This is a genomic window from Streptomyces sp. Isolate_45 (assembly GCF_024721315.2).
In the GTDB taxonomy this organism is placed as follows: Bacteria; Actinomycetota; Actinomycetes; order Streptomycetales; family Streptomycetaceae; genus Streptomyces.
On sequence record NZ_JANFAK020000032.1, the window covers coordinates 1 to 57671 of the forward strand.

46 protein-coding genes (1 of these 46 running past the window's edge) are annotated in these 57671 nt (G+C 71.1%); 22 read left to right on the plus strand and 24 right to left on the minus strand.

What is annotated here, in order from left to right; all coding sequences use genetic code 11:
• Positions 1-105: 105 nt before the first annotated feature.
• The gene (locus tag NOD94_RS13125; RefSeq protein WP_281206050.1) at positions 106-915 is read left to right on the plus strand and encodes a DUF4349 domain-containing protein; all 810 of its coding nucleotides are present in this window, start codon (positions 106-108) and stop codon (positions 913-915) included.
• Positions 916-972: 57 nt separating this feature from the next.
• The gene (locus NOD94_RS13130; RefSeq protein WP_281206051.1) at positions 973-2352 is read left to right on the plus strand and encodes an FAD-dependent oxidoreductase; all 1380 of its coding nucleotides are present in this window, start codon (positions 973-975) and stop codon (positions 2350-2352) included.
• Positions 2353-2443: 91 nt separating this feature from the next.
• Here the strand turns inward: NOD94_RS13130 and hemE are convergent, their stop codons facing one another.
• The gene (hemE, locus tag NOD94_RS13135; protein WP_281206052.1) at positions 2444-3508 is read right to left on the minus strand and encodes a uroporphyrinogen decarboxylase; all 1065 of its coding nucleotides are present in this window, start codon (positions 3506-3508) and stop codon (positions 2444-2446) included.
• 91 nt (positions 3509-3599) lie between these two features.
• Between hemE and NOD94_RS13140 the strand changes: the two genes are divergently transcribed.
• From NOD94_RS13140 to NOD94_RS13165, 6 genes are all read left to right on the plus strand, one after another.
• Positions 3600-4256, plus strand: a complete 657-nt coding sequence (locus NOD94_RS13140; RefSeq protein WP_281206053.1) for a DUF3000 domain-containing protein — start codon at positions 3600-3602, stop codon at positions 4254-4256.
• Between the two features lie 276 nt (positions 4257-4532).
• On the plus strand, positions 4533-5195 hold the full coding sequence (locus NOD94_RS13145) for a response regulator transcription factor (RefSeq protein ID WP_007267191.1): 663 nt from the start codon (positions 4533-4535) through the stop codon (positions 5193-5195).
• Between the two features lie 92 nt (positions 5196-5287).
• Positions 5288-6568 (plus strand): ribonuclease D, encoded by a 1281-nt coding sequence (locus NOD94_RS13150; protein ID WP_281206054.1) that lies wholly within the window; start codon positions 5288-5290, stop codon positions 6566-6568.
• Positions 6569-6676: 108 nt separating this feature from the next.
• A complete protein-coding gene (locus NOD94_RS13155; RefSeq protein WP_281206055.1) occupies positions 6677-7435 on the plus strand; it encodes a ferritin-like domain-containing protein in 759 nt (252 codons plus the stop codon).
• 137 nt (positions 7436-7572) lie between these two features.
• Positions 7573-8799: an acetyl-CoA C-acyltransferase gene (locus NOD94_RS13160; RefSeq protein ID WP_281206056.1), complete on the plus strand. Its 1227-nt coding sequence runs from the start codon at positions 7573-7575 to the stop codon at positions 8797-8799.
• Positions 8796-10934 (plus strand): 3-hydroxyacyl-CoA dehydrogenase NAD-binding domain-containing protein, encoded by a 2139-nt coding sequence (locus NOD94_RS13165; protein ID WP_281206057.1) that lies wholly within the window; start codon positions 8796-8798, stop codon positions 10932-10934. The genes NOD94_RS13160 and NOD94_RS13165 overlap by 4 nt, the downstream gene beginning before the upstream one ends.
• Positions 10935-11005: 71 nt before the next feature.
• Here NOD94_RS13165 and NOD94_RS13170 read toward each other — a convergent pair whose 3' ends face one another.
• Both NOD94_RS13170 and NOD94_RS13175 read right to left on the minus strand, forming a co-directional pair.
• Positions 11006-12745, minus strand: coding sequence for a polysialyltransferase family glycosyltransferase (locus tag NOD94_RS13170; RefSeq protein WP_281206058.1), 1740 nt, complete (start codon positions 12743-12745; stop codon positions 11006-11008).
• A complete protein-coding gene (locus tag NOD94_RS13175; protein ID WP_281206059.1) occupies positions 12742-13719 on the minus strand; it encodes a glycosyltransferase family 2 protein in 978 nt (325 codons plus the stop codon). The genes NOD94_RS13170 and NOD94_RS13175 overlap by 4 nt, the downstream gene beginning before the upstream one ends.
• Positions 13720-14029: 310 nt before the next feature.
• Here NOD94_RS13175 and NOD94_RS13180 point away from each other — a divergent pair, with 310 nt between their 5' ends.
• Genes NOD94_RS13180 through NOD94_RS13200 form a run of 5 tightly spaced genes read left to right on the plus strand, consistent with a single transcriptional unit; the run spans position 14030 to position 18181 of the window.
• The gene (locus NOD94_RS13180) at positions 14030-15304 is read left to right on the plus strand and encodes a DUF6716 putative glycosyltransferase (protein ID WP_281206060.1); all 1275 of its coding nucleotides are present in this window, start codon (positions 14030-14032) and stop codon (positions 15302-15304) included.
• Entirely contained in the window at positions 15301-15432 is a 132-nt protein-coding gene (locus NOD94_RS13185) for a hypothetical protein (protein ID WP_281206061.1), read from the plus strand. Before NOD94_RS13180 ends, NOD94_RS13185 begins: the two co-directional genes overlap by 4 nt.
• Entirely contained in the window at positions 15429-16199 is a 771-nt protein-coding gene (locus NOD94_RS13190; protein WP_281206062.1) for an acylneuraminate cytidylyltransferase family protein, read from the plus strand. The genes NOD94_RS13185 and NOD94_RS13190 overlap by 4 nt, the downstream gene beginning before the upstream one ends.
• A 3-nt stretch (positions 16200-16202) precedes the next feature.
• Positions 16203-17123: an N-acetylneuraminate synthase family protein gene (locus tag NOD94_RS13195; protein WP_281206063.1), complete on the plus strand. Its 921-nt coding sequence runs from the start codon at positions 16203-16205 to the stop codon at positions 17121-17123.
• Positions 17120-18181, plus strand: coding sequence for a hypothetical protein (locus NOD94_RS13200; RefSeq protein ID WP_281206064.1), 1062 nt, complete (start codon positions 17120-17122; stop codon positions 18179-18181). Before NOD94_RS13195 ends, NOD94_RS13200 begins: the two co-directional genes overlap by 4 nt.
• Here the strand turns inward: NOD94_RS13200 and NOD94_RS13205 are convergent.
• Positions 18155-19318, minus strand: a complete 1164-nt coding sequence (locus NOD94_RS13205; RefSeq protein WP_281206065.1) for a hypothetical protein — start codon at positions 19316-19318, stop codon at positions 18155-18157. The genes NOD94_RS13200 and NOD94_RS13205 overlap by 27 nt on opposite strands.
• 135 nt (positions 19319-19453) lie before the next feature.
• On the opposite strand from NOD94_RS13205, the gene NOD94_RS13210 reads away from it, so the two are divergent.
• Entirely contained in the window at positions 19454-20596 is a 1143-nt protein-coding gene (locus tag NOD94_RS13210) for an LCP family protein (protein WP_281206066.1), read from the plus strand.
• Between the two features lie 15 nt (positions 20597-20611).
• On the opposite strand, the gene NOD94_RS13215 is transcribed toward NOD94_RS13210, so the two are convergent.
• From NOD94_RS13215 to NOD94_RS13240, 6 genes are all read right to left on the minus strand, one after another.
• Positions 20612-22114, minus strand: a complete 1503-nt coding sequence (locus NOD94_RS13215) for an amino acid permease (RefSeq protein ID WP_281206067.1) — start codon at positions 22112-22114, stop codon at positions 20612-20614.
• Positions 22115-22244: 130 nt separating this feature from the next.
• Positions 22245-24161: a 1-deoxy-D-xylulose-5-phosphate synthase gene (gene dxs, locus NOD94_RS13220; RefSeq protein WP_281206068.1), complete on the minus strand. Its 1917-nt coding sequence runs from the start codon at positions 24159-24161 to the stop codon at positions 22245-22247.
• A gap of 252 nt (positions 24162-24413) precedes the next feature.
• A complete protein-coding gene (locus NOD94_RS13225; protein ID WP_281206100.1) occupies positions 24414-25694 on the minus strand; it encodes a sugar ABC transporter permease in 1281 nt (426 codons plus the stop codon).
• Between the two features lie 26 nt (positions 25695-25720).
• Complete coding sequence (locus tag NOD94_RS13230; protein WP_281206069.1) at positions 25721-26509, minus strand: ATP-binding cassette domain-containing protein; 789 nt, start codon at positions 26507-26509, stop codon at positions 25721-25723.
• 196 nt (positions 26510-26705) lie between these two features.
• Entirely contained in the window at positions 26706-27815 is a 1110-nt protein-coding gene (locus tag NOD94_RS13235) for a substrate-binding domain-containing protein (protein ID WP_281206070.1), read from the minus strand.
• 118 nt (positions 27816-27933) lie between these two features.
• On the minus strand, positions 27934-29148 hold the full coding sequence (locus NOD94_RS13240; RefSeq protein ID WP_281206071.1) for an ROK family transcriptional regulator: 1215 nt from the start codon (positions 29146-29148) through the stop codon (positions 27934-27936).
• A 573-nt stretch (positions 29149-29721) separates the two neighbouring features.
• On the opposite strand from NOD94_RS13240, the gene mgtA reads away from it, so the two are divergent.
• On the plus strand, positions 29722-32442 hold the full coding sequence (gene mgtA, locus NOD94_RS13245) for a magnesium-translocating P-type ATPase (RefSeq protein WP_281206072.1): 2721 nt from the start codon (positions 29722-29724) through the stop codon (positions 32440-32442).
• Positions 32443-32482: 40 nt separating this feature from the next.
• The gene (locus tag NOD94_RS13250) at positions 32483-33205 is read left to right on the plus strand and encodes an MgtC/SapB family protein (RefSeq protein WP_281206073.1); all 723 of its coding nucleotides are present in this window, start codon (positions 32483-32485) and stop codon (positions 33203-33205) included.
• A gap of 7 nt (positions 33206-33212) precedes the next feature.
• Here the strand turns inward: NOD94_RS13250 and NOD94_RS13255 are convergent, their stop codons facing one another.
• The 5 genes from NOD94_RS13255 to NOD94_RS13275 form a co-directional block, all read right to left on the minus strand.
• Positions 33213-34139, minus strand: coding sequence for a carbohydrate ABC transporter permease (locus NOD94_RS13255; protein WP_281206074.1), 927 nt, complete (start codon positions 34137-34139; stop codon positions 33213-33215).
• 12 nt (positions 34140-34151) lie between these two features.
• Entirely contained in the window at positions 34152-35096 is a 945-nt protein-coding gene (locus tag NOD94_RS13260; RefSeq protein WP_281206075.1) for a sugar ABC transporter permease, read from the minus strand.
• 43 nt (positions 35097-35139) lie between these two features.
• Positions 35140-36591 (minus strand): N-acetylglucosamine/diacetylchitobiose ABC transporter substrate-binding protein, encoded by a 1452-nt coding sequence (ngcE, locus tag NOD94_RS13265; protein ID WP_281206076.1) that lies wholly within the window; start codon positions 36589-36591, stop codon positions 35140-35142.
• Between the two features lie 331 nt (positions 36592-36922).
• Positions 36923-39637 carry an aconitate hydratase AcnA gene (gene acnA / locus NOD94_RS13270; RefSeq protein WP_281206077.1) on the minus strand — a complete coding sequence of 905 codons (2715 nt, stop codon included), beginning with the start codon at positions 39635-39637 and terminating at the stop codon, positions 36923-36925.
• A 154-nt stretch (positions 39638-39791) separates the two neighbouring features.
• On the minus strand, positions 39792-40793 hold the full coding sequence (locus NOD94_RS13275; protein ID WP_281206078.1) for a LacI family DNA-binding transcriptional regulator: 1002 nt from the start codon (positions 40791-40793) through the stop codon (positions 39792-39794).
• A gap of 203 nt (positions 40794-40996) precedes the next feature.
• Here NOD94_RS13275 and NOD94_RS13280 point away from each other — a divergent pair, with 203 nt between their 5' ends.
• A complete protein-coding gene (locus NOD94_RS13280) occupies positions 40997-43018 on the plus strand; it encodes an amidohydrolase (RefSeq protein ID WP_281206079.1) in 2022 nt (673 codons plus the stop codon).
• Between the two features lie 341 nt (positions 43019-43359).
• Positions 43360-44889, plus strand: a complete 1530-nt coding sequence (locus NOD94_RS13285) for a UDP-N-acetylglucosamine 1-carboxyvinyltransferase (protein ID WP_281206080.1) — start codon at positions 43360-43362, stop codon at positions 44887-44889.
• A gap of 96 nt (positions 44890-44985) precedes the next feature.
• Here NOD94_RS13285 and NOD94_RS13290 read toward each other — a convergent pair whose 3' ends face one another.
• Both NOD94_RS13290 and NOD94_RS13295 read right to left on the minus strand, forming a co-directional pair.
• Entirely contained in the window at positions 44986-45231 is a 246-nt protein-coding gene (locus NOD94_RS13290) for a hypothetical protein (protein ID WP_281206081.1), read from the minus strand.
• A 98-nt stretch (positions 45232-45329) separates the two neighbouring features.
• Positions 45330-45779, minus strand: coding sequence for a hypothetical protein (locus tag NOD94_RS13295; protein WP_281206082.1), 450 nt, complete (start codon positions 45777-45779; stop codon positions 45330-45332).
• A 120-nt stretch (positions 45780-45899) separates the two neighbouring features.
• Between NOD94_RS13295 and NOD94_RS13300 the strand changes: the two genes are divergently transcribed.
• From NOD94_RS13300 to NOD94_RS13310, 3 genes are all read left to right on the plus strand, one after another.
• Positions 45900-46391 (plus strand): NUDIX hydrolase, encoded by a 492-nt coding sequence (locus NOD94_RS13300; protein ID WP_281206083.1) that lies wholly within the window; start codon positions 45900-45902, stop codon positions 46389-46391.
• Between the two features lie 245 nt (positions 46392-46636).
• Positions 46637-47185 carry an excalibur calcium-binding domain-containing protein gene (locus NOD94_RS13305; RefSeq protein ID WP_281206084.1) on the plus strand — a complete coding sequence of 183 codons (549 nt, stop codon included), beginning with the start codon at positions 46637-46639 and terminating at the stop codon, positions 47183-47185.
• Positions 47186-47331: 146 nt separating this feature from the next.
• Entirely contained in the window at positions 47332-48711 is a 1380-nt protein-coding gene (locus NOD94_RS13310; RefSeq protein WP_281206085.1) for a cytochrome P450, read from the plus strand.
• A gap of 106 nt (positions 48712-48817) precedes the next feature.
• On the opposite strand, the gene NOD94_RS13315 is transcribed toward NOD94_RS13310, so the two are convergent.
• Together NOD94_RS13315 and NOD94_RS13320 are read right to left on the minus strand one after the other, a co-directional pair.
• Entirely contained in the window at positions 48818-49360 is a 543-nt protein-coding gene (locus NOD94_RS13315; protein WP_281206086.1) for a hypothetical protein, read from the minus strand.
• Between the two features lie 75 nt (positions 49361-49435).
• Entirely contained in the window at positions 49436-50929 is a 1494-nt protein-coding gene (locus tag NOD94_RS13320; protein ID WP_281206101.1) for an MFS transporter, read from the minus strand.
• A 170-nt stretch (positions 50930-51099) separates the two neighbouring features.
• Here NOD94_RS13320 and NOD94_RS13325 point away from each other — a divergent pair, with 170 nt between their 5' ends.
• A complete protein-coding gene (locus tag NOD94_RS13325; RefSeq protein ID WP_281206087.1) occupies positions 51100-53151 on the plus strand; it encodes a prolyl oligopeptidase family serine peptidase in 2052 nt (683 codons plus the stop codon).
• A 124-nt stretch (positions 53152-53275) separates the two neighbouring features.
• On the opposite strand, the gene NOD94_RS13330 is transcribed toward NOD94_RS13325, so the two are convergent.
• The 5 genes in view from NOD94_RS13330 to NOD94_RS13350 are tightly spaced (at most 22 nt apart) and all read right to left on the minus strand, a layout consistent with a single transcriptional unit that may run on beyond the window.
• On the minus strand, positions 53276-54301 hold the full coding sequence (locus NOD94_RS13330) for a dipeptide ABC transporter ATP-binding protein (protein WP_281206088.1): 1026 nt from the start codon (positions 54299-54301) through the stop codon (positions 53276-53278).
• A complete protein-coding gene (locus tag NOD94_RS13335; protein WP_281206089.1) occupies positions 54298-55326 on the minus strand; it encodes an ABC transporter ATP-binding protein in 1029 nt (342 codons plus the stop codon). Before NOD94_RS13335 ends, NOD94_RS13330 begins: the two co-directional genes overlap by 4 nt.
• Positions 55326-56312, minus strand: a complete 987-nt coding sequence (locus NOD94_RS13340; RefSeq protein WP_281206090.1) for an ABC transporter permease — start codon at positions 56310-56312, stop codon at positions 55326-55328. The genes NOD94_RS13335 and NOD94_RS13340 overlap by 1 nt, the downstream gene beginning before the upstream one ends.
• Positions 56309-57337 (minus strand): ABC transporter permease, encoded by a 1029-nt coding sequence (locus tag NOD94_RS13345; RefSeq protein ID WP_281206091.1) that lies wholly within the window; start codon positions 57335-57337, stop codon positions 56309-56311. Before NOD94_RS13345 ends, NOD94_RS13340 begins: the two co-directional genes overlap by 4 nt.
• Before the next feature lie 22 nt (positions 57338-57359).
• Positions 57360-57671, minus strand: the final stretch of a protein-coding gene (locus tag NOD94_RS13350) for an ABC transporter substrate-binding protein (protein ID WP_281206092.1). 1434 nt of this gene lie beyond the right edge of the window; the window shows 312 of its 1746 coding nt (coding positions 1435-1746); the start codon falls outside the window, past its right edge — the gene reads right to left on this strand; its stop codon occupies positions 57360-57362.

Sequence of the window (57671 nt, forward strand, 5' to 3'; positions counted from 1 at the left end):
ATGTGAGTGGAGTTCAGAGGTGTCCTCTTCCTAACTCCGCCGGCCGGGGCCGACGCCAAGGCGCCGAGCGCCCCGAGCGCCGCGGGCACCCCGCAGGCCCCCACCGTGATCCGCCCGCACGTCATCCGCACCGGGACGCTCGGCATCGAGACGGCCGAGCCGCAGAAGGCCCTGGCGGCGGCCCGTACGGCGGCGGAGGGCGCGGGCGGCTACGTCGGCAACGAGTCCACCCAGCGCGGCAAGGACGGGCGGATGGCCTCGACGCTGACCCTGCGGGTGCCCGGCGAACGCTTCGACGCGGTGATCGGCGCCCTGGAGGGCGGCGGCAAGCTCCTGAACCGCAAGGTCGAGGCGCAGGACGTGACCGAGAAGGTCGCCGACGTCGACAGTCGGGTCAAGTCCCAGCAGGCCAGCGTGGCCCGGGTGCGGGAGATGATGGACAAGGCCACGGCGCTGGGCGACGTGGTCATGCTGGAGGGCGAACTGAGCCGGCGTCAGTCCGATCTGGAGTCGCTGCTGGCGCAGCAGACCGCGCTGAAGGACCAGACGTCCCTGGCCACCATCACGCTGGCCGTCTCGGAGCCCCCGCCGCCGGCGGCGGAGAAGAAGGACGGGGAGACCGGCTTCGGGGACGCGCTGGCCGCCGGGTGGTCGGTGTTCACGACGGTGGTGCGCTACCTCCTCCTCGCCCTCGCGGCGGTCCTGCCGTTCGCGGTGGCCGCGGCCCTGATCGCCCTCGGGTTCCGGGCCCACCGCAGGCTCCGGCCGGCGAAGCCGAAGCCGGTCGCGGGCCCGACGTGGGTCCCCCGCCAGGAAGGCGCCGCCCCGGCACCCGTCGCGCAGGCACCGGGTACGGCCTCCCGCCCGGACCCGGACCCGGACTCCGACGGATCCGGAACCGACCGGGAGGGCTGAGCGCGCGGGGCGCCCGTACCGTGGCCCCGTAGACGACGGCACGGAACGGGGCGGACGATGGCGACGGAACGACTGGTGGTGGTCGGCGGTGACGCGGCGGGGATGTCCGCGGCGTCACAGGCCCGGCGGATGAAGGGGCCGGCGGAGCTGGAGATCACCGCCTTCGAGCGCGGGCACTTCACCTCGTACTCCGCGTGCGGCATCCCGTACTGGATCGGCGGTCTGGTGGCCGAGCGGGACGACCTGATCGCCCGGACCCCGCAGGAGCACCGGGAGCGGGACATCGACCTGCGCACGCGCACGGAGGTCGTCGAGCTGGACCTGGCCGGGCACCGGGTCCGGGCCCGCGACCTGGACTCGGGCGCCGAGTCGTGGACCGGGTACGACAAGTTGGTCCTGGCGACGGGCGCCCGCCCGCTGCGCCCCCGGCTGCCCGGCATCGGCGCGCACGGGGTGCACGGGGTCCAGTCCCTGGACGACGGTCAGCGCCTGATGACGTCCTTGGAACGCGCCGGGGGCCGCAGGGCGGTCGTCGTCGGCGCGGGGTACATCGGCGTGGAGATGGCCGAGGCCCTGGTCGGGCGGGGCTTCGAGGTCACCGTCCTGCACCGGGGCGAGCAGCCGATGGCCACGCTCGACCCCGACATGGGCGGCCTGGTGCACAGCGCGATGAACCGGATGGGCATCCGTACGGTGGCCCGCGCCGAGGTGACGGCCGTCCTCACCGACGGGGAGGGCCGGGCCCGCGCCGTGACGACGGCCACCGGCGAGGAGTACCCGGCCGACGTGGTGGTCCTCGGCATGGGCGTGGAACCGCGCACGGCCCTGGCCCGCGCGGCGGGCCTGCCGCTGGGCCCCTCGGGCGGCATCCTGACGGACCTGTCGATGCGGGTGCGCGGCCACGAGGACGTCTGGGCGGGCGGTGACTGCGTGGAGGTCCTGGACCTGGTGGCGGGCCGCACCCGGCACATCCCGCTGGGCACGCACGCCAACAAGCACGGCCAGGTCATCGGCGCCGGCGTGGGGGGCGGCTACGCCACCTTCCCCGGGGTGGTGGGGACGGCGGTGAGCAAGGTGTGCGACCTGGAGATCGCCCGCACGGGACTGCGCGAGCGGGACGCGCTGGAGGCGGGCCTGCGCTTCGTGACGGCCACCATCACCTCGACCAACACGGCGGGCTACTACCCGGGCGCGGTGGGGATGACGGTCAAGATGCTGGCCGAGCGCCGTACGGGCCGCCTGTTGGGCGTGCAGATCGTCGGGGGCGCGGGCGCCGCGAAGCGGGTCGACGTCGCGGCCGTCGCCCTCACCGCGGGCATGACGGTGGAGCAGGTCGTCGCCCTGGACCTGGGCTACGCCCCGCCCTTCTCCCCGGTGTGGGACCCGGTCCTGGTGGCGGCCCGCAAGGCCGTCTCGGCGGTCCGGGCGGCCGTGTAGGTCGGCGGCCGCCGGGTTCCGCAAACGCCGGAGCGCCGCAGGACGGGGTCCTGCGGCGCTCCGGTGCCGCTCCGGTCGGGGCGGCGGGGGGTCAGCGGGCCGTGCGGGTGTGGACGTGTTCCACGAGGCGGGTCAGCGCGTCCGGGTCCGTGGTCGGCAGGACGCCGTGGCCGAGGTTGAAGATGTGGCCCTCCAGGCCCGCGGCGGCGGCGAGGACCTCGTCGGTCTTGGCCTCGACGGCCTCCGTGGTGGAGAACAGGACGGCGGGGTCCAGGTTGCCCTGGAGCGCCTTGCCGGGGCCGACGCGGCGGACGGCCTCGTCCAGCGGGACCCGGTAGTCGACGCCCATGACGTCCGCGCCGGCCTCGCCCATCAGGTCGAGCAGCTCGCCGGTGCCCACGCCGAAGTGGATGCGCGGGACCCCGTACGAGGCCACGGACTCCAGGACCTTCGCCGACGCCGGCATCACCGAGCGGCGGTAGTCCGCCGGGGCGAGCGCGCCGACCCAGGAGTCGAAGAGCTGGACCGCCGAGGCGCCGGCCTCGATCTGCACCTTGAGGAAGGCGGAGGTGATCTCCGCGAGCCGGTCCAGCAGCTCTGCCCAGAGCTGCGGGTCCCCGTACATCAGGGCCTTGGTGTGCTCGTGGTTCTTGGACGGTCCGCCCTCGACGAGGTAGCTCGCGAGGGTGAACGGCGCGCCGGCGAAACCGATCAACGGCGTGGAGCCCAGTTCACCCGTGAGCATGCCGATCGCCTCGGTGACGTACGAGACGTCCTCCGGAGTGAGGTCGCGCAGCTGTGCGAGGTCCTCGCGGCGGCGGATCGGCTGGGCGACGACCGGGCCGACGCCCGGCTTGATGTCCAGGTCGACGCCGATGGCCTTCAGCGGGACGACGATGTCGGAGAAGAAGATCGCCGCGTCGACGTTGTGGCGCCGCACGGGCTGCATCGTGATCTCGGTGACCAGGTCGGGACGCATGCAGGACTCCAGCATCTGCGTTCCCTCGCGCACCTTGCGGTACTCCGGAAGCGAGCGCCCCGCCTGCCGCATGAACCACACGGGGGTGTGCGGAACCGGCTCGCGCCGGCACGCCTTCAGGAAGGCGGAATCGTACGTCTGACTCGGCTGGCCCGTCGGGCGTTCGTTGGCACTCACGACCCAAATCTTCGCACGTATGAAGAAGTGCCCGACCCGGTGCGGGTGTCCCTGCGCCGCAGGGGCGCTCGTTCCGCCTAGTCTTCCCGGCATGGCTGCGGCTCAGGGACGATTTTCAGATGGCGCTGACGGTGTGGACAGCGCGAAGGAGAGCTCGGTCCCGCTCCCGTTCCGGCGGGCGGTCGACGGCTTGAGGAAGGCGCGGCTGCGCCCCGGGATCGAGATCGACCCGACGAAGCCGCCGCAAAGACTGGCGCCGTACGCCTACGCCCTGGAGGCGGCGGTCGTCGACGGCGAGGACGACCTGGCCGACGGCCGGCTGATCCTGCTCCACGACCCGTCCGGGCACGACGCCTGGCACGGGACCTTCCGGCTGGTGACGCTCGTACGGGCGGAACTGGAGCCGGAGATGGCCGCGGACCCGCTCCTCCCGGAGGTGTGCTGGTCCTGGCTGACCGGGGCACTGGACGCGCGCGGACTGATGTACGGGGAGCCGAGCGGCACCGTGACCATGGCGAGCTCCCACTACTTCGGGGGGCTCTCGGAGCGGCGGCCCGCGACCCAGATCGAGATCAGGGCCTCCTGGACGCCGCGGGAGGGGGTGGGAGGGGTGCCGGAGACCTCGGCGCACCTCGCCGCCTGGTGCGAGCTGCTGTGCCAGATCGCGGGGCTGCCCCCGGTGGGGCCCACGGACACCGTCACGGGCGTGGTGTCCCTGCCACAGCGCCGCGGTCCGCACCACCCGTAGCCGAGGGGCCCCGCGGGGCCGTCCGGCCGCAGGCGCGCGCCACGAACGACCGGTCGGGACCGTCACGGAGTGTCAGAACAGCGCATCCGTTGCGGGCTTCTGATCATCCTCTGATCGATCGTGCGTCCGAATTGCCCGAATTGTTACTCACTAAATCGTGATCATTCCCTAAAGCCGGGCGGGTGACGTGCCGAAGGAGTCAGTGACCATCCGCACGGTTCGCACCGGCTTCCTTCCCCGAGCCGGCCCGTCCCGCCACTCCCCCAGGAGGCCTAGGTGTCCGTTCTTCTCGAGCAGCCCGCAAGCCTGGTCGCCTACCGCCCGAACAAGCCGACGGCCATGGTCGTCGTGGCCGACCCGCGCGTCCGCTCCACCGTGACCCGTCATCTGTGGGCGCTCGGAGTTCGTGACGTCATCGAGGCGTCGTCCATCGCGGAGGCCCGCCCCCGCGTCGGCAGCCCGCGCGACATCTGCGTGGCCGACGTACACCTGCCCGACGGTTCCGGTCTCACCCTGCTCTCCGAGACCCGGGCCGCCGGTTGGCCGAACGGCCTGGCCCTGTCCGCCGCCGACGACATCGGCGCCGTGCGCAACGCCCTCGCGGGCGGCGTGAAGGGCTACGTCGTCACCGGTACGCGCACCAACATCGGGCTCCCCACCAGGCCCGGCGCCGCCCCCATCGGTGCCGCCGCCGCCCGCATGCACCGCCGCCCCCCGGGTGCCCCGAGCCACCCGGGCGGCTACCGCGAGCTCTCCGGCCGCGAGGTCGAGGTCCTGCGCCTCGTCGCGGAGGGCCAGTCCAACAAGGCCATCGGCGTCTCGATGGGCCTGTCCGCCCTGACCGTCAAGTCCCACCTCGCCCGGATCGCCCGCAAGCTGGGCACCGGCGACCGGGCCGGGATGGTCGCCGTCGCCCTGCGGACCGGGATCATCCACTAGGACCCCGGAGACCGTCCGCCCTTTTCCCCCTCGCGCCCGTCGACGGAACGTTCCGGCGACGGGCGCGTCACATCCACGGATACCCTTGACCGGTGACCGACGCCCAAGAGACCGCAGCAGACCTGCGCACCACCACCGGGGGCGGCCCCCCGGACGACACGGTTTCGTCCGATGGGCCGCCGATCCCCTTGCTGGAGCCCCGCGAGGGCATCCCCCCGGTCGTCGCCGACGCCGACGCGCTCGCCCGGGTGGTCGCGGCCTTCGCGGCCGGGACCGGGCCCGTGGCGGTCGACGCCGAACGCGCCTCCGGATACCGCTACGGCCAGCGCGCCTACCTGGTGCAACTGCGCCGCGAGGGGGCCGGCTCCGCGCTGATCGACCCGGTGGGCTGCCCCGACCTCTCCTCCTTGGGCGAGGCCTTGTCCGGCACCGAGTGGATCCTGCACGCGGCCACCCAGGACCTGCCGTGCCTGCGCGAAATAGGCATGACACCCACCTCCCTGTTCGACACCGAGCTCGCGGGCCGACTGGCCGGCTTCCCCCGCGTCGGGCTCGGGGCCATGGTCGAGAGCGTTCTCGGCTACGTGCTGGAGAAGGGCCACTCCGCCGTCGACTGGTCCACCCGCCCGCTCCCCGAGCCCTGGCTGCGCTACGCGGCCCTGGACGTGGAGCTGCTGGTGGACCTGCGGGACGCGCTGGAGAAGGAGCTGGACCGGCAGGGCAAGCTGGAGTGGGCCCACCAGGAGTTCGACGCCATCGCCTCCGCCCCGCCCGCGCCGCCCCGCAAGGACCCGTGGCGCCGCACCTCCGGCATGCACAAGGTGCGCCGGCGCCGGCAGATGGCCGTCGTACGGGAGCTGTGGGAGTCCCGCGACAAGATCGCCCAGCGCCGGGACGTGTCGCCCGGCAAGGTGCTCGGTGACGCGGCGATCGTCGAGGCCGCCCTGGCCCTTCCGGCGAACGTGCACGCGCTCTCGGCCCTGCCCGGGTACGGGCAGCGGATGGGTCGGCGCCAACTGGACCAGTGGATGGCCGCCGTGGACCGGGCGAAGGCCCTGCCCGAGAACGAGCTGCCGCAGCCCGGGGCCAGCCCGGCGGGCCCGCCGCCGCCGCGTTCCTGGGCGGACAAGGACCCGGCCGCCGCGGCCCGGCTGTCGGCCGCCCGTACGGCCGTCTCCGCGCTCGCCGAGGGGCTGAACCTGCCCCAGGAGAACCTGATCACCCCGGACACCGTGCGCCGGCTGTGCTGGGAGCCGCCGCAGCGGCTGGACACCGGCACGGTGACCGAGGCCCTCACGGGCCACGGCGCCCGCCCCTGGCAGATCGAGCAGGTCACCGCGGCCCTCGTCACGGCCCTCGCGGCCACCGACTGAGCCCGCCACTCCGCGAAAGCCCCCGGCCGTCGGCCGGGGGCTTTTTGTTACGCGGCCATGACACGTCGCACCTTTTGAACACGCTCAACAATCGCTAACTTCTTGAACATGATCAAAACTCGGAGCACGAGCGGAACCACGTACACGGCATGGGTCGAGGAGTTCGAGGCCGAGCGGGAGCGCCGGGCGGCGCTGGGGGACCCCGACTGGGCGCGAGGGGCGCGGCTGCCCGTCGAGATCGTCCGTAGCGTCCAGAAGTTCCAGGTCGGCGAGGACGGCGACGGCGCCGCGCTCACCGGCAAGGCGGACCGCGCGGGCGACGACCCGTACGCCGCGGCGGTGCGGCTGTTCATCGCCGAGGAGCAGAACCACGCGCGGATGCTCGCCCTGCTGCTGGCGGCCGGCGGCGCGGGAACCCTGGACGGGCACTGGAGCGACGCCGCGTTCGTGCGCCTGCGCCGACTGATGGGGCTGAAGCTGGAACTGCTCGTCCTGATGGTCGCCGAGGTGGTGTCGCTGCGTTACTACCGGGCGCTGCGCGACGGCAGCCCCGACCCGCTCGCCTCGGAGGTCGCGCGCCGACTGCTGGCGGACGAGGAACGACACGTCCCCTTCCACTGCCGCCGCCTGAACGAGGGCCTGGCCCCGCTCCCCCGGCCCGCGCGACGGGCGGTGACCGCGGGCTGGCGGGTGCTGCTCGCGGGGGCGGCCGTCGTGGTGGCCGTCGACCACGGCCCGGCGCTGCGCGCCCTGGGGGTCGGGCGCCGCGCCTTCGTCGCGGACGTGCTGCGCTCCTCGGCCGTCATGGCCTCGGCCATGGTCGACGGGCCCGTGGCGGAGCCGGTGGCGGGACACCTCGCGGTGTGACCTTCGCCGCTCCTCGGGGAGGGGGTGTGCACATTGGTTACCCACAAGTAGCATGGGCCGGGTGAGCGGGCGCTCAGGACCACGTCCCGGGCCGCCCCCGCGCAGCAGTGCACACCCGCACCTGGAGGAGAGCCAACGTGCCTCGTACCGTCAGGGACGTCGTCTTCGTCGACGGCGTCCGCACCCCGTTCGGCAAGGCGGGCCCGAAGGGCATCTACCACGAGACCCGCGCCGACGACCTCGTCGTGAAGGCGATCCGGGAGCTGCTGCGCCGCAACCCGGACCTGGACCCCAAGAAGATCGACGAGGTCGCCATCGCCGCGACCACGCAGATCGGCGACCAGGGCCTCACGCTGGGCCGTACGGCCGGCATCCTCGCGGGCCTCCCGCAGTCCGTACCGGGCTACTCCATCGACCGCATGTGCGCCGGCGCGCTGACCGCCGTGACCGCCGTCGCGGGCGGTGTGGCCTTCGGTGCCTACGACGTCGCCCTCGCGGGCGGTGTCGAGCACATGGGCCGTCACCCCATGGGCGAGGGCGTGGACCCGAACCCGCGCTTCGTCTCCGAGAAGCTGGTCGACGAGTCCGCCCTGTTCATGGGCATGACCGCCGAGAACCTGCACGACCGGTACCCGACGATCACCAAGCTCCGCGCCGACGAGTACGCCGTGCGCTCGCAGGAGAAGGCCGCGAAGGCGTACGCCGACGGCAAGATCCAGCAGGACCTGGTCCCGATCTCGGTGCGCAACACCAACGAGGCGGCCGGTGAGACGGGCTGGGGCCTGGTCACCACCGACGAGCCGATGCGCCCGGGCACCACGCTGGAGAACCTGGCCGGTCTGAAGACCCCGTTCCGGGTGCACGGCAACGTGACCGCGGGCAACGCCGCCGGTCTCAACGACGGTGCCACCGCCGCGATCATCGCGTCCGAGGACTTCGCCCGGGAGAACAACCTCCCGGTCAAGATGCGCCTGGTCTCCTACTCCTTCGCGGGTGTCGAGCCGGAGGTCATGGGCTACGGCCCGATCCCGGCGACCGAGAAGGCCCTGGCCCAGGCCGGTCTGACGATCGACGACATCGGCCTGTTCGAGGTCAACGAGGCCTTCGCCGTGCAGGTGCTGGCCTTCCTGGAGCACTACGGCATCGCCGACGACGACGCCCGCGTGAACCAGTACGGCGGCGCCATCGCGTTCGGCCACCCGCTGGCCTCCTCCGGCGTCCGCCTGATGAACCAGCTGGCCCGCCAGTTCGAGGAGCAGCCGCACGTCCGCTACGGCCTGACCACCATGTGCGTCGGCTTCGGCATGGGCGCCACGGTCATCTGGGAGAACCCGAACTTCAACGCCGAGGGAGACTCCAAGTGAGCACCACCGCTGAGCTCCTGAAGGGCGCGGCCGAGCTGTTCCCGGACGAGGTCGTCACGTCCGCGCACGTCCGTCACCTGGACCTGCCGTTCGGCGCCGGGCGCTTCGCGCTCGTCACGCTGGACAACGGCTTCGACCACACCAAGCCGACCACCTTCGGCCCGCAGTCCCTCGCCAACCTGAACGCGGCGATCGACCAGGTCGAGCAGGAGGCCACCGCCGGCACCATCGTCGGCGCGGGCATCACCGGCAAGCCGTTCATCTTCGCGGTCGGCGCCGACCTCAAGGGCGTCGAGCTGCTGAAGAAGCACGACGAGGCGCTCGCCATCGGCAAGGGCGGACACGACGTCTTCAAGCGTCTGGCGGCCCTCGCGGTCCCGACCTTCGCCTACTACAACGGCGCGGCGATGGGCGGCGGTGTCGAGGTCGGTCTGCACTGCACCTACCGCACCGTCTCGAAGGCCATCCCGGCGTTCTCGCTGCCCGAGGTCTTCCTCGGTCTGGTTCCGGGCTGGGGCGGCTGCGCCCTGCTGCCGAACCTGATCGGCGCGGAGCGCGCGGTCTCGGTCATCATCGAGAACTCGCTGAACCAGAACCGCCAGCTCAAGGGCAAGCAGGTCTTCGAGCTCGGCATCGCCGACGCCCTCTTCGAGGGTGCGGACTTCCTGGAGCAGTCGCTCCTGTGGACCGCGAACGTCCTGAACGGCACCACCGAGGTCGTCCGCGCGGACATCGACCGCGGCGAGGGCTGGGACGCGGCCGTCGCCAAGGGCCGCGCCGTCGCCGACTCCAAGGTGCACGGCGCCGCTCCGGCCGCCTACCGCGCGCTGGACATCATCGCCGCGGCCAAGGACGGCGACCTGCAGGCCGGCTTCGACGCCGAGGACACCGCGCTCGCGGACCTCATCATGGGCGGCGAGCTGCGCTCGGGCATCTACGCCTTCAACCTGGTCCAGAAGCGCGCCAAGCGCCCGGCCGGTGCCCCGGACAAGTCCCTGGCCCGTCCGGTCACCAAGGTCGGCGTCGTCGGCGCGGGCCTGATGGCCTCCCAGCTGGCGCTGCTGTTCCTGCGCCGCCTGGAGGTGCCGGTGGTCCTCACCGACATCGACCAGGAGCGCGTGGACAAGGGCGTGGGCTACGTCCGCGCCGAGATCGAGAAGCTGCTCGGCAAGGGCCGCATCAACCAGGACAAGGCGAACCGCCTGACCGCCCTGGTCAGCGGTGTCCTGGACAAGGCCGAGGGCTTCGCGGACGCGGACTTCATCATCGAGGCCGTGTTCGAGGAGATGTCCGTCAAGCAGAAGGTGTTCGCGGAGGTCGAGGCGGTCGCCCCGGCGCACGCGATCCTCGCCACCAACACCTCCTCGCTGTCGGTCTCCGAGATGGCCTCGAAGCTCCAGCACCCCGAGCGCGTGGTCGGCTTCCACTTCTTCAACCCGGTCGCGATCCTCCCGCTGCTGGAGATCGTCCGCGGTGAGCAGACCGACGACGCCTCGCTCGCCACGGCGTTCGGTGTGGCCCGGAAGCTGAAGAAGACCGCGGTCCTGACGAAGGACGCCCCGGCGTTCGTCGTGAACCGCATCCTGACCCGCTTCATGGGTGAGATCCAGAACGTCATCGACGAGGGCACCCCGGTGGTCACCGCCGAGAAGGCCATCGAGCCGCTCGGCCTGCCGATGTCCCCGCTGGTGCTGCTGGAGCTCGTCGGCCCGGCGATCGGTCTGCACGTCTCCGAGACCCTGAACCGCGCCTTCCCGGAGCGCTTCACCGTCTCCCCGAACCTGGCGGCCGTGGTCAAGGCCGGCAAGCGCGGCTTCTACGTCTACTCCGCCGAGAACGGTTTCAAGCCGGAGCTGGACCCCGAGGTCGCCGCGCTGCTGGTCCAGGGCGACTCCGTCCTGACCGAGCAGCAGGTCCGCGACCGCGTCCTTGACGCGGTGGCGCAGGAGATCGGCCTGATGCTGGAGGAGGGTGTCGTGGCCGAGGCCCAGGACATCGACCTCTGCCTCATCACCGGTGCGGGCTGGCCCTTCCACCTGGGCGGCATCACGCCGTACCTGGACCGTGAGGGCGTTTCGGAGCGGGTGAACGGCAAGAAGTTCCTCGCCCCGGGCGTGGCGAGCGTTCCCGCGTAACACCTGGTCGTAGTGGAAAGGGCCCGTCCGCACCTCGGTGCGGACGGGCCCTTTCGCGTGCGCGGCCCGCGCTACTTGCGGCCGGGGCGGCCGTTCTTGACCAGACGCCGGGCGGCCGGCGAATCGGGGTTGAGGCTCAGCGCCTTCCCGGCGGCCTGGCGACGCAGTTCGTCACCGGGCTTGCCGAGTTTCGCGGCGGTCTCCGAGATCCGCAGCCACACCAGCGCGCGCCCGCTGCCGGCCGAGATCTCCACGGCCCGCTTCAGGCGCCGCTTGGCCTGGTCGGTCTCCTTGCGGCGGATGTGCGCCTGGGCCATGCCGATGAGCAGGTCGAGGTTCTCGTGCTCGGCGAGCAGCCGGGCGCCGACCTCCAGGACGCCCCGGTCGTCCTTCGCCTCGACGAGCGAGGCGAAGCCGCTGAGGGTGATGTCGGTGAAGGGGACGTCGTCCGGCTCGTTGCGGTCCCGGCTGCCGCGGAAGGTCCAGCCCTTGCCCTTGCGCCACTTCCAGGTGCGGGGGCCGGGCAGGTCCAACCGGGTCCGGGTGCGTTCGTTGAAGTGCATGGACAGCTCGGGGCGGCCCTCCCACTGGTCGACGGCCGCGGCGACGTACTCCTCGGCGACCGGGCGCAGGAAGGCGTACCGCTTGGGCTGCATGCAGTAGCCGACGGCCTGGACGTACGGGGTGACCTCCGCCCGGATGTGTCCGACGTCCAGCACCCGGTCGGCCTGGTGGCCGGTCGGCACCTCCAGGTCGGGCAGCAGGGCGTGGGTGAGGGTCGCGGGGATGCGGTTGCTGTTGGCGTACGGGCGCATCCTGCGGATCACCTCCAGGGCGCCGATCTGCGCGACGGGGATCCCGTAGAGCGCGCGGGCGGTGAACAGGCCGGTGGAGAAGCAGCCGATCACCTGGCGGGGGGCCAGGTACTCGAAGACCGTCTCGGCGAGGACGGGAACGTCCAGGACGAGGAAGGCGACCCCGGCCTCCCGGGCGGCGAGGCCGAGGGTGTCGGCGAGGCTGGACGGGGCGCTGGGGTGCGGCTTGAAGACCACCGAGGTGAAGCCGAGCCGGAGCGCGTTGCGGAACATCCGCAGGTGCAGGTCCTCTTCCTCCTCCTCGGTGAGGATGCCGAGGGGGCTGAGGTACTGGCCGAGGAGGACCGCGGTGTCGGGACCGTTGCGGGCGAGCCGTGGCGGGATCACCCGGTCGAGGATGGCTCGGCACTCGTCGGTGACCTCCGCCATCAGCTTGAGGACGGCCGCGGTGTGCACGGGTTGCGAGGGGATGCCGTACTCGGTGAGGAGCATGGGCAGCAGGGTGGGGACCAGGTCCAGGTAGAGGACCTGGGTGATCCGGCCGTGGATCGTGCGGGGGAGGTCGTTGCGGGTGGGGCCGTAGCTCATGACCCCGTCGGCGTACACGGCCAGCGTGGCGTCCGAGAAGATCTTGCAGAGCGTCTGTGCGGGTTTGACCTGGATCGATTCGACGACGAGTTCCAGGGGGCCGGGGCGGATGCCCATCTTCTCCGCCATGACGGTGCGCCAGAGCGGGGCGTCCTCGTCGCGCGGGGCCCACAGCGCCGGGTGGAAGGGGTAGATGAGGTCGTTCCAGTAGACGACGCGGTGGAAGCGCGCGAGCACGGCGGCGGCGCCCGGCATGTGGTGCAGGGGCGTCGCGACCTCGGGGATCTCGACGTTGTTGCACACCAGCAGGACGCGTTCGCGGTCGTCCCGGCCGAGCTGGCCGGCGTCTATCGCGGCGGCCACGGTCATGGCGCCGTAGAGGGTGGAGGCGGCGAATATGCGGGTCATCGGGCGGCGGCGCCCTCGTGCCGGGCCATCAGTGCCCTGAGCTTGTTCACGCGTCCGGAGTCCATTCCCGCCAACGTTCCCTCGACGACGTCCTGGGGCAGGTCCCACAGGATCCGGGCGCCGCGTTCCCTCAGCAGTTCGCGGGTGGCTTCCTCGTACGACTCGGCGCGGTCCATGTGAATGACGATGAGCGCGCACAGGGTTCGCATCGCCTTGAACGACAGTTCATATCCGCGCGGATGGCGTGCCAACTCCTCGAAAATCAGCCGGAAAGCCGGGAGGAAGTCGAGCTGGCGTTCGTCCGGGGCCTTGGTGAGGGAAGTCGACACGTCGCGGCGGTAGAAGACGCCGTGGAGGTCGACGACGCCGAATGAGTCGGTCCGCAGGTGGAGCTTGTAGAACCAGGGCCGGTCCTCGGCGGTCCGCAGGCTCTCGTCGAAGTAGAGCGCGTCGACGTCGAGGAGGCGCCGGCGGTCGTAGACGCCCGCCCAGGACTGGGGGTAGTCCATGAAGGTCGAGGCGTCCACGGGGCCTATCCAGTCCACGGGATTCAGTGGAAGGGCCCGGGGGGCGAGCGGCGCCATGACTATCTTGCGCTTCCTGCCGTAGACCCGAACGTGGCCGGTGCGCAGGAAGTCGACTCCCGATTGGCTCATCCAGCCGACCAGTTGGGCGAGATATCCGGGGGCGTACCAGTCGTCACCGTCGAGGAAGGTGAAGAACCGGCCGCGGGCGGCCGCGAGTCCGATGTTCCGGGTGGCCGATATCCCCAGGTTCTGCTGATTACTGATCAGTACCGCGCCAGGAATGCGCGGCACCATCTCGCGCAGGATCTCCGAAGTCCCGTCGGTGGAAGCGTCGTCCACGACGATGAACTCGAAATCCTCCCGGGCATTCAGCACCAAGGACTTGAGCGCCGTCCGGCAGTAGTCTCGGACATCACACATCGCGACGATTACCGAAAGGGTCACCATCGGAGGCACTCACCTTCTCCCCATTTTCAACACACTTCTCCGGAAGGGTTCCCGCGCGGGCCGTCGGCGCGACCCTCCAGCCTACGTTCGAGTAACAGGTCGCCATCATGACAGAACCACTCGGAAGCCCCGTACGGGCGTCCCGGTGTGACGTACAACTCCCCAGGCCGTCGAGGCCTATTCGTGACGTGTAAGGCTCGGATCAGCATGTAAGGTCTAACGGACCGCTCGGCAATCCGCCCTGTGTCCGCGCCCAGCTGCGGCTATCCCGACGGCAGTTGGGCCCGACCGACCGACCCAGGAATCACCAGTGCGCATCCACGTGCTCGCAGACTCCGACACCCGCTGGAAATGGGGCGCGGGTCTGGCGGTGGGACTGGCACCTGGCAGCGAGGTCCACGCCCACATGCTGCGCGGCCGCAGCACGCCGACGGCACGGCAGCTCGCGGAAGTCGGCATCTCCCCCGCCTCCCTCAGCGAGGTCACCCTGGCGGGCTTCGCGGCGGCTCCGGAACTCGACGAGGCGGATCTGATCATCCTGGGCACCGTCGGCGGCGCGACGCACGCGGCCCTGCACGCGCTCGCCCGCCGCTTCCGCACCGCCCGACGCCGGCCGATCCTGATGACCGGTTACGTCGGCGTCGTCTACGAGAAGATGGCCGACGGGCTGCTCCTGCGAGCGGGCGCCGACATCATTCTCGCCAACAGCCCTTTCGACCGGCGCCGGTTCGGGGACATATTCGAACCCCTGGGAATTCCCACGTCCTGCATCGTCCAGACCGCGCTCCCCTTTCTCGACCAGCGGCCCTACGACGCGAACCGCACGCACGCCCAACATCCCTATACGGTCTGCTTCGCCGTCCAGCCGTCCGTACCCGCCGACCGAAATGGCCGCCTCTACATGCTGCGCCGGGCGATATCCCACGCGCGACTGCGCCCGGGACGCGACGTACTCGTCAAACTCCGCAGCAAACCGGGCGAGGCGACCACTCACGTGGAAGCCCACCACTACCAGGCCCTCGCGGAACAACTCGAAGAACCGCTGCCGCCCAATCTGCATTTCGTGTACGGCAACATGTCGGAAACCCTGGACCGCACGGACCTGCTGGTCACCGTCAGTTCCACCGCCGCCCTCGAATCCATGCACCGGGGCATGCCGACCGCCATATTGAGCGATCTCGGCGTGCGCGAGGTTCATGGAAACCACTATTTCGCCGCTTCCGGATGCGTCACCGACTGGACGGCCATAGACGAGGGCGCCGCCCCCCTCGCCCACGAATCCTGGACCACCGACCAGGGAATACGGTCCGTCGATCCGTACGGGGAACTCCGCACCCGGATCGACGAATTGTGGGGCATTCCGTTGCCGCCCATCACCCCCTACTACACGGCGGAGAGCGCCCCCGAATACGTCGGTACGCTGTTGCGCCGCAGGGGCCTCGACCCGGACGGCTCCCCCGGCGCGGGAGCCCTGACGCGCACCGCCGGCCCGATGCGGCGCACCTCCCGCCGCGTGCTGAAGGTCGCCTACCGGTTCGGGGTCCAGCGGGTGGCCCCGAAGATCCAGCAGTGGGGCGGCGTATGAACCGCGCCCGCCCGCGCACCCCGTCCGTACCGACGGCCACACCCGCGGCCACACCCTCGGCCGACCCCACCGCCGTACCCGTACCCGTGGCCGTCCCGGTCGCCGCACCCCAGGGGAAGAACCCGTGAACGTCACCGCCGTCATACCCGCCCGGGGCGGCTCCAAGGGCATCCCCGGCAAGAACGTCGCCGAGGTCGGCGGCGTGCCCCTGGTCGCCCGGGCCGTGCTGGCCTGCCGCGGCGCCGCGCACGTGACCCGGGTCGTGGTGTCCACCGACGACGCCGCCATCGCGGCCGCCGCCCGGGAGGCCGGCGCCGACGTCGTCGAACGGCCCGCGGAACTGGGTTCCGACCTGGCCTCCAGCGAGTCCGCCCTGCTGCACGCCCTGGACTGTCTGGAGGAGCGGCACGCGGAGGCCGTCGGCGTACTGGTCTTCGTCCAGTGCACCAGCCCGTTCGTGACCTCCGAGGAGGTCGACGAGACCGTCCTGGCCGTCCTGCGGGACGGCGCCGACTCCGCCTTCACCGCCGTCCCCTTCCACGGGTTCCTGTGGGGCACCGAAGCCGCCGCCGGCTCCCCCACCGGTCCCGGCCACCGCGCGCACGGCGTCAACCACGACAGTTCCGTACGCCTGCGCCGCCAGGACCGCACCCCCGAGTACCTGGAGTCGGGCGCCGTCTACGCCATGCGGGCCGACGGCTTCCGCCGCCACGGCCACCGCTTCTTCGGCCGGACCCAGCTCGTCCCCACGGCCCCGGAGCGGGCCATCGAGATCGACGAGCCCGGCGACCTCGCCCGTGCCCGTTCCCTCGCTCCCCTGCTCGACGCGCCACGGGGCGCACCACGGGTACCGGCCCCGCCAGTACCCCCTCAGCACATCGGAAAGGAACTCTGAACAGTGGTACACAGCAGCCGCATTCGCCGGATCGGGAAGAAGGAGGTCGGCGCGGGCCGGCCCACCTACGTGATCGGCGAGATCGGGATCAACCACAACGGCGAGCTCGCCAACGCCCTGGCGCTCGTCGACGCGGCCGCCGACGCGGGCTGTGACGCGGTGAAGTTCCAGAAGCGCACTCCCGAGATATGCACCCCCCGCGACCAGTGGGACATCGAACGGGACACCCCCTGGGGCCGGATGACGTACATCGACTACCGCCACCGCGTCGAGTTCGGCGAGGACGAGTACCGCGCCATCGACGCGCGGTGTGCCGAGCGCGGCATCGACTGGTTCGCCAGCCCGTGGGACACCGAGGCCGTCGCCTTCCTGGAGAAGTTCGACGTCCCCGCCCACAAGGTGGCCTCGGCGTCCCTGACCGACGACGAACTGCTCCTCGCCCTGCGCGCCACGGGCAGGACGATCATCCTGTCCACCGGCATGTCCACGCCCCGGCAGATCCGGCACGCCGTGGAGGTGCTGGGCAGCGAGAACATCGTCCTGCTGCACGCCACGTCCACGTACCCGGCCAAGGCCGAGGAGCTGAACCTGCGGGTCATCCAGAGCCTGGAGGCGGCGTACCCGAACGTTCCCGTCGGCTACTCCGGCCACGAGACCGGCCTGCAGACCACCGTCGCCGCCGTCGCCATGGGTGCCTGCGCCGTCGAGCGGCACATCACCCTCGACCGCGCCATGTGGGGCTCCGACCAGGCCGCCTCCGTCGAACCGGGCGGCCTCACCCGCCTCGTCCGCGACATCCGCACCATCGAGACCGCCCTCGGCGACGGGATCAAGCGCGTCTACGACTCCGAACTCGCGCCGATGAAGAAGCTCCGCCGCGTCCAGGGCGCCCTCGCCGCCGAGGGCGTGACGGCCTCGGCATGAGCGGCACCCTCGCCCTGGTGGAGAGCCCGGCTCAACTACTGAACGTCCTGGAGTGGGCACACGTCCACCCGGGCGAGGCAGCGTCCCTCACCGTCGCCGTCCTGCAGCCGACGGATCCGCGCTCGCGCGAACAGGTCCGCCGGCTGTGCCGGTACGCCTCGCGGGCCGGGGTGGCGTGGAGGCGCTACGAGGTGCGCGCCGGGTACCTGGAGCGGGCCCAGGAGCTGGTTCGTCTCGGCCGGGCGGTCGCGGCCGCCGAACACCTGGTGATCGGCGACCTGTTCTCCCGTACGATCCAGCTGCTGCTGCCGCGGTCCAGGGCCCGCGAGGTGGTCGTGGTGGACGACGGTACGGCCACCACGGAGCTGGTCAGCCTGCTGACGTCCGGGCAGCAGCTGACGCGCTGGCACCAGGGCGAGGTCAGACCGTCCGCCAGGACGGGACCGGTGAGCCGCTGGCTGGCCCGCGAGGGCCTGGCCCGCGCCACCTTCTTCACCTGCATGCCGGTGGAGGCCCCGCCGGGCACCGAGGTCCGGGCCAACACGTACGCGTGGAGCCGGGAGACCTTCGGGCCGGTGCGCGTGCTCCCCGGGGCCGATCTGGCGGGCAGCTCCCTCGTGGAGACCGGCGTCATCGACGAGGACCGGTACGTCGAGGCGGTCGGCTGGATCGCCGACAGCCGCCGGGCGGGGCGGTACCTGGCGCACCGCAGGGAGAGCCCGCGGAAGCTGGACCGGATCGCCGCCGCCACCGGCATGGAGATCGTCCATCCGGAACTGCCGCTGGAATTGACCGCGTTGACCGAACCCATCGGTCTGTCCGTGCTGACCTTCGCGTCCACCGTCGCCTACACCCTGCCCATCGTGCTCGGCGGTTCGCCGGTGCGGGTGGAGCTGTGCGAGCTCGACGACGCCTGGATCACCCCGGAGACCGCGGAGCGTTCGGTGGACTTCCTGCGGAGGATCTCCGCCCAGGCCGTGCACCGCCACGGGCTGGCGAGGATCCCGCCGCAGGGGCGCGGCCGTCGCCCGTCAGAACCGCTGCCAGCGCCCCAGTGAGAGCGCCGCGCCGTCCTTCTGCCGGTTGACGAGCAGTTCGCCCCGGGCGCTGAGCGAGGCGACGACGACCCTGCCGCGGGCGTCGACGGCGAGGGCCGGGGACTCCAGCCCCTCCTCCCCGATCTCCGTCCACCAGAGCCCGGCCGCCTCGTGTTCGGTGGGATAGGCGGCCAGGGCCGTACGGCCGCCGACGGTCCGCAGGGCCAGCACGGTGCAGTCGTGGCCCTCGACCACCGCGCGGGTCGCGGCGACGGCCCCGGAGGCGGGACCACCGCCGAGGGCATGGGTGCCGGCGCCCTCGCGGTGGGCGAACACGCCGCTGCCGTCGGCCGCGTGCCAGAAGTGGGTGACCCGTCCGGGTGCCGTTTCGAGGGCGACCGACGATCCGTCCTGGGCCAGGAACGGAAGGTCCTCGCCCCTGTCCATGGAGGAGCCCGGGGCGCTCCGGGTCCAGAGCGAGATCCCCCTCTCACCGGGCGCGGCGAGCCCGACCCTGCCGTCACCGGTGGAGGCGGCGCTGATCCCCTCGAAGGCCTTGCTGCCGTGCAGGTCCTCCCAGTCGCCCCAGTTGCCCGTCGCGTCCTGGTACTTCACGTGGATGCCCCGGCCCGCGTTGCGCACGAAGACGTGGGCCGCGCCCCGGGCGTCGACGGCGACGGCCGGCGGGCCGCCCCGGTGGGACATCTCCGGCCTCCGGTAGAGGGTGCCGAGGTCCTGCCACGGCGCGAGCGGGCGACCGGTCTGGTACTGCACCGCGTGGTGGTAGGTGACGGTGACGCCCTCGCCGTCCGGTGACCGGCGGCGGCGCCGGCCCACGAAGTGGGCGTACCCGTCGGGTCCTTGGCCCACCGCGAGATCGGTCAGGTCCGGTGCGGGGAACAGCTCGGGGCCGCTCCAGTCGGGGCCTCCGGGGGTCCGCTCGGTCCAGCGCAGCAGGCCGCCCTCGGTGCGCGCGTAGGCGGTGAGGCGTCCGTCCCGGCCCGCCAGCATCCAGCGGCCCACCAGGGGGCCCAGGGCGACGGAGTCCCAGTCACCCGCGGGGGCCGGTGCGGAGCCGGGCGCGGGTGCGCGGGCGGCGTCCGGTCGGGTCGTGTGGGCAGCGGGCTTGCGCGCCTTGCGCGTGGATCGCGTCGCCATGGCCCGCCAGCAACCTTTCCCCTTCGCCACTCGAACAAATTGAGGATACCCCGGGGCCCTTGCGGCCCGTTCCTGCGCTTATCTTGTAGCCCGCTACATCCCCCCGCATCCCGTTCGGAAGGCCGGTCCCCGGGCATGACTTCAGACAGCACCGCCACGACGACGCTCCAGGAGGGCCCGTCGGCCCCCGGGCGTGCGCCCCGCCCGCCCCGTTCGCGCGGCAGTCGGATCCGGCGGGTGCTGGCCTGGAGCGCGGCCGTCCTCGTCCTGGGCGCCGCCGGCACCGGGTGGTGGGTGTACAGCCATCTGAACGGGAACATCGACAGCGTCGACCTCAACCAGGCGATCGGCGCCGACAACCGGCCGCCGAAGGTCGTGAAGAACGCCCAGAACGTCCTCGTGCTCGGCTCCGACTCGCGGGCCGGCGCCAACGGCGACCTCGACCACGGCGACGTCAGCGGCGCCCGCTCCGACACCGCGATGCTGGTGCACATACCCGAGGGCCGGGCCAGGGCCACCGCGGTGAGCATCCCCCGCGACACCCTGATCTCCCGGCCCGAGTGCAAGGACAAGGACGGCAAGAGCGTCTCCGCCGCCAACCGGGTCATGTTCAACTCCGTGTACACGCTGGCCGGGCCGGCCTGCGTGGTCAAGACCGTCGAGCAGATGTCCGGGATCCGCGTGGACCACTTCGTCGAGGTGGACTTCGCGGGCTTCAAGGGCCTCGTGGACGCCCTCGGCGGGGTCACCGTCACCCTCGACCAGCCGATGACCGGCACGAAGGGCGGGCTCAAGCTGGACGCGGGCACGCACCGGCTGGACGGCACGGCCTCCTTGAAGTTCGTCCGGACCCGGTACGGCTACGGCGACGGCAGCGACCTCGGACGGATAGGCCTCCAGCAGCAGTTCATGCTCGCCATGCTGTCCGAGATCAAGAAGCAGGACGCCCTCGGCAACCCGGCCCGCCTCTACAAGCTCGCGGACGCCGGCACCAAGTCGCTGACCACCGACTCCGACCTCGCCTCGCTCACCGCGCTGTCCGACTTCGCGCAGAGCATGAAGGGCGTGGACCCGGCGACGATGGAGACCATCATGCTGCCCGTCGCCTACGACAAGGTGGACCGCAACCGGGTCGTCGTCGCCGAGCCCCAGGCCTCGCAGCTGTGGGACGCGCTGCGCAGCGACCAGAAGGTGCCCGCGGCGGCGAAGGACTCCCCCGCGAAGGGCGGCGGCCCGGGCACCAAATCCCCGGCGCCCAAGCCGTCGCCCTCCTCCTAGTGCTGTCAACCCGTCCTAGCGGTCCCTGCGCGGGCCCACCTCGCCGCGGCCGAGGCGGCTGTGGCCGCGGCCGTACAGGAAGTAGACGACCACGCCGATCGCCATCCAGATGCCGAAGCGGATCCAGGTCTCGGCCGGCAGGTTGAGCATCAGCCAGAGCGAGGCCCCGATCGACACGATCGGGACGAACGGCACCCACGGGGTGCGGAACGCCCGGTGCAGGTCGGGGCGGGTCCGGCGCAGGATGATCACGCCGAGGGCGACGATCACGAAGGCGAACAGGGTGCCGATGTTCACGAGTTCCGCGAGCTTCTCCAGGCTGGTGAAGCCCGCGAGGACCGCGATGAGCACACCGAGCAGGATGGTCGCCCGGTAGGGCGTGCGGTACTTGGGGTGGGTGACGGAGAAGACGCGCGGCAGCAGTCCGTCACGGCTCATCGCGAAGAACACGCGGGTCTGCCCGAGGAGCAGGATCATGCACACGGTGATCAACCCGACGGACGCCCCGAGGCTGATGGCACCGGCGAAGAACGGTTGGTTCACCGATTTGAAGGCTTCGGCGAGTGGCGCGGTCGGCGACATCTGCGTGTAGTGCTGCATGCCGGTGACCACCAGCGTCACCGCGACGTAGAGCACCGTGCAGATGATCAGCGAGCCGAGGATGCCGCGCGGCATGTCCCGTTGTGGGTTCTTCGTCTCCTCGGCCGCGGTGGCCACGACGTCGAAGCCGATGAAGGCGAAGAAGATCAGCGAGGCGGCGGTGAAGATGCCCATGACGCCGAAGTTGGTGGGCGCGTAGCCGAAGAGCAGTTGGACCAGCGGCGCGTGGATGCCGCCGCCCGCCTCCTGCGGCTGGGCCGGCGGGATGAACGGGGAGTAGTTGTCGGCCTTGATGAAGAACAGGCCGGCGATGATGACGAGCATCACCACGGTCACCTTGATGGCGACGACGATCGCGGTGAGCCGGGCCGACAGCTTCGTCCCGATGACCAGGACCGCTGTGAGCACCAGGATCAGCAGGAACGCCAGCAGGTCGAAGGTGCCGCCGGCGTCAGGCCCGGACAGCGCGGCCGGCATGTCCCAGCCCAGGTTGGTCTCCATGAGGTGGCGCACGTACCCGGACCAGCCGACCGCCACCACGGCGGTGCCGAGCGCGAACTCCAGCACCAGGTCCCAGCCGATGATCCAGGCCGGTAGCTCGCCGATGGAGGCGTACGCGAAGGTGTACGCCGAGCCGGCCACCGGGACGGTGGACGCGAACTCCGCGTAGCACAGGGCCGCGAGGGCGCAGACGATGCCCGCCGCCACGAAGGCGAGGGCGGTGGCGGGACCGGCGTTGTTCCGGGCGGCGATGCCCGTGAGGACGAAGATGCCGGTGCCGATGATGACGCCGACGCCGAAGACCGTCAGGTCCCAGGCCGAGAGCGATTTGCGGAGCGCGTGTTCCGGCTCCTCCGTGTCACGGATCGACTGCTCGACCGATTTGGTGCGGAAAGGACTGTTCAGATCCGTACTCACCGACGCACCTCCGAAAGGTGGCGTACGCAGCACGCGGACGCGAACGGGCCGGGAGGCCCACCCTTCAAGGGTGATCTCCCGGCCCGTGACGTGCAACCGCGCGTGATCCGGGCGGGTGGCCCGGCGCCGACTAGTCGACGGTGGCGGCCTGCTCGCTGTCGTAGCGGCCGTCCAGCTTGGCGACGAGACCCGTGACCTGCCGCGCGATGTCCGGAGCGGTCAGGCCGATTTCGGCCATGATCTCCTTGCGCAGCGCGTGGTCGAGGAAGCGCTGCGGGATGCCGAAGTCGCGCAGCGGGACGTCGACCCCGGCGTCGCGCAGGGCCTGCGAGACGGCGGCGCCGACACCGCCGGTGCGGCCGTTGTCCTCGACGGTGACGACGACCCGGTGGCCGTCCGCGAGCGGGGCCAGGGCCTCGTCCACCGGCTTGACCCAGCGCGGGTCGACGACGGTCGAGGTGATGCCCTGCTTGTCGAGGAGGTCGGCGATCTCCAGGCACATCGGGGCGAGCGCGCCGACCGAGACGATGAGTACGTCCGGACGGGTGACGTCGGCGGCCGGGGTGCGCAGCACGTCCATGCCGCCGATGCGACCGACGGCCGGTACGGCCGGGCCGACGACGCCCTTGGAGTACCGCACGACCGTCGGCGCGTCCTTGACCTCGACGGCCTCGCGGAGCTGGGCGCGCAGCTGTTCGGCGTCACGGGGTGCGGCGAGGCGCAGCCCGGGAACCACCTGGAGGATGGACATGTCCCACATGCCGTTGTGGGAGGCGCCGTCGTCACCGGTGACGCCGGCCCGGTCCAGGACGAAGGTGACCCCGCACTTGTGCAGGGCGACGTCCATCAGGACCTGGTCGAAGGCGCGGTTCAGGAAGGTCGCGTAGACGGCGAAGACCGGGTGGACGCCGCCGGTGGCGAGGCCGGCCGCGGAGGTGGCGCCGTGCTGCTCCGCGATGCCGACGTCGTAGATGCGGTTCGGGAAGGCCTCGGCGAACTTGTTGAGGCCGACCGGGTGGAGCATCGCGGCGGTGATGCCGACGACGTCGGGTCGGTCGTGGCCCAGCTTGACCATCTCGTCGGCGAAGACGGAGGTCCAGCTGGCGGCGGCGGTCTTCACCGGCAGGCCGGTGTCCGGGTGGATGACGCCGACCGCGTGGAAGCGGTCCGCCTCGTGTTCCAGGGCCGGGGTGTAGCCGCGGCCCTTCTGGGTGAGGCAGTGCACGATGACCGGGCCGCTGAAGCGCTTGGCGCGCGTGAGGGCGGACTCCAGGGCCTCGATGTCGTGGCCGTCGATCGGCCCGATGTACTTCAGGCCCAGGTCCTCGAACATGCCCTGCGGGGCGATGAAGTCCTTGAGGCCCTTCTTGGCGCCGTGGAGGGTCTCGTAGAGGGGCTTCCCGACGACCGGGGTGCGCTCCAGGAGGTCCTTGCCGCGGGCCAGGAAGCGCTCGTAGCCGTCCGTGGTGCGCAGGGTCGCCAGGTGGTTCGCGAGGCCGCCGATGGTGGGGCCGTACGAGCGCTCGTTGTCGTTGACGACGATGACCAGCGGGCGGTCCTTGGCGGCGGCGATGTTGTTCAGCGCCTCCCAGGCCATGCCGCCGGTCAGCGCGCCGTCGCCGATGACGGCGGCGACGTGGTGGTCCTCTCGGCCGAGGACCTCGTTGGCCTTGGCGAGACCGTCGGCCCAGCCCAGCACCGTGGAGGCGTGGGAGTTCTCGATGATGTCGTGGTCGGACTCGGCGCGCGAGGGGTAGCCGGAGAGGCCGCCCTTGGAGCGCAGGTCGGAGAAGTCCTGGCGGCCGGTGAGCAGCTTGTGCACGTAGGCCTGGTGCCCGGTGTCGAAGAGGACCTTGTCCTTCGGGGACTCGAAGACCCGGTGCAGGGCGATCGTCAGTTCGACCACCCCCAGGTTGGGGCCGAGGTGCCCGCCGGTCTTGGAGACGGCGTCGACGAGGAAGGACCTGATCTCGGCGGCGAGCTGGTCGAGCTCCTCCTGGCTGAGCCGGTCCAGATCGCGCGGTCCCTTGATGCGGGTCAGCAGCACCCGTGCCTCCTTGCAGTTGCTTGCTGGTCTGTCGAGTCTAATGTTCCGCTCGCGGGGGCGGTCATCGGGCGGCACCCGGAAGGTCACGCCTTTGTCATACCTGTACACCCCGGCGCGGAATCACACATCCCAAACGGGCCCATACCCGCACACCTGTACGCACACATGTACGCACAGGTGCCCGGCGCCACACGAAGTGGCACCGGGCACTGTGACGGGTCTTACCGCCTGGGGACGCCCGAGGGCGCGCGGTCAGGCGCGTCCGGCCGTCTTCTGGGTCTTGCGGGTGACCGAGTCGATGACCACCGTGGCGAGCAGGACCGCACCGGTGATCATGTACTGGATCGGCGTCGCGATCCCCTCCAGGGCCAGACCGTACTGGATGGAGGTGATGACCATGACGCCGAGGAGGGCGTTCCAGGTCCGGCCCCGGCCACCGAAGAGGCTGGTGCCGCCGATTACGGCCGCCGCGATCACGTTCATCAGCAGGTCGCCGGCGCCGGCGCTCTGGTTGGCGGCCGCGATCTTGGAGGCCCAGAAGAGGCCGCCGATGGCGGCGAAGGTGCCCGCGATCGCGAAGACCGTGACGCGGATCCGGTTGACGTTGATGCCCGCGCGGCGGGACGCCTCGACGCTGCCGCCCAGCGCGAAGACGTTCCGGCCGAAGGAGGTGCGGCGCAGCAGGAAGTCCGTACCGGCCAGGGCCAGGACGAAGAGCACCACCGCGAGCGGCAGGCCCTTGTACTGGTTGAACACCACGGCGGGGCCGAAGGTGAAGACGGCGAGCACGCCGGTGCGCAGCAGGATCTCGGTGAGGGGCCGCGAGGGAACCCCGGCGGCCTCCCTGCGACGGTTGTCGAAGAAGGTGGCCAGGAAGTATCCGGCCACGGCGACCGCCGCGAGGCCGTAGCCGGCGGCCACGTCCGAGAAGAAGTACGTCGTGAGCTTGCCGACCACGCCGTCGGAGTCGAGGTTGATCGTGCCGTTGCTGCCGAGGATCTGCAGCATCGCGCCGGACCAGAACAGCAGGCCCGACAGGGTGACGGCGAAGGCGGGGGCGCCGATCCGGGCGAAGAAGAAGCCGTGGATCGAACCGATGAGGGCGCCGCCGACGACGGCCGCGAGGATCGCGAGCCACTCGTTCACCCCGTGGGTGACGGAGAGGACGGCGACGATCGCGCCCGAGACGCCGCTGACGGAGCCGACCGAGAGGTCGATCTCGCCGAGCAGCAGGACGAAGATGATGCCGACGGCCATCATGCCCGTCGCGACCATGGTGATCGCGATGTTGGTGAGGTTCTCCGGGGAGAGGAAGTTCGAGTTCAGGCCCTGGAAGATGCTCCAGATGATGATCAGGCCGATGACGACCGGGATGGAGCCCAGGTCGCCCGCCTTCATCTTGCGGCCGAACTCGCTCAGGTACCCGGAGAGGCCCTGCTCGCGCACCAGCAGTCGGGGGTCCACCGCGGGGATGGCGTCCGCCGCGGCGGCCGGGTTGACCGGGTCGACGTGCCCTGCCGGGCCCTTGCCCAGGGGATCGGCGGCGGGATTCTCGGTGCTCACTTGCGGGCCTCCCCGGTGCGGGCCGCCCGGCGGGTCACGGCGTTGTCCGTGGCTCCGGTGATGGCGGAGATGATCTCTTCCTGCGAGGTGTCGGCGACGTTGAAGACACCGTTGTTCCGGCCCAGCCGCAGGACCGCCACCTTGTTGGCGACGGCCTTCACATCGGCCATGTTGTGGCTGATGAGGATGACGGCGTGGCCGCGCTCCCGCAGCCGCTCCACGAGGTCGAGGACCTGTGCGGTCTGCTCGACGCCGAGGGCCGCCGTGGGCTCGTCGAGGATGACGAGTTGGGGCTCGCCCAGCATCGAGCGGGCGATGGCCACGGTCTGGCGCTGCCCGCCCGAGAGCGAGGCGATGGGGATCCGGACACTGGGGATCCGGATGGACAGGGTGGTGAGGAGCTCGCGGGCGCGGCGCTCCATCTCCACCTCGTCGAGGACGCCGAAGCGCTTGAGCTCGCGACCCAGGAAGAGGTTGCCGACGACGTCGATGTTGTCGCACAGCGCGAGGTCCTGGTAGACCGTCGCGATGCCCAGGTTCTGGGCGTCGTGGGGCTTGTTGATGGAGACCGGGCGGCCCTGCCACTCGATGACGCCGTCATCGATGGGGTGCACGCCGGCGATCGTCTTGACCAGCGTGGACTTGCCGGCGCCGTTGTCGCCGACGAGGGCGACCACCTCACCGGAGTGGATCTCGAGTTCTACGTCGGTCAGGGCCTGGACGGCACCGAACCTCTTCGAGACCCCTCGCAACGCCAGCACGGGCGCAGCGGACACATGAACCATCTCCTTCGCCGCCTGACCGGCGGGGATGTCGTGCAAAAGAGCAGGAGCGGGGCGGATGGGGAACGACACGAGGTCGCGAAAGCGGGGGAAGTACGAGAAACGTTTCTGCCCGGCGCCCCGCGGGTGGCGGGAAGTTGGGGCGGGGCGCCGGGCAGGCGCGGGGGGCCGCCCCGGCCGGAGCCGGGGGCGACGGGGCCTACTTGAGGCCGAGGGTGGCGCAGGCGGCCGCGTACTTGTCGGCGCAGATCTCTTCGACCGTGTAGACGCCGTCCTTGACGACGGTGTCCTTGATGTTGTCCTTCGTCAGCGAGACGACCGGGATCAGGACGGACGGAACACCCTTGGAGGTCGGGCTGTCGACCTTCTGGTTGATGATCCCGTCGATCTTCTCGCCCTTGGCGAGGGCGACGGCCATCTCGGCGGCGGCCGCGGCCTCGGGGGCGTACGGCTTGTAGACGCTCATGAACTGCTCGCCCGACACGATCCGCTGCACACCGGCGAGTTCGGCGTCCTGGCCGGTGACCGGGGGCAGGGGGGACAGGCCGGCCGCCTTGAGGGCGGTGATGATGCCGCCGGCCATGCCGTCGTTGGCGGAGTAGACGCCGACGACCTTGTCCTTGCCGAGGGCCGAGAGCGCGCCCGCCATGTTGGTGTTGGCGTTCTCCGGCTTCCACTCCTTGGTGTCGTACTCCTTGCCGATGTTCACCTTGCCGTCGAGGACGGAGTGGGCGCCCTTCTTGAACAGCGCGGCGTTCGGGTCGGTGACGGAGCCGTTCATCATGACGATCTGGCCGTCCTTGGCCTTGTCGCCCAGCGCCTCCAGCAGGGCCTTGCCCTGGACCTTGCCGACCTCTTCGTTGTCGAAGGAGGTGTAGGCGTCGATCGGGCCCTCGGCGAGGCGGTCGTAGGCGACGACCGGAATGCCGGCGTCCTTGGCCTTCTTGACCGAACCCGCGATGGCCTTGGCGTCGACGGCGTCGATGATCAGCGCGTTCACCTTGTTGGTGATCATCGTTTCGACCTGGGAGTTCTGCGTGGTCGCGTCCTGCTTGGCGTTGGCGTAGACGACCTCGGCCTTGCCGCCGGTGAGATCGGCGATCTTCTTCTCGATCAGCGGCTTGTCGAACTTCTCGTAGCGAGCGGTCTGGTTCTCCGGCAGGAGCAGACCGATCTTGATCGCGTCACCGGCGGCGGCGGAGTCCTTCGGAGCGTCACCGGCCTCCTTGGCGCTTCCACAGGCGGCCAGCGAAACGGCCATGGCACCGGCGGCGACGGCTACGGCGGCTCTACGCATACGCGTGTTCATTACTTGAACCTCCCTGACGAGGCCGCAACACTGCGGCCGAGGTGGATGTGAGTCAACCCCGGCCGCAAGTTTGCCGTCAAGGAGTGAATCCTTAACGAGATGACAACGGTGCCATCCGTTATCTAACTGAAGACATGACGGCAGGCGCTCGCACCCCTATGCCATTTTCCGCCAAAAGCGTCGAATCGCCCATCTCGCTGAGGACGAGGGCCAGTGCGCCGAGCACCTCCGCGCGGCCCCCCAGCGACCCCGTGAGGACCGACAACTGCCGGGCCGCGCTGGGGATCGCGTACCGCCCGACGGACTCGCGGATGGGCGTCAGGACCAACTCCCCGGCCTCCGCGAGCGAGCCGCCGAGCACCACGCGGCTCGGGTTCAAGAGGTTGCAGAGGCTGGCCACGCCGCTGCCGATGTGCCGGCCGACGTCGGTGATGACCCGACGGCAGCCGGGGTCCCCCTCGCGGGCCAGCTCGACCACCCGCTCCATCGTCAGGTCCGGTCCGTGGCTGCTCTCCAGGAGCGGCAGCACGTAGCGGGCCGCGGCGAAGGTCTCCAGGCAACCGCGGTTGCCGCAGCGGCAGACGGGGCCCGATTCGTCGAGGGTGATGTGCCCGATCTCGCCGGCCGTGCCGCCGGGTCCCCGGTAGATCTGGCCGTTGATCACCAGCCCCGCGCCGACACCGCTGGCGACCTTGATGTAGGCCAGGTCCTTGACCCCCCGGCCGCTGCCCCAGACCAACTCGCCCAGCGCGCCGAGGTTCGCGTCGTTGTCCACGTAGACCGGCACGCCCAGGCGCTGCGAGAGCTCCTGGCGCGGGTTGATCCCGGCCCAGCCGGGCAGGATCGCGGTGGAGCCCAGCGTGCCGGACTCCACGTCGATGGGTCCCGGCACGCCGAGACCCACGCCGATGACCTTGTCCCGGCCCACGCCGACGCCCTCGATCAGCCGTCCGACCAGTGCCTCGGCCCGGTCGAAGCCCTCCACCCAGGACGCGTCCACGTCGAGCGGCTCGGACTCCTCGGCCAGCACCTGGTGCGCGAGGTTGCCGACGGCCACCCGCAGGTGGGTGTGGCCGAAGTCCACGCCGATCACGATCCCCGCGTCCCCGCTGAGCGAGACGCTGCGGGCCCGGCGGCCGCCGGCCGAGGTGTCGATGACCTCGACGGTCCCGGCCTCCTTGAGCTCGCGGACGATGTTGGAGACCGTGGCCGCCGACAGTCCGGTGGCACGGGCGATCTCCGCCTGGGTCAGCGAACCGGCGAGCCGCACGGCCCGCACGACCCGTTCCAGATTCGCGCGATGCAGCGAGGACTGCGATCCGGGAGTCTGCACGACTCATCCACTCCTGCCCATAAGCGACGGCGAGCCGTCGCCCCCCTGGCCGGCCGTCGCGGCTGAGCGCTCCGAGACACCGGCGTCTCTCCAACTTGTGAACCTTAAGTCGAGCCTTTGGGCCTCCACACGTCAAGAGGCTGACGCAGCACGAAAAGGACACCGGTGACCAAAAGGATGATCGGGTACCTCCCGGATCGTGTTACGGTCGCTGAGGCGCCGGTCCTCTGCGGCCTTTCCGGCCGGACCGGGCGCCCGCAATGACGGCGCTACGCGAGGAGGTGTTCGGGATGAGTCCCGATCGAAGTCCTCGCAGTGCCCTGCTCGGCTGACCCTTCCGATCGGCCGGCCCTCCACCGGATGAGCACGGCGGCGCCCGCGCCGTTCCCGTGCCCCTTCCATTGAGGCACCGCTCCACTCCTTCCGCATGCCCTGCACTCACGTGCCGGGGCCGCGTCATCCATGCCCACCGGCGCACCGAGCCCTTCGCGGCCGCTTCGCGCCGACCCATGATCACTCCACGTGACCGCGCGGCTCCGCGCTGCCCGGACACCGTGGAGGGAGGTATTCGTCATGACCATGCTCACCCCTCGTACCCCCACCAAGCTCGCGCCGCCGGGCCGGACCCGCCGCGAGCGCAAGGCCGCCGAGTTGGAGGCGGGAACCCGCCTCGTCGGCGAGCGCCTGTCCGCGCTCGGCGCCCGCACGGGCGTCCAGGTCCTCCAGGACCTCGACACCTCCCGCGCCGGACTCACCCACGCCGAGGCGGCGCTGCGCCTGGAGCGGCACGGCGCCAACGTCGTGGCCCGGGAGCGCGCCCCCCGCTGGCCGGTCCAGCTCGCGAAGGCGTACTGGAACCCCTTCATCGGGGTCCTGGTCTTCCTCGCCGCCGTCATGTTCTGGCAGGACCCGGCCGACCCGGGCGTCGTCATCCTCTCCGTGATGGTGGGGATCAGCGGGCTGCTCCGCTTCTGGCAGGAGTTCCGCTCCGGCCGCGCCGCCGACGCCCTGAAGCAGCTCGTCACCACCACCTGCGCGGTGCAGCGCCGGGCCGGCAGCGGTTCCGCGCCGACCACCTTCGAGGTCCCCATGGACCAGGTGGTCCCGGGCGACCTCGTGAAGCTGGCCGCGGGCGACCTGATCCCGGCCGACCTGCGGCTCGTCGCCGCCAAGGACCTGATGGTCTCCCAGGCCGCCCTGTCCGGGGAGTCGCTGCCGGTCGCCAAGGCCGACATCAGGGCGGACGACCCGGGCACGACCGTCGCCGTCGATCCCGTCGAGGCCGACAACCTCTGCCTGATGGGGACCTCGGTCACGTCCGGGACAGCGACCGGCGTGGTCGTGGCCACCGGCGCGGACACCTGGTTCGGCTCCATGGCCGGCTCGCTCGTCGGCGAGCGTCCGCAGACCAACTTCGACACCGGGGTGCGCAAGGTCAGCTTCCTGCTGATCCGCTTCATGCTGGTGATGGTCCCGATCGTCTTCATGATCAACGGTCTGACCAAGGGCGACTGGAACGAGGCTTTCCTCTTCGGCATCGCCGTCGCGGTGGGCCTGACCCCCGAGATGCTGCCGATGGTGGTCTCCGCGAACCTGGCCCGCGGCGCGGTGGCGATGTCCCGCCGCAAGGTGGTCGTCAAGCGGCTGAACGCGATCCAGAACCTGGGCGCGATGGACGTCCTGTGCACGGACAAGACCGGCACCCTCACCGAGGATCGGATCGTCCTGGACCGCTACCTCGACGTCCACGGCGACGAGGACACCGAGGTCCTGGAGTACGGCTACCTGAACGCCCACTTCCAGACGGGTCTGCGGAACCTCATGGACCGGGCCGTCATCGACCGCGTGGACGAGGCCGAGGAGGTTGTCGTCGACGCACGGTTCTCGATGGTCGACGAGATCCCCTTCGACTTCGCCCGGCGCCGGATGACGGTGGTCCTGAACCGCAACGGCCTCGCGGCCGGCCCCGCCCGCGCCGAACACGTCATGATCACCAAGGGTGCCGTCGAGGAGGTCCTCGGCCTGTGCACGCACATGACGGACCGCGGCGAGCGGACCGAACTGACCGCGGAGCTGCGCCGGCACGTGGCGCGGATCGCCGAGGACAACAACCGGCGGGGCCTTCGGGTCCTCGCCGTCGCCACCCGCACCGTCGCCGAACCGCGCGACACCTACACCGTCGCGGACGAGGACCGGCTGACCCTGGTCGGCTTCCTCGCCTTCCTCGACCCGCCGAAGGCCTCCGCCGCCGCCGCCCTTCAGGGCCTCGCCGACAAGGGCATCGCGGTCAAGGTGGTCACCGGGGACAACGAGCTCGTCGCGGCCCGCGTCTGCGCCGAGGTCGGCATCGAGGTGGGCCACGTGGTCTCGGGCGCCGAGGTGGACGCCCTCGACGACACGGCGCTGCGCGCGCTGGCCGCCCGTACGACGGTCTTCGCCAAGGCCAACCCCGTCCAGAAGGCCCGCATCGTGCGGGCCCTGCAGGCCGAGGGGCACACCGTCGGCTTCCTCGGGGACGGGATCAACGACGCGGCCGCCCTGCGGGACGCCGACGTCGGCATCTCGGTCGACACCGCGGTCGACATCGCCAAGGAGTCGGCGGACATCATCCTGCTGGAGAAGGACCTGACCGTCCTGGAGCAGGGTGTCGTCCAGGGCCGCACCACCTTCGGCAACACGATCAAGTACATCAAGATGACCGCGTCGTCGAACTTCGGCAACGTCTTCTCGGTGCTGGTGGCGAGCGCGTTCATCCCCTTCCAGCCGATGCTCGCGATCATGCTGCTGGTGCAGAACCTGGTCTACGACATCTCCCAGCTGGCGACGCCCTGGGACCGGATGGACGCGGAGTACCTGCGCAAGCCCCGCAACTGGGACGCCAAGGGCATCTTCCGCTTCATGGTCACCATCGGCCCCATCAGCTCGATCTTCGACATCGCCATGTTCGTGATCATGTGGAACGTGTTCGCCGCGAACAGCGAGGCGCACCAGGCGCTCTTCCAGTCCGGATGGTTCGTCGAGGGCCTGCTCTCGCAGACCCTGGTGGTCCACATGATCCGTACCCGCAGGATCCCCTTCATCCAGTCCCGCGCCTCGTGGCCGGTGATGGTGATGACGGTCCTCGCGGTGCTGACCGGCCTGTGGCTGCCCTTCTCCCCGCTGGCCGCCTCGCTGGGCTTCGTGGCCCTGCCGGCGAGCTACTTCCCGTGGCTGATCGGCGTCCTGCTCGCGTACTGCACGCTCACCCAGTTCGTGAAGACCCGCTACATCCGCCGCTTCGGCACCTGGCTGTAGCGGGCAACGGGCAACGGGCACCGGAAAGGAGGACGGGCCGATGAGACTGCTCAGTGAATGGGAGATGGCCGGACACCTCGGCGCCGCGCTCGGCTTCGGCGCGCTGATCGGCCTGGAACGGCAGTGGCGGGCCCGGCTCGCGGGACTGCGTACGAACGCCCTGGTCGCGGGCGGGGCCGCGCTGTTCGTGCTGCTCTCGCGGTACGGGTTCCTCGGGAGCGTCTCCGAGGTGACCTACGACGGCTCCCGGGTCGCCGCCCAGGTCGTCTCCGGGATCGGCTTCCTCGGCGCCGGAGTGATCATGCGGGACGGGCTCGGCGTCCGGGGCCTGAACACGGCCGCCACCCTGTGGTGCTCGGCGGCCGTGGGCTGCCTCGCGGGTACGGGCCTGTTCGTCCTGGCCGCCTTCGGCACGGCGGGCGTGGTGGGGACCAACCTCCTGCTGCGCCCGCTGGGCCGGCGCCTGGACCGCGAGCCGCGCGGCGGGGCGGAGGTGGCGGCCGACTACCACTTCGAGGCGGTGTGCCTGGAGGCGGAGGAGGCCCGCGTCCGCCACCGGGTGGTGGACGCGCTGGGCCGGCCCGGGTACCAGCTGCGGGAGATCCGCAGCCAGGACGGGCCGGCCGGCGGCCTGGTCACCGTATCGGCGCTGCTGACCGCCGAGGGGACGCGGGGCCGGACGTTGGAGGAGGCCGTGAGCAGCCTCTCGCTCGACCCGGCGGTCTCGGCGGTCGGCTGGTCGGTGCTGCCGGACCGGGCGTGAGCCGCCGCTACTTGAGGGTCGCGGAGGTCAGTCCCGCCTGGATCTGGCGCTGGAAGGACAGGTAGACCACCAGCATCGGGATCATCGCGATGGTCACGCCGGCGAACAGCACCGGCAGGTCCGTCTCGTACCCCATCTGGTACTGGAGTTGGATCAGGCCCTGGGTGAGCATGTACCGCTCGGGGTCCGATCCGCTCTGGGGCTGCATCAGCACGGAGGGCAGGATGTACTGGTTCCACTGGCCCAGGACATTGAATATCCCCACGCTGATCAGGCCGGGCTTGGCCATCGGCAGCATCACCTGGAAGAAGATCCGGGTGTCGGAGGCCCCGTCGATCACCGCCGCCTCGTGCACCGCCGTCGGCAGGGTGCGGAAGAAGGAGTGCATGAAGAAGACGGTGAACGGCATCGAGTAGGCGACGTAGACGAGGATCAGACCCTGGTAGCTGTTCAGCATGTCCAGGCGCTTGACCATGAAGAACAACGGGACCAGCGCCAGGAACACCGGGAACATGGCCCCGCTGACGAAGAAGTAGTAGATGATCCGGTTGCCCTTGAAGGGGTACCGGGCCAGGACGTACGCCGCCATGGAACCCAGCAGCATGGTGAGCGGCACCGAGAACACCATCACGATGAGCGTGTTGGTGAAGTAGTCGCCGATGCCCTTGTCCCAGGCGCGCCCGAAGGCGTCGAAGTTCCAGTTCGAGGGCCAGCTGAGGGCCGATCCGCCGATCTGCGAGTCCGTCTTGAAGGACCCGAGCGTCAGCCAGATCAGCGGCAGGACGATCAGTATCGCCCAGACGGCCAGGAAGCCGTGCGAGAAGACGTTGAGCACCATGCCGTCGGAGGTGCGGCTCCCGCCCCCCTTGGGGCGGCCGCTGCCGCCGGACTTCTCGGCCGCGGCCTCACCGGGGGCCTTGATCACTGTGGTCATCGTGTCTCCCGCTCAGAACTCGATGCGCTCGCGGCGGGTGGCGCGCAGCGTGACAAGGGAAAGGATCAGGGTCAGGATCAGCATGACCACGCCCATGGCGCAGGCGTATCCGCTCTTGCCGAAGTAGAGGAAGTTGCGCATCAGGACCGTGGCCATGACCTCGCTGTGGTGGTCGGGTCCGCCGCCGAACTGGCCCGAGGTCATGGTCGACACGAGGACGAACATGTCCATCGCGGCGATGCCCAGGTAGACCGCCGAGGTCTGTACGGAGTCCCAGAGCAGCGGCAGCGTGACCTTGACGAAGGTCTGGGCGCGGCCGGCGCCGTCCAGCAGGGCGGCCTCGTAGATGTCCCTCGGTACGGACTGCATGGCCGCCGAGAAGAGGACCAGGTAGAAGCCGACGCCGTGCCACACGACCACGAGCAGCAGGCACCAGAGCACCAGGTCGGGCTCGTTGAGCCATTCGATGGGGTGGGCCGGGTCGACGACGCCGATCCGGGTGAGGAAGCCGTTCAGCAGGCCGCCCTCGTCACTGCGGTACACGGCGCCGAACAGCACCGCGAGGATGGCGAGGGAGAGGACCTGCGGGAAGAAGTAGACGATCTTGTAGAAGGCCGATCCTCGCACCCCTCTGACACCACCGGCCCCGCTGCGCCCTCCCGCGTTCACCATGAAGGCGAAGAAGAGGGCGAGCAGGATGGTGACCGCGGGGACGAACACCAGGAGCAGCAGGTTGTGCCACAGGGCCCCGAGGAAGACCTCGTCCTTCATCAGCGCCGAGTAGTTGTCCAGCCCGACGAGCTCGAACGTCGGTGACTGGCCCGACCAGTTGGTGAAGGAATAGCCGAACGTCTGGATGTACGGCCAGATGACGAAGGTCAGGTACAGCGCGAGGGGCAGGACGAGGAATCCGGCGATGAAGCCGCCCCGTCCCCTGCTCGTGGCTACTTGGCTCATGGTGTCCGTCCCTGATGGTTCCGGGTGCCCGGTGGACGCGGTGTCAGCTTCGCTTGTTGTTCTTGGCATTCGGGTCCTTGGCCGCCTTGTCCACCGCGGCCTGGGCCCGCTTGATCCATTCCTTGGGCTGGATGCGCTGGGCCATCAGCTCGTTGGACGCGTTCTCGATCTCGGTGCCCATCTCGCTGTACCACTCGGTGTACAGGTAGTTGAACGTGTTGTCCCCGGCGCCCTTGAGGGCCTCGACGGCGGACTGGGTGCCGGGCCGCAGCTTGACGCCGGGGTCCACTCCGTCCTTGACGACGGTGAGCGAGTTGGCCTGCTGCGCGAAGATCGTCGACCATTCGCGGGACAGCATCGAGCGCAGGAACTCCAGGCCACCGGCCTTGTTGGCGGCCTTCTCCGGGACGATGAAGGGCTCGCCGGCGCCGGCCCGGATGGCCTCGACGGGGAGCTTGCTGTCGGCCAGTACGGGCATCGGCAGGAACTTCATGTCGAAGTCCTCCGGGGTCTGCTTCAGCTGCTCGTTCTCCAGCCAGGAACCGGAGGGGATGAAGGCGGCCTTGTACTGGTTCCAGGCGGTCTGGGACTCCGTGTGGGTGAGGCCGTTGGTGCCCGGCATCAGGAGGCCCTTCTCGACGACCTCGTAGACCGCCTCGACCGCGGCCAGGGCCGCCGGGTTGCCCTCGAAGGCGTTCGGCTCCAGGTTGTCGATGGCCTTCATGGCCTCCAGACCGCCCTTCTTGGCGATCAGGTCCATGATGACGACGTTGATGTAGTACGGGTACTTGCCCTGGTGGGCGAGGCCGCCGATGCCGGCCTCCTTGGCCTTGGCGCACACGGCGAGGAACTCGTCCCAGGTCTTCGGCGCCGTCCAGCCCTTCTCCTTGAAGAGCTTGCCGGAGTACCAGAGGCCGAAGACGGTGTAGACGTAGTTCAGGGCGACGAACTTGCCGCCCTGGGTGCCCTGTTCGATCGTGCCCTTGATGAGGGTGTCGCGCACCTTCTTGGCGGGGTCGTCGAGGGAGGGGGCGTCGAGCACCTGCGTGAGGTCGGCGAGCTGGCCGCCCTTGAAGAGCACGTCCAGCTTGATCTGCTGGGCGCCGGCGTCGTCGACGACGTCCGGCGGGTTGCCGCCGTTGAAGCGCGGCTGGAGTTTGGCTGTGATCTCCTGGGTGCCGAGGTGGGAGCTGGTGGTGCCCCACTTCTTGTCGAAGGCGGCTTCCCAGGCCTTGGCGTAGTCGTCACCGAATCCGCCCTTGAATACGACCACCTCCAGCTTGCCGCCCTTCGCGACGCCGAAGGGGTTCTCCGGGGAGGTGGCGGCCTTGGACTCGTTGCCCTTCGGGGCCGCCTCGCCGCCGGAGGCGCACGCGGACAGGAAGCTCATCGTCGGGACGGCGATCAGGCCGAGTGCCGCGGAGCGCTTGATCAGGTCCCGGCGGCCGAGGCCCTCACCGGTGCTGTTCTCGCCGTGGGCGGAGGTGGATCCCATGCTCAAGTCCTCGCCTTCGTCAGGAGTGTGAAGGCGGCGGGAAGACACGGCAGTTCCCGTGCATGCGGCATCGCCGCAGGTCCCCGCCGTCCCCCGGTCCGGAGCCGCTCATTTCGCGGTGGTCCGGACGGGCACAGGTATAGTCCACTTCCGCTCGGCTGAGCAAGATCGCGCACAAGGATCGTCCCCGGCTTTTCCGAGTTGAGACCTCACCGTCACCTGGCCTGCTCCCCCAGGAGAGCCCCGAGCAAACGGAAGGGCCGTATCCCCTTGTACGGGGATACGGCCCTATGGTGCCGATCGCGGGCGGATCGCTCCGCCCGGCGCGCCCTTAGCCTCGGATGAGGTTGCGGAGCACGTACTGCATGATGCCGCCGTTGCGGTAGTAGTCCGCCTCACCCGGCGTGTCGATGCGCACGACCGCGTCGAACTCCACTCCGGTGTCGGTGGTCACCTTGACGGTGCGCGGGGTGGTCCCGTTGTTCAGCTCCTCCACACCGGTGAAGGAGAAGGTCTCCTCGCCGGTGAGGCCCAGGGAGGCCGCGGTGGCGCCCTCGGGGAACTGCAGGGGCAGGACGCCCATGCCGATCAGGTTGGAGCGGTGGATGCGCTCGTAGGACTCGGCGATGACGGCCTTGACGCCGAGCAGCGCGGTGCCCTTGGCGGCCCAGTCGCGGGACGAGCCCGAGCCGTACTCCTTGCCCGCCAGGATGACCAGCGGGATGCCGGCGGCCTGGTAGTTCTGGGAGGCGTCGTAGATGAAGGAGACCGGCGCGCCCTCGACGGTGAAGTCGCGGGTGAAGCCGCCCTCGGTGCCCGCGGCGATCTGGTTGCGCAGGCGGATGTTGGCGAAGGTACCGCGGATCATGACCTCGTGGTTGCCGCGGCGGGAACCGTACGAGTTGAAGTCGCGGCGCTCGACGCCGTGTTCCGTGAGGTACTTGCCGGCCGGGGTGTCGGCCTTGATCGCGCCGGCCGGGGAGATGTGGTCGGTGGTGACCGAGTCGCCCAGCTTCGCCAGCACGCGCGCGCCGGCGATGTCGGAGACCGGGGTGGTCTCCATCGTCATGCCCTCGAAGTACGGGGGCTTGCGCACGTAGGTGGACTGCGGGTCCCACTCGAAGGTGTTGCCGGTCGGGATCTCCAGCGCCTGCCACTGGGCGTCGCCCGCGAAGACGTCCTGGTAGGACTTGTTGAACATGTCCTCGCCGATGGCGTTCGCCACGACGTCGTTGACCTCGGCCTCCGACGGCCAGATGTCGGCCAGGAAGACCGGCTTGCCGTCGAGGTCGGTGCCCAGCGCGTCCTTGGTGATGTCCACCTTCATGGAGCCCGCGATGGCGTACGCGACGACCAGCGGCGGGGAGGCCAGGTAGTTCATCTTGACGTCGGGGTTGATGCGGCCCTCGAAGTTGCGGTTGCCCGAGAGGACCGAGGTGACCGCGAGGTCGGCCTCGTTGATCGCCTTCGAGATCTCCTCGTCCAGCGGACCGGAGTTGCCGATGCAGGTGGTGCAGCCGTACCCGACGAGGTTGAAGCCCATCTTGTCGAGGTACGGGGTCAGACCGGCCTTGTCGAAGTAGTCGGTGACGACCTTCGAGCCCGGGGCCAGGGTGGTCTTGACCCACGGCTTGCGGGTCAGGCCCTTCTCGGACGCCTTCTTGGCCACGAGCGCCGCGGCGACCATGACGTAGGGGTTCGAGGTGTTGGTGCAGGAGGTGATCGCGGCGACGGTGACGGCGCCGTGGTCGATCTCGAAGGAGGTGCCGTCGGCCAGGGTCACCGGGGTGGGCTTGGTGGGCACACCGTTGGAGGACGCCGGGGCGTCGGACGCCGGGAAGGACTCCTTGCCGGCCTCCTCGTCGTCGCTGACGTAGTTGCGCACGTCCACGGCGAACTGCTCGGCGGCGTTCGCGAGGACGATGCGGTCCTGCGGGCGCTTCGGGCCGGCGATGGAGGGGACGACCGTGGAGAGGTCGAGCTCCAGCTTCTCGGAGAAGTCCGGCTCGGCGGCCGGGTCCAGCCACAGACCCTGCTCCTTGGCGTACGCCTCGACCAGGGCGACCTGCTGGGCGTCGCGGCCCGTGAGGCGCAGGTACTTCAGCGTCTCGTCGTCGATCGGGAACGTCGCGGCGGTGGAGCCGAACTCCGGCGACATGTTGCCGATGGTGGCGCGGTTCGCGAGGGAGGTGGCGGCGACGCCCTCACCGTAGAACTCGACGAACTTGCCGACGACGCCGTGCTTGCGGAGCATCTCGGTGATGGTCAGCACGAGGTCGGTGGCGGTGGTGCCGGCGGGCAGCTCGCCGGTCAGCTTGAAGCCGACGACGCGCGGGATCAGCATGGAGACCGGCTGGCCGAGCATCGCGGCCTCGGCCTCGATGCCGCCGACGCCCCAGCCCAGCACGCCCAGGCCGTTGACCATGGTGGTGTGCGAGTCGGTGCCGACGAGGGTGTCGGGGTACGCCTGGCCGTTGCGGACCATGACCGTGCGGGCCAGGTGCTCGATGTTGACCTGGTGCACGATGCCGGTGCCCGGGGGGACGACCTTGAACTCGTCGAAGGCGGTCTGGCCCCAGCGCAGGAACTGGTAGCGCTCCTTGTTGCGGCCGTACTCCAGCTCCACGTTCTGGGCGAACGCCTCGCGGGTACCGAACTTGTCGGCGATGACCGAGTGGTCGATGACCAGCTCGGCCGGGGCCAGCGGGTTGATCTTGGAGGCGTCGCCGCCGAGGGCCTTCACGGCCTCGCGCATGGTGGCGAGGTCGACGACGCAGGGGACGCCGGTGAAGTCCTGCATGATCACGCGAGCCGGCGTGAACTGGATCTCCTCGCTGGGCTGGGCCTGCGAGTCCCAGTTGCCGAGCGACCGGATGTGGTCGGCGGTGATGTTCGCGCCGTCCTCGGTGCGGAGCAGGTTCTCCAGCAGGACCTTCAGGCTGTAGGGAAGGCGGGCGGAGCCCTCGACCTTGTCCAGCTTGAAGATCTCGTACGACTCGTCGCCCACCTGCAGCGTGCTGCGGGCGTCGAAGCTGTTCGCCGACACGACAGTCTCCTTCATGCATGATTTCGCGCGTATTACCGCAATCCTGCCGTGTGGCGCTCTGGCCAATCCGCTAAGGTGAGGCTAAGTTAGGTAACCCTTACCGGCGGGACGGCTGCGGTACGCCTTGGGCAGTTATCTCGATGTCGAGATAACTCTAGTACATGTCCGGGGGAAGGGACGAGGCACGCACCCTCAGTCCTGCCCCCACCGTGCGCTGACCCGGGGATTCCGCATGCCCTGATTCGATCAGTGTGACCAGCGCGGACACCGCCGTCACGGCAATCCGCTCGGGGCACAGCGTGACGGTCGTCACGGGAGGTTCGGACGCCTCGTACGCGGGATCCTCGCTCGCGCAGACCAGAAGCAGGTCCCGGGGCGTGCGGATCCCGTGGCGCTCGGCGGCGGCCAGCACCTGGCGGCCGCCCGGGTCATACACGCTGTAGACGGCGTCGGGACGGCCCGGCGCGGCGAAAGCGGCGTCGAAGGCGCGCCCCGCCGTGTCCTCGGGGTCGAAGAGGACGATCCGGGCCTTGCGGCCGCGCTCCGCGCACCACTGTTCGTAGGCCGAGGTGACGGCCCCGGTGTAGAACTCCCGGCCGTAGCCCGAGTGCAGGGCGATCCGTCGGGCCCCGGACGCGGCGAGGTGGTCCAGCACCTCGCGGGTGGTGGCGGCGTGGTCGTTGTCCACCCATATGTCACCGGGGCGCGGGTCGGTGGGGCGGCCGTCGAAGACCACCGGGAGTCCGCGCGCCCGCAGGGCCCGCAGCACCCGGTCGCCGTCCGGGCTGTCGAGCAGCAGCATCCCGTCGACGGCGAGGGTGTGCCAGAGGGGCTCGGCGCCCCGGTCGGCGGGCAGGGTGGTCAGCGCGTAGCCGCGGGCGTGGGCGGCGGAGGTTGCGGCGGTGAGCAGGCGGGAGAAGTAGGCGACCCCGGCGAAGTCCCACGCCGAGCCGGCGTAGGTGGTGACGGCCACGCCGAGGGTGCGGGTACGGGGGCCGCGGCGGGCTCCGTACCCGAGGGCGGCGGCGGTCTCGCGAACCCGGCGGCGGGTGCCCTCGCCGAGCCGGCCGGTGCCGTTGAGGGCGTGCGAGACGGTCGCGGTGGAGACCTCGGCGGCGCGCGCGATGTCGGCGATGGTCGGTCCCGGTCCAGGCACGCGGCCATCGTACGGATGGATGGGTGGGTGGGTGGCGGGGGGCGGCGGCTGGTGGTGCTGCGGCGGGGGCTGCGGCGGCGGCGCGGGCTGCTGCTGCTGCTGCGGAATCCGTCGGGCGGGACGGGTACTGGTTACGGGCTTAATCAAGGAGTGTCCTGTCCTCGCCACATCCACCGATCCCTTCTGTTCCGTTCGGAGCGGCCATGACGACACCTCTGCCCCTGCCCCGCCCCACCTCCTCCGCTTCCGCGCCCACGTCCGCGCCCGTGTTGCCGACCGCGTCCGCCCCGCCCTCCGCCCCGTCCGCCGCCCTGTCGCGGCGCGGGCTCCTCGCGGCGGCCGGCGCGGCGGGGGCGGCGGGACTGCTCGGTGCGGTCGCGACGCCCGCCGCGGCGGCGACTTCGGGCTCCTCGGGGCGCGCTTCGGCGGCTCTGGTCATCCACAACGCCCGGGTGTTCACCGGGGTGGAGCAGGACGGCCCGGGGGGCACGGGTGGCACGGCCCGGTCGGTGGCGGTCGGGCGGGACGGCCGGATCCTGGCCGTGGGGCCGGACGCGGCGCTGCGCCGGTACGTCGGCCGGGACACCGAGACGGTGGACGCGCGCGGGAACACCGTGATGAGCGGCATCCACGACGGCCACGTGCACCCGCTGGGCGCCGGCGACCGGTCGCTGCGGCCCTCGCTGGAGGGAGCGGAGACCACGGAGGTCGAGCTGCGGGCGATCCTCACCGGTTTCCTCGCGGACACCGGGGGCGCGGCGGCGGAGCCGGACCGCTGGCTGGTGGTGGAGGACTGGAACCCGGTAGGGCTGCTGCCGACCGGAACCGTCCCGCACCACTCCCTGCTGGACGCGCTGGCGACCCGGCGGCCCGTGATCCTGGTCGGCGGCGACGGGCACAACCTGTGGGCGAACCGGCGGGCCCTGGACATCGCCGGCGTCACCGCCGCGACCCCCGATCCGGTGGGCGGCCGGATCGTGAGGGGTCCGGACGGGCTGCCGACCGGCGTGTTCAAGGACGACGCCCAGGACCTGGTGAAGCGGCACGTGCCGGAGCCCTCCCGGGCGGAACTCGTCGCGGCCTGCGCCGCGGTGCTGGAGCTGGCGGCGGCCTCCGGGGTCACGACCATGATGGACGCCCTGGTGGGCCGGCACGAGCTGGACCTCTACCGGGAGTTGGCGGGGGCCGGCCGGCTGCCGCAGCGGATCGTCCCGGCGATCCGGCTCGACGCCGCGCAGGCGAAGGACCCGTCGGCCGCGCTCGCGTACGCGCGGGGGCTGCGGCGGGAGTTCGAGGGGGTGCCGGGCCTGCGGTTCGGGATGGTGAAGGTGTTCCTGGACGGGGTGATCGAGCACCCGGCGCAGACGGCCGCGCTGCTGGAGCCGTACCTGGACGGGGCGGGGAAGCCGACGGCGAACCGCGGCGAGCTGTACACCTCGGCGGCGGACTACGGCCGGCTGACCGCGGCCTTCAACGCGGCGGGATGGCAGATGCACGCCCACGGGTTGGGCGACCGGGCGGTCCGCACCGCCTTGGACGGGTACGCGTACGCGCGCCGGGCGACCGGGCTGCGGGATCCGCGCAACGCGGTGGCGCACCTCCAGCTCGTGGACCCGGCCGACCTGCGGCGCTTCGCGCAACTCGGCGTGACGGCCTGCATGCAGCTCCAGTGGGCGGCGCGGGACACCTGGACGATGGAGGCGCTGCTGCCGTACATCGGACCGCGACGGCACCGGTGGATGTACCCGGCGCGCAGCCTGGAGCGGGCCGGGGCGCGCCTGTCCGGCGGCTCCGACTGGCCCGTGGACGCCCTCCAGGTGTGGAACCAGCTGCGTACGGCGATCGACCGGCAGGGCGCCCACGGTTCGGGGCCGCTGTACCGGGAGCTGGAGGGACTGGAGCGGAGCAGCGTACTGCGGATGCACACCTCCGGGACCGCGTGGCAACTGCGCCAGGAGGGGCTGACGGGGACGGTGGAGCGGGGCCGGGCGGCGGACCTGGTCGTCCTGGACCGCGACGTGACGCGCTGCCCGGTGGCCGACATCAGCGGCACGGAGGTACGACTGACCCTGGTCGGCGGTCGGGTGGTGCACGACGCGGATTCGGCGGCGGGGAAGGCGGCTTCGGCCCGGGCGGCGGCCCGGCCGGCGTCGGGTCCGCGCCCCGTCTCGGCGACGGCGGTCCACGGCGGCCGTCACCGCGCCTGCGGCTGCGCGACGGGCTGAGCCGCCGGGGGCGGGCGGGCGCGTGGCGCCCGCCCCCTGCGGCTTCGGCTTCGGCTTCGGCTTCGGCTTCGACACGGTCTGCGCAATAGGACCCCGTATGCGGCATATCGCACGACACGCCATCCGGAGCCGAACGGGCGGCCGGCCCAACTCCGCGACATGCCTGGGGAACAGCGGCTCGACGCCCACCCGCACCCCCGCCCACACCCTGCCCGCACCCCCTCCCGCCTCACCGGACGCACCCGCCACACGGCGAGGCGGGGAGCGAATCTGACGGTCGGTAACACCCGTCTGCCACACCCAGCGCGAGCGGCATCTCATATCTGAGATACCGTGCACCCATGGCAGACGACTACCTCGTACGCATCGGCAAGCTCATCCGTGACGCCCGGCAGCACCGTGGCTGGACACAGAGTCAGCTCGCGGACGCCCTCGGCACCAGCCAGAGCGCCGTGAACCGGATCGAGCGCGGCAACCAGAACATCAGCCTTGAGATGATCGCCCGAATCGGCGAAGCTCTCGACAGCGAGATCGTCTCTCTGGGCTACGCCGGTCCGATGCACCTGCGCGTCGTCGGCGGCAGGCGCCTGTCCGGCGCCATCGACGTCAAGACGAGCAAGAACGCGTGCGTGGCCCTGCTGTGCGCCTCGCTCCTCAACAAGGGCCGCACGGTGCTCCGGCGCGTGGCCCGCATCGAGGAGGTGTACCGCCTCCTGGAGGTCCTGAACTCCATCGGCGTGCGCACCCGCTGGATCAACGACGGCGTCGACCTGGAACTCATCCCGCCGGCGCGCCTCGACATGGACGCCATGGACGCGGACGCCGCCCGCCGGACCCGCAGCATCATCATGTTCCTGGGCCCGCTGCTGCACCGCATGGACCACTTCCGCCTGCCCTACGCCGGCGGCTGCGACCTCGGCACCCGCACCATCGAGCCGCACATGATCGCCCTGCGCCGCTTCGGCCTGGACATCACCGCGACCGAGGGCATCTACCACGCGCAGGTGGAGGCCGGCGTCTCCCCCGACCGCCCGATCGTGCTGACCGAGCGCGGGGACACGGTCACCGAGAACGCGCTGCTGGCCGCGGCCCGCCACGACGGCGTCACCGTCATCCGCAACGCCTCCTCCAACTACATGGTCCAGGACCTGTGCTTCTTCCTGGAGGCGCTGGGCGTCGAGGTCGAGGGCATCGGCACCACCACCCTCACCGTCCACGGCGTCCCGAACATCGACGTCGACGTGGACTACTCCCCCTCCGAGGACCCGGTCGAGGCGATGAGCCTGCTGGCCGCCGCGGTCGTCACCGAGTCGGAGCTGACGATCCGCCGGGTCCCGATCGAGTTCATGGAGATCGAGCTCGCGGTCCTGGAGGAGATGGGCCTCGACCACGACCGTTCGGCCGAGTACGTCGCCGACAACGGCCGCACCCGCCTGGTCGACCTCACGGTCCGCCCGTCGAAGCTCGAAGCCCCCATCGACAAGATCCACCCGATGCCGTTCCCCGGGCTGAACATCGACAACGTCCCGTTCTTCGCCGCCATCGCCGCCGTCGCCCAGGGCCAGACCCTGATCCACGACTGGGTGTACGACAACCGGGCCATCTACCTGACCGACCTCAACCGCCTCGGCGGCCGCCTCCAGCTCCTGGACCCCCACCGCGTCCTGGTCGAGGGCCCGACCCGCTGGCGCGCGGCGGAGATGATGTGCCCGCCGGCCCTGCGCCCGGCCGTGGTCGTCCTGCTCGCCATGATGGCCGCCGAGGGCACCTCGGTCCTGCGCAACGTCTACGTCATCAACCGCGGCTACGAGGAACTCGCCGAACGCCTCAACTCGGTGGGCGCCCAGATCGAGATCTTCCGCGACATCTGACCCGCCTGCGGGTGACGAGCAGGTTGCATCGAACTCGTGCAAAATGGCAGCGCCCCCTCCCCGACGCAAACGGGGAGGGGGCACCGTGCCGTGCGGTCAGACGTTCTGGCGCTGGTACGGCAGGCCGCGGATCTGGCGGCCGACTTCGGAAGCAGGGTTGTTCAGGGCCTCGTAGACCTTGTGTCCCGAGTCACGGGCGCCGCCGGCCCAGCTGACCGTGCCCTTGTCGTTGACCTTGGCGGCGACGCCGCCCCAGTAGTCGGCCTCCCGCTCCCAGCGGACGTCCTCCAGCAGGCCCCGTACGGTCTGCCCGGCGGGGAGGGTCTCCTTGGACCAGGACATTTGACGGTGCACCGTGGCTCCGAGGCCGGCGAGGACGGCGGGAGCCGTGATCGCGGTCTTGGCGTGGAAGAGCTCCGCGTGGTCCCGGATGATGGCGCTCAGCGCCTCGACGGTCTCCCGCTTGACGGCGTTCGGCTCGGCATCCTTGATGTCGTCGGGGTCGACGTCATCGCGCCCTCGAAGTCGAAGTCCTTCAGACCGTAGGCGCCCGCGTACTTCTTGATCCGGTGCAGGGCGGTGACCTGGGTTTCGCCGTCGATGGCGATCAGTCCGTTGCGGATCGGCAGGTAAGAGGCGCCGGTGGCGGGATCGATCGTCAGCGGGCGACGGCACCAGAGCGTGACGGGCGGGATCGACCAGGCGTTACCGTACTCGCCCTTCAGCCCGGCGGCGATGTAGTCGGCGTAGCTGACCACGTTCTGCCCCTTGGGGCTCCGGGGGGTGCCGATGAGGCGCTGGACCTCCGCCCGCATGCGGGCGTAGTCGTCCGGTTCGCGGCCGGCCAGCCCGACCGCGGTCGCATCCCGATAGGGCCGCACGGAGGCCATCGGCTCGGCATGCCGTTCGACACCGGGCGCCGGGGCGCGCGGAGAAGGTCCGCCCGCGCACGTCCGGCCGCCGGGGCCGACAGACTGGGGGGACGGAGCACACGACCGAAGGGAAACCCCATGGCCGACGGGTGGCTGCCGCCTGCGGAGTACGTTCAGACCATTGCTCGGGCGACCAGTTACGCCTGCCTGTACTTCACCGATGCCGCCGGGCGGCCGGTGCAGTTGCGGGCGGTGCACGCGTACGAGGAGTGGCAGTGGCCGGGCGGGAACATGGACCCCGGGGAGACGCCCTGGCAGTGCGCGGTGCGGGAGTGCCTGGAGGAGACCGGGATCGTCTTCGACGGGCCGACGCGGCTGCTCGGTACGCACTTCATCGGGCACCAGGGCGAGGCGTGGCCGGCGAACCACATCGGCTTCGTCTTCGACGGGGGCACGCTCACGGACGAGCAGATCTCCGCGATCGTCCTGGATCCGGCGGAGCACCGGGAGGTCGGGGTCCGTTCCGTGGAGGAGTGGGAAGGGCTGATGACCCCGGTGAACTTCGGGCGGCTCAAGGAGATCGACGCCGCCCGCAGGGAGGGGCGCGTGGCGTACATGGAGACCCCCTGACGGCGAGCGTGATGTCAGTGGAATATGACTCCAAGCGGCTGACCCGACGGGGCTGACACGAGTAGACTGCGGCGTTTTTCGTTTCCACAGCGTTTGACACCGTTGACATCGTTGACCTGGGGGGTCCAACCATGTTTCACCGTCGGGGCGTTGCCATAGTCGGCGCCGTAGGGGCCGTTGCCCTGTTGCTCACCGGGTGCGAGGACACCGCACCGAAGAAGGGGGCGGACGCGAAGGCGTCGTCCGTGCCGTCCGCCAGTGCCCCGGCCTCGCCGAGCGCGTCCGCGCAGCCGGTCATGCCGGCCGTCGTCGGGCTCAAGTTCGCCGCGGCCGAGACGGAGGTGAAGAAGGTCGTCACCACGAAGGTCGAGACCCGCGCCGCGTACACCGGCGTCACCCTGCCCGCGGACCGTTCGCAGTGGGACGTCTGCTTCCAGACCCCGGCCGCCGGCAGTGAGGTGACGGCCACGAGCACCGTCGAGTTGTCGATCGTCGCGCCCGGCACCCCGTGTCCGGACAAGGCCGGGGCCACCCTGCGGCCCTCGAAGGCCCCTACGGCCCCGACGGCCGCGCCCAAGACCGCCAAGCCGACCCCGACCCCGACCAAGACCGGCAGCACGGGCACCGGCGGGACCACGGGTGGGACCACCGGCACGACCGGTGGCGGTGGTGGCACCTACTACAAGAACTGCGACGCCGCGAAGGCCGCCGGAGCGGCGCCCATCCGGCGCGGCCAGCCCGGGTACCGCGACGCCCTCGACCGGGACAAGGACGGCATCGCCTGCGACAAGTAGGGGCGGGTGGGCGTCCGCGGACGCCGGGGCGGCCACCGACCGCGACGGACGACGTCGGTATTCGGCCGGCCGCCCCGCCCACCCTCGGCGGGCCCGGCGGCGGGACGGCAGAATCGACCCTTCGGTACGACGTCGAGGGGGCGGCCATGGCAGTGGAGACGAGTGCGGGCAACGTGGTTCCGGGGCTGGAGGGGGTCCCGCTGCTCGGGTCGCTCCTCGACCTGACCTCGGACTCGCTCGGAACCTACCGGCGGGCCCGCGAGCGGCACGGTGACGTCGTACGGATCACCGCCGGCCCGCCGGGGCTGCGCGCCGAGCTGTACTGCGTGTTCTCCGCGGAGGGCGCGCAGCAGGTGCTGGCCACGGAATCGGCCAACTTCCGCAAGGACAACGTCTTCTACCAGGAGATCCGGGACTCCTTCGGCAACGGCCTGCTGACCAGCCAGGACGAGGACTACCTGCGCCAGCGCCGGCTGGTGCAACCCCTCTTCACCCGCAGGCGGGTGGACGGGTACGCCGGGGCGGTCGTGGCTGAGACCGGGGAGGCGATCGCCGCCTGGGCCGGGGCCCGGGACGGCATCGTCGACGTCCGCGACGAGATGACGCACCTGGCCCTGCGGGCGGTGTCCAGGATCCTGTTCGGCACCGACGCGGACGCCACCGCCGACGTCGTCGACCGGTGTTTTCCGGTCATCACGCAGTACGTGCTGCGCCGCGGCTACTCCCCCGTGAAGGCCCCCCGGTCCTGGCCGACCCCGGGCAACCGGCGGGCGGCCGCCGCGCTGGAGGAGCTGTACGCGGTCTGCGACCGGATCGTCTCCGAGCGGCGCGGGGCGGCGGCGGGCGGCGGCCGGGGCGAGGACCTGTTGACCCTGCTGGCAGAGGCGCGCAGTGCGGACGACGGCGCCTTCGACGCCGCCGAGCTGCGCGACCAGGTGTTGATCTTCCTGTTGGCCGGGCACGAGACGACCGCCACCTCGTTGGCGTTCGCCCTGCACCTGCTCGGTCGGCACCCGGAGGAACAGGCGCGGGCCCGTGAGGAGATCGTCCGCGTCCTGGGCGACCGTACGCCGGAGGCCGCCGACCTCGACCGGCTCCCGTACCTCACCCGGGTGCTGAAGGAGGCGATGCGGCTGTACCCGGCGGCGCCGGCGATCGGCCGCAAGTCGGTCGCGGCGACGGAGATCGCCGGGTACACCGTCCCCGCCGGCGCCGACGTGATCCTCGCGCCGTGGGTGACGCACCGCCACCCGCGCTACTGGCCCGATCCGGAGCGCTTCGACCCCGACCGGTTCACCCCGGAGGCGGAGGCCGGACGGCCGCGCTACGCCTGGTTCCCCTTCGGCGGCGGCCCGCGCGCCTGCATCGGGCAGCACTTCTCGATGCTGGAGTCCGTGATCGCGCTGGCGATGATGCTGCGCGCCTACGAGTTCGAGGCCGTGGACGCTGAGGTCCCGGTGAGTGCCGGGATCACCTTGGAGACGCGGGGTCCCGCGCGCTGCCGGATCCGCCGCGTGACCGGTTGATCCCGCGGCGGCGGCCCCTTTCGGGGGCCGTGCGCGGACGTCGACGGGCGCCGGTCGGCACCCGTCGGGCGTACGCGGGGGCACCCGTGGGCGTCGGCGGTAGTCGTCAGCGGTAGTCGTCCGGGTGGCCCTGCATCCAGGTGTTGATCTTGTCGCGGGTGGCGATCAGGGTCGTCTGGTTCTTCTTCAGGTTCTCGAAGCTCCGGTCGCCGCCGAGCTGCTTGTCGAGCTTCGCGATCAGGTTGATCGGCTCGGGGAAGTGGCCCGGGCCCTTGGGGTCGGCCTTCATCGCGCGGTCCATGCGGTGCAGCTCGTCGTGGACCCGGCCGAGGAAGTACGCGCAGTTGCCGGGCGTGCAGGAGTCGTTCAGCGTGGCCTGGAGGCCGGCGAAGGCGTCGCGCACGAGGGAGACGGGCTCCTCGCCGGGGGCGCCGGAGGCGGCGGGCACGGCGGCCGACGCGGAGGCCTTCGGGGACTGGCCGGCGGAGGCGGGCGGGGAGACGGACGCGGAGGGCGCGGCCCCGGCGGACGGCGAGTCGGAGGCCGATGCGGACGCCGAGGCGGACGCCGAAGCCGAGGCGGAAGAGGAGGCCTTCGCGTCGTCGCCGCCCCCGCAGGAAACGGTGAACGCCGCCAGGGTCAAGGTCATGAGCGTGGTCGCGGCACCCCGCGCAGTCGAACCGAACATCGTTTCCCCCGTGTCTGTGATCAGCAGACGCCGACCTTACCCACCCGGCTCCTTGCGGACGGCGGTCGGGGTGTGGTTGCCCTGGAGCCGTGCCAGGTCGGAGGGCCTGACCTGGATCACGAACAGCGCGATGACGGCGCCGACCAGGGTGAACAGCGCCGCCACGATGAAGGCGGCGCTGACACCGGAGGTGAGGACCTGGTCGCCCCACGGGTCGGGGAGTTGGCCCGTGCGCAGGAAGGCGGCCTTCTGCTCGGGGTCGGCGGTGTTCAGGAAGGCCGGGACCTGGCCGCGGGCCTCGTTGCGGCTGGCGGTGCCGAAGACGGTGACCAGGATCGACAGGCCGAGCGAGCCGCCCACCTGCTGCATCGTGTTGAGCAGTCCGGAGGCCGCACCCGACTCCCGGTCCGGGACGTTGGACAGGGCCATCAGGGTGAGGGAGACGAACTGCAGGCCCATGCCGGTGGCGAAGATCAGCATCGGGCCGAGGACGCTGCCCAGGTACGTGGAGTGGATGTCGGTCTGCGTCAGCCAGGCCAGCCCGATCGCGCAGCACAGGGCGCCCGTGACCATGAAGGGTTTGGGCCCGAACTTGGGCAGCAGTTGGGACGTGACGGCGGCCGCCAGCGCGATCATGACGCTGACGGGGAGGAAGGCGAGGCCGGCCCGCAAGGGGCTGAAGCCGAGGACGTTCTGCACGAACAGGGTCAGGAAGAAGAACATGCCGAAGATCGCGCAGGCTAGGAAGAGCATGATCCCGTAGGTGCCGGCCCGGTTGCGGTCGGCGAACATGTGCAGCGGTGTGATGGGTTGCGGCGAGCGGCTCTCGTTGAGGACGAACAGGAGCAGCAGCACCACGGCCGCCCCGAAGGAACCGAGGGTGATCGGATCGCGCCAGCCGTCCTGGGAGGCGCGGATGAATCCGTAGACCAGGGCGACCATGCCGAGGGTGGACAGCAGCGCGCCCGCGATGTCGAAGTGTCCGGGGTGGCGGGCGGATTCGCGGATGACCTTCGGGGTGGCGAGGGCGATGAACAGGGCGATGGGGACGTTGACGAAGAGGACCCAGCGCCAGTCGAGCCATTCCACGAGGATGCCGCCCGCGAGCAGGCCGATGGCTCCGCCGCCGGCCGATACGGCGGCGAACACGCCGAAGGCGCGGTTGCGTTCGGGGCCCTCGCGGAAGGTGGTGGTGATCAGCGCGAGGGCGGTGGGCGAGGCGATGGCGCCGCCGACGCCCTGGAGGGCCCGGGCGGCCATCAACTGACCTTCGTTCTGGGCGAATCCGCCGAGCAGGGAGGCGAGGCCGAACAGGAGCACGCCGAAGATGAAGACGCGCCGGCGGCCGAGGATGTCGCCGACCCGGCCGCCGAGCAGGAGCAGGCCACCGAAGGTGAGGGTGTAGGCGTTGACGACCCACGAGAGGCTCTCGGTGGAGAAGCCGAGGTCCGTCTGGATGTGCGGCAGCGCGATGTTCACGATGGTGATGTCGAGAACGACCATGAGCTGGCAGGAGGCGATGACGAGCAGCGCCGGCCCGTGCCGGCTCCCCCGGACCGTGCCGTCGGTCCCGTTGCTGGTCGGCTGTGTGTTCGGGTCCACCTAGTCGACGCTATGCCCGGTGCACAAGGGTCACCACTCGAATGGCCTAGGCCACGTCACCTATCCCATGTGATATTTCACATGACACACTGCCTCGCATGGACGATTTCCTCAGGCTCTCCGCCGCCACGGCCCGCTTCACCCACGGCGCCCCGCACGGCTTCTCGTTCGGTGACGACGGCCGCCTCCTCTGGTTCCTCCGCTCGGACGGCCCCACCGACCCCCTCGACGGCCTGTGGGTCCTCGACACCACCACCGGCGCCGAGACCCTCCTGGCCCACCCCCGCGCCCTCTCCCCCGAGCCGGGCGAACTCCCCGTCGCCGAACGCCGGTTGCGTGAGCGGACCCGGCTCGTGACCGCCGGGATCGGCACGTACGCCCTGTCCGGCGACGGCCGGCGCGCCGTGTTCCCGCTGTACGGGCGGCTGTACGCGGTCACCTGCGACGGCGCCGGCGGCCCCGAGGAGCTCCCGGTCGCCGGACCCGCCCTGGACCCCCGCCCCAACGCGGACGGCTCGCGCACCGCGTACGTCGCCGACGACGCCCTCCACGTCGTCCCGGGCGGCCGGGTCAGCCCGGACGACGGAGCCCGCTGGGGCCTCGCGGAGTTCGCCGCCGCCGAGGAACTCGGACGCGCCCGCGGGCACTGGTGGGCCCCCGACGGGGTGCGCCTGCTCGCCGCCCGCGTCGACGAGGGCGCCCTCCAGCGGCGTTGGTTCACCGACCCGGCCCGGCCCCACCTGCCCGCCGAGGACTTCGCCTACCCCGAGGCCGGCGGGCCCAACGCCGAGGTGGAGCTGTGGGTCCTCGGGCCGGGACGACCCGTACGCCTCGACCTGGACGCGGAGGCCTTCCCGTACCTGTCCGACGCGTCCTGGGAATCCGACGGCGAGATCCTGCTGACCGTCCAGGACCGGCTCCAGCGGACCGTACTGCTGATCGGCGCCGACCCGGCCACCGGCCGGACCCGGGAGCTGTCCCGCACCACGCACCCGCGGTGGGTGGACGCCCTGCCCGGCACCCCGGCCCGGCTTCCCGACGGGCGGATGCTGACCTCCGCCGACACCCCCGGCGGGGTCGCGCGCGCACTGACCGTCGACGGGAAGCCCCTGACGGGCGACGGGATCCAGATCCGCCGCGTGGCCGGGATCCACCGGGGCCGGCTGCTGGTCGAGGTCGGGCAGCGCGACCCCTCCGAACAGCAGGTGCTCCTCCTGGACCCCGACACCGGGGAGGCGACCCCGCTCGCCGACGGACCCGGTGTGCACGGCGCGCTCGCCGGCGCCGGCGCCCTGCTGCTGACCTCCGCCGACGCCGACGGCATCCGCCGCACCCTGCACACCGCCGACGGCCGCCGCCTCACCCCCGCCGACCGGTCCGCGCCGCTGCCGTACCGGGTGGTGCCCGTCCTGGAACGGGTCACCGAGCACGGGGTGCCCACCGCGCTGGTCCTGCCCCGCGACCACGTCCCGGGCCGCAGGCTGCCCGTGCTGGTCGACGCCTACGGGGGCCCCGGCTACCAGGACATCAGCGCCGAGCCGGTCCGCTGGCAGGCCAAGCAGTGGTGGGCCGACCAGGGCTTCGCCGTCGTCACCGTCGACAACCGGGGCACCCCGTACGTCTCGCCCGCCTTCACGCACGCCGTGTACCGGGGCTTCTCCGACGTCACCCTGGAGGACCAGGCCGCGGCGCTGCTCGCCCTCGGCGAACGGCACCCGGACCTGGACCTGGGCCGGGTCGGCGTCCGCGGCTGGTCCTACGGCGGCTACCTGGCCGCCCTCGCGGTGCTGCGCCGCCCGGACCTCTACCGGGCGGCCGCCGCCGGGGCCGCACCGACCGACTTCCGGCACTACGACACCGCCTACACCGAGCGGTACCTGGGCCTGCCCGCGGAACATCCCGAGGTGTACGAGCGGGACTCGCTGATCCCGGACGCCCCGGGACTGAGCCGGCCGCTCCACCTGACCACGGGCCTGGCCGACGACAACGTCCACCCCTCGCACACCCTGCGGCTGTCCCGCGCCCTCACCGACGCGGGCCGCCCCCACCAGCTCCTCGCGCTGCCGGGCGTCACCCACATGACCCCGGGCGGCACCCGGGAGAAGGTGATGGCGCTCCAACTGGACTTCTTCCGGCGCGAACTGGCGTAGGCCCTGTCCGTCCGGCGGCCCGTTAGTCCGGAACGAAGGAGCCGCCGCGACGAAGGAGCCGCAGCACGAAGGAGCCCCGGGGACGCCGTTGTCCCCGGGGCTCCGTGCCTTCCCGTGATCCCCGTCAGTCACCCGGGAAGTGACAGGCCACCTCGCGCGAGGCGGCGGGCCGCAGCAGGGGCCGCTCGACGCGGCACAGCTCCTGCGCCTTGGGGCAGCGCGGGTGGAAGGTGCAGCCCGGAGGCGGCGCGGCCGGGCTCGGCGGGTCGCCGAGCAGCACGATCCGCTCGCGCCGCCGCTCCGCCGCCGGGTCGGGCAGCGGTACGGCGGACAGCAGGGCCCGGGTGTAGGGGTGTTGGGGGTCCTCGTACAGGGACTTCTTGTCGCCGATCTCGACGATCCGGCCGAGGTACATGACCGCGACCCGGTCGCTGACCCGTTTGACCACGGACAGGTCGTGCGCGATGAACACGTAGGCCAGGCCCAGTTCGGCGCGCAGCCGTTCCATCAGGTTGACGATCTGGGCCTGTACGGAGACGTCGAGGGCGGAGACCGGCTCGTCGGCGATGAGCAGCCGGGGACTGGTGGCCAGCGAGCGGGCGATGCCGATGCGCTGGGCCTGGCCGCCGGAGAACTCGTGCGGGTAGCGGTCGATGTGCTCGGGGATGAGACCGACGAGCTCCATCAGTTCGGCGGCCCGGCGGCGGGCGTCCGCCGCGCCGCGGCCCTGCACCAGCAGCGGATCGGAGATGATCCGGGCGACGGTCTGGCGGGGGTTGAGGGAGGAGTGCGGGTCCTGGAACACCATCTGGATGTTCCTGCGGACGGGTCGCAGGGCGCTCTGGGACAGCCGGCTGATGTCCTGCCCGTCGAAGGTGACGGTGCCCGAGGTGGGTTCGAGCAGGCGCACCAGCATCCGGCCGGTGGTGGACTTCCCGCAGCCCGACTCCCCGACGAGGCCCAGCGTGCGCCCGGCCTCCAGGTCGAAGGAGACCCCGTCCACGGCCCGTACGGGCGCCCCCCGGCGGCCGGTCACCGACCGTTTGCCGGGGAAGGTCATCGTCAGGTCCCGTACGGACAGCAGTGGTCCGCTCGGCACGTCGGGGCGGGGGGCGGTCGCCCCGGCGGAACGCGTGGCGTCGGGGCTCATCGGGAAACCTCCGGGACGGGCGCGGGGCCGCTGTGGTGGCAGGCGCTCGTGCGCGACGGGCCGACGTACGGGCCCGCGTACGGGGCGAGTTCGGGGCGCCGCGTCGCGCAGAGGGCCCGTTCGGTGTGGGTGCCGGCGGCGGCGCGCCGGCAGCGCGGGGCGAACGCGCAGCCCGGGTCCGGGACCAGCAGGGAGGGCGGGGAGCCGGGGATGGCTCGCAGGGGGGCGTCGTCGGGGTCGTCGAGGCGGGGCAGCGAGTCGAGGAGCCCGCGGGTGTAGGGGTGGGCGGGGTCGGCGAACAGGTCGTCGACCGGCGCCCGCTCGACGGCCCGGCCGCCGTACATGACCAGCACCTCGTGTGCCACGCGGGCGACGACGCCCAGGTCATGGGTGATCATCACGACGCCGAGGCCGTGTTCCTGCTGGAGCCGGGCGATCAGCTCCAGGATCTGGGCCTGCACGGTGACGTCGAGGGCGGTGGTCGGCTCGTCCGCGATCAGCAGCTCGGGCTCGCAGGCCAGGGCCATGGCGATCATCGCGCGCTGGCGCATGCCGCCGGAGAACTGGTGCGGGTACTCCCCGGCCCTGCGGGCCGGTTCGGGGATGCCGACCTCGCCGAGCATGTCGACGGCCCGTTTGCGCGCGGCGGACCGGCCGGCCCGGAAGTGCACCCGGAAGTGCTCGGCGATCTGCTCGCCGACCGTGTAGTACGGGTGCAGGCTGGAGAGCGGATCCTGGAAGATCATGGCCATCCGGCGGCCGCGCAGCTTCGAGAGCCGCTTCTCCGACAGGCCCGTCAACTCCTGTCCGGCCAGGGCGATGGAACCGGCGACCTCCGCGCCCCGGTGCAGGCCCATGACCGCGAGGGAGGTGACGGACTTGCCGGAGCCGGACTCGCCGACGATGCCGAGGGTGCGGCCGGCCTCGACGGTGAAGTCGAGCGAGTCGACGGCGCGCACCGTGCCGCGCGGGGTGGTGAACGTGACGCTGAGGTCGCGCACTTCGAGGAGCGGAGCGTCGTTCATCAGTACCTCACCCTCGGATCGATGACGGCGTACAGGAGGTCGACGGCGAGGTTGGCGACGACGATGAAGAAGGCGGCCAGCAGGGTGACGCCGAGGACGACCGGCTGGTCGGAGCTGACGAGCGCGCCGTAGAACAGCCGCCCGATGCCGGGCAGTCCGAAGATGGACTCGGTGATCACGGCTCCGGCGAGGAGCCCGCCGAGGTCCATGCCGAAGATGGTCAGGATCGGGGTCATGCCGGAGCGCAGCCCGTGTTTGACGACGACGGTCCGTTCGGGCATGCCCTTGGCGCGGGCGGTGCGGATGTACGGCTCGGCCATCGCCTCGATCATCGAGCCGCGGCTCTGGCGGGCGTACATGGCGGCGTAGAGGAGGGCGAGTGCCGTCCAGGGCAGCAGCAGGTTGGCGGCCCAGCCGAGCGGGTCGTCGGTGAGTGCCTGGTAGGTGGGGTAGGGCAGGAGTCCGGCGATGCGGATGACTCCGTAGATGAGCAGGACGGACGTGAAGTAGACGGGCAGGGACGCGGCCGCGACGGCGCCGACCATCAGGGCCTTGTCGGTCGCGGTGTCCTTGCGCAGGGCGGCGGTGACGCCGGCGCCGAGGCCGAGGACGAGCCACAGGACGGCTGCGCCGAGGGCGAGGGAGGCGGAGACGGGGAGCCGGTCCATCAGCAGGTCCCACACGGGCAGCGAGCTCTCGTACGAGTAGCCCAGGCAGGGGAAGTCGCAGGCGACGGCGTACTGGCCGGTGCCGAGGGTGCGGCCGGTGAAGATCCCGATGAGGAAGTCGGCGAACTGTTTCCACAGGGGCTGGTCGAGGCCCAGGTGGATCCGTACGTCGGCCAGCCGCTCGGCGCTGCAGGTCTTGCCGCAGGCCGCGGCGGCCGGGTCGGAGGGCAGCACGTAGAAGATGAGGAAGGTGACGGCGGCGATGGCGAGCAGGACACCGGTCAGGGCGAGCAGCCGGCGGGCGAGGTAGAGGATCACGTACGACCACCCCTCGGGTCGAGGATGTCGCGCAGGGCGTCACCGAGCAGGGTGAAGGCGAGCACCGCGAGGAAGAGGAAGACGCTGGGGATGACGAAGTACATGGGGTCGGTCTCGTAGAAGGCGACGGACTCGGCGATCATCTGGCCCCAGGAGGGGGTCGGCGGGCGCACGCCCACGCCGAGGTAGCTGAGCGCCGCCTCGGTGCTGATCATGCCGGGGATGAGCAGGGTGGTGTAGGCGATGACCGGGCCGGCGACGCCGGGGAGGATGTCGCGGGTCAGGATCCGCCAGGAGCTCGCGCCGCCGACGCGGGCGGCGTCGACGTACTCGCGGTGTTTGAGGGAGAGGGTCTGGCCGCGGACGACGCGGGCGATGCCGGGCCAGCCGAAGACGCCGATGACGGCGGTCATGAGGACGATCCGGTTGACGTCCTTGGCCACGGACAGCATCGCGATCATGAAGATGAGGGACGGGAAGGACATCGTCAGGTCCATGAGGCGGGACAGGACGGCGTCGGTGCGGCCGCCGAAGTAGCCGGCGGCGATGCCCGCGGCGGTGCCGGTGACCACGACGATCGCGGTGGCGGCGAAGGCGATGAGGAGGGAGACCTGGGCGCCGTGGACGACGCGGGCGAACAGGTCGCGGCCGGTGACGGGTTCGACGCCGAGCCAGTGCTCGGGGCTGATCCCGCCGAAGGAGCCCAGGGGCAGTCCGCCGAGGTAGGGGTCGACGGCGGTCTTGTCGAACTCTTCGGGGGACCAACCGCCGAGCGCGCCCAACCAGGGCGCGGTGACGGCCATCAGGACGAAGAGCAGGACGACGCAGAGGCTGACGCGCACGGCGGGGCGGCGGCGGAGTTCCCGCCGGGCGAGCTGCCAGGGGCTGCTGCCCGGGGGGACGTCGCCGGTCCGGGGGGCGTCCTCGGCCGGGGCGCCGTCGGGGGGCGGGGCGGCGTCCGGAGTCGGGGCGGCGTCCCGGCCGGCGGGTCCCTGTTCGGCGGCGCCCGGTGCTGTGGTGGTCATGGTGTCGAAGGCCTCCGGGTCCTCAGCCCTGGCTCTTCGACGGGTCCTTGAGGCCGACGGTCGCGTAGTCGATGGTGCCGGTCCACACGGGGTGGCCGTACGCGCCCGCGACGTTCGGGCCGACGAGGAGCGGCTTGCGCTCCAGCAGGACCGGGACGGACGGGGACTTCTTCATGATCTCGGCGTCGAGGTCGATCCAGGCCTGGTTGGCCTGCTTGGCGTCGGCCATGGCGTTGATCTCGTCGATCCGCTTGATGGTGGCCTCGTCGCGGAACTGGCTGTTGTTGCCCTGGTTGCCCTTGTCCTTGATGGTGCGGCCGTCGAAGACGAAGGG

Bases quoted from the DNA above. Each gene is read 5' to 3' on its own strand.
- NOD94_RS13130 (WP_281206051.1), top strand. From the start codon at position 973: ATGGCGACGGAACGACTGGTGGTGGTCGGCGGTGACGCGGCGGGGATG.
- NOD94_RS13140 (WP_281206053.1), top strand. From the start codon at position 3,600: ATGGCTGCGGCTCAGGGACGATTTTCAGATGGCGCTGACGGTGTGGAC.
- NOD94_RS13155 (WP_281206055.1), top strand. From the start codon at position 6,677: ATGATCAAAACTCGGAGCACGAGCGGAACCACGTACACGGCATGGGTC.
- NOD94_RS13170 (WP_281206058.1), bottom strand. From the start codon at position 12,745: ATGACCCGCATATTCGCCGCCTCCACCCTCTACGGCGCCATGACCGTG.
- NOD94_RS13175 (WP_281206059.1), bottom strand. From the start codon at position 13,719: ATGGTGACCCTTTCGGTAATCGTCGCGATGTGTGATGTCCGAGACTAC.
- NOD94_RS13185 (WP_281206061.1), top strand. From the start codon at position 15,301: ATGAACCGCGCCCGCCCGCGCACCCCGTCCGTACCGACGGCCACACCC.
- NOD94_RS13200 (WP_281206064.1), top strand. From the start codon at position 17,120: ATGAGCGGCACCCTCGCCCTGGTGGAGAGCCCGGCTCAACTACTGAAC.
- NOD94_RS13205 (WP_281206065.1), bottom strand. From the start codon at position 19,318: ATGGCGACGCGATCCACGCGCAAGGCGCGCAAGCCCGCTGCCCACACG.
- NOD94_RS13210 (WP_281206066.1), top strand. From the start codon at position 19,454: ATGACTTCAGACAGCACCGCCACGACGACGCTCCAGGAGGGCCCGTCG.
- NOD94_RS13230 (WP_281206069.1), bottom strand. From the start codon at position 26,509: ATGGTTCATGTGTCCGCTGCGCCCGTGCTGGCGTTGCGAGGGGTCTCG.
- NOD94_RS13235 (WP_281206070.1), bottom strand. From the start codon at position 27,815: ATGAACACGCGTATGCGTAGAGCCGCCGTAGCCGTCGCCGCCGGTGCC.
- mgtA (WP_281206072.1), top strand. From the start codon at position 29,722: ATGACCATGCTCACCCCTCGTACCCCCACCAAGCTCGCGCCGCCGGGC.
- NOD94_RS13250 (WP_281206073.1), top strand. From the start codon at position 32,483: ATGAGACTGCTCAGTGAATGGGAGATGGCCGGACACCTCGGCGCCGCG.
- NOD94_RS13255 (WP_281206074.1), bottom strand. From the start codon at position 34,139: ATGACCACAGTGATCAAGGCCCCCGGTGAGGCCGCGGCCGAGAAGTCC.
- NOD94_RS13260 (WP_281206075.1), bottom strand. From the start codon at position 35,096: ATGAGCCAAGTAGCCACGAGCAGGGGACGGGGCGGCTTCATCGCCGGA.
- ngcE (WP_281206076.1), bottom strand. From the start codon at position 36,591: ATGGGATCCACCTCCGCCCACGGCGAGAACAGCACCGGTGAGGGCCTC.
- NOD94_RS13280 (WP_281206079.1), top strand. From the start codon at position 40,997: ATGACGACACCTCTGCCCCTGCCCCGCCCCACCTCCTCCGCTTCCGCG.
- NOD94_RS13285 (WP_281206080.1), top strand. From the start codon at position 43,360: ATGGCAGACGACTACCTCGTACGCATCGGCAAGCTCATCCGTGACGCC.
- NOD94_RS13290 (WP_281206081.1), bottom strand. From the start codon at position 45,231: ATGTCCTGGTCCAAGGAGACCCTCCCCGCCGGGCAGACCGTACGGGGC.
- NOD94_RS13295 (WP_281206082.1), bottom strand. From the start codon at position 45,779: ATGGCCTCCGTGCGGCCCTATCGGGATGCGACCGCGGTCGGGCTGGCC.
- NOD94_RS13300 (WP_281206083.1), top strand. From the start codon at position 45,900: ATGGCCGACGGGTGGCTGCCGCCTGCGGAGTACGTTCAGACCATTGCT.
- NOD94_RS13310 (WP_281206085.1), top strand. From the start codon at position 47,332: ATGGCAGTGGAGACGAGTGCGGGCAACGTGGTTCCGGGGCTGGAGGGG.
- NOD94_RS13315 (WP_281206086.1), bottom strand. From the start codon at position 49,360: ATGACCTTGACCCTGGCGGCGTTCACCGTTTCCTGCGGGGGCGGCGAC.
- NOD94_RS13325 (WP_281206087.1), top strand. From the start codon at position 51,100: ATGGACGATTTCCTCAGGCTCTCCGCCGCCACGGCCCGCTTCACCCAC.
- NOD94_RS13330 (WP_281206088.1), bottom strand. From the start codon at position 54,301: ATGAGCCCCGACGCCACGCGTTCCGCCGGGGCGACCGCCCCCCGCCCC.
- NOD94_RS13335 (WP_281206089.1), bottom strand. From the start codon at position 55,326: ATGAACGACGCTCCGCTCCTCGAAGTGCGCGACCTCAGCGTCACGTTC.
- NOD94_RS13345 (WP_281206091.1), bottom strand. From the start codon at position 57,337: ATGACCACCACAGCACCGGGCGCCGCCGAACAGGGACCCGCCGGCCGG.